At 64.9% G+C, this 57671-nt stretch carries 55 protein-coding genes, 1 tRNA gene and 1 pseudogene (2 of these 57 cut by a window edge); 37 read left to right on the top strand and 20 right to left on the bottom strand.

Annotated elements, in window-relative coordinates; all coding sequences use genetic code 11:
• From treZ to ACFULT_RS19810, 5 genes are all read right to left on the bottom strand, one after another.
• A protein-coding gene (treZ, locus tag ACFULT_RS19830) for a malto-oligosyltrehalose trehalohydrolase (protein ID WP_378482209.1) crosses the window boundary here: on the bottom strand, positions 1–1527 show its 5' portion. The gene continues 207 nt to the left of window position 1, outside the view; only the first 1527 of its 1734 coding nucleotides appear in the window; its start codon is at positions 1525–1527; the stop codon falls past the left edge of the window.
• The gene (treY, locus tag ACFULT_RS19825; RefSeq protein ID WP_378482208.1) at positions 1524–3983 is read right to left on the bottom strand and encodes a malto-oligosyltrehalose synthase; all 2460 of its coding nucleotides are present in this window, start codon (positions 3981–3983) and stop codon (positions 1524–1526) included. Before treY ends, treZ begins: the two co-directional genes overlap by 4 nt.
• Positions 3984–3988: 5 nt before the next feature.
• Positions 3989–6247 (bottom strand): glycogen debranching protein GlgX, encoded by a 2259-nt coding sequence (gene glgX / locus ACFULT_RS19820; RefSeq protein ID WP_378482207.1) that lies wholly within the window; start codon positions 6245–6247, stop codon positions 3989–3991.
• Between the two features lie 34 nt (positions 6248–6281).
• On the bottom strand, positions 6282–8393 hold the full coding sequence (locus ACFULT_RS19815) for an acyltransferase family protein (protein ID WP_378482206.1): 2112 nt from the start codon (positions 8391–8393) through the stop codon (positions 6282–6284).
• A gap of 91 nt (positions 8394–8484) precedes the next feature.
• Complete coding sequence (locus ACFULT_RS19810; protein ID WP_037109074.1) at positions 8485–8937, bottom strand: MarR family winged helix-turn-helix transcriptional regulator; 453 nt, start codon at positions 8935–8937, stop codon at positions 8485–8487.
• A gap of 144 nt (positions 8938–9081) precedes the next feature.
• On the opposite strand from ACFULT_RS19810, the gene ACFULT_RS19805 reads away from it, so the two are divergent.
• Complete coding sequence (locus tag ACFULT_RS19805) at positions 9082–10245, top strand: MFS transporter (RefSeq protein ID WP_094721491.1); 1164 nt, start codon at positions 9082–9084, stop codon at positions 10243–10245.
• A gap of 189 nt (positions 10246–10434) precedes the next feature.
• Here ACFULT_RS19805 and msrA read toward each other — a convergent pair whose 3' ends face one another.
• On the bottom strand, positions 10435–10953 hold the full coding sequence (gene msrA / locus ACFULT_RS19800) for a peptide-methionine (S)-S-oxide reductase MsrA (RefSeq protein WP_378482205.1): 519 nt from the start codon (positions 10951–10953) through the stop codon (positions 10435–10437).
• Positions 10953–11504, bottom strand: coding sequence for a peptide-methionine (R)-S-oxide reductase MsrB (msrB, locus tag ACFULT_RS19795; RefSeq protein ID WP_378482204.1), 552 nt, complete (start codon positions 11502–11504; stop codon positions 10953–10955). The genes msrA and msrB overlap by 1 nt, the downstream gene beginning before the upstream one ends.
• Before the next feature lie 163 nt (positions 11505–11667).
• Here msrB and secA2 point away from each other — a divergent pair, with 163 nt between their 5' ends.
• Positions 11668–13974 (top strand): accessory Sec system translocase SecA2, encoded by a 2307-nt coding sequence (secA2, locus tag ACFULT_RS19790; RefSeq protein WP_378482203.1) that lies wholly within the window; start codon positions 11668–11670, stop codon positions 13972–13974.
• Here the strand turns inward: secA2 and ACFULT_RS19785 are convergent.
• Entirely contained in the window at positions 13971–14561 is a 591-nt protein-coding gene (locus ACFULT_RS19785) for a TetR/AcrR family transcriptional regulator C-terminal domain-containing protein (protein WP_378482202.1), read from the bottom strand. The two genes, secA2 and ACFULT_RS19785, sit on opposite strands and share 4 nt — an antisense overlap.
• Positions 14562–14690: 129 nt before the next feature.
• On the opposite strand from ACFULT_RS19785, the gene bioB reads away from it, so the two are divergent.
• Genes bioB through ACFULT_RS19770 form a run of 3 tightly spaced genes read left to right on the top strand, consistent with a single transcriptional unit; the run spans position 14691 to position 16577 of the window.
• On the top strand, positions 14691–15737 hold the full coding sequence (gene bioB / locus ACFULT_RS19780; RefSeq protein WP_378482201.1) for a biotin synthase BioB: 1047 nt from the start codon (positions 14691–14693) through the stop codon (positions 15735–15737).
• Between the two features lie 10 nt (positions 15738–15747).
• Positions 15748–15963, top strand: coding sequence for a hypothetical protein (locus ACFULT_RS19775; RefSeq protein WP_037109283.1), 216 nt, complete (start codon positions 15748–15750; stop codon positions 15961–15963).
• Between the two features lie 2 nt (positions 15964–15965).
• Complete coding sequence (locus tag ACFULT_RS19770) at positions 15966–16577, top strand: DUF2567 domain-containing protein (RefSeq protein ID WP_378482200.1); 612 nt, start codon at positions 15966–15968, stop codon at positions 16575–16577.
• A 2-nt stretch (positions 16578–16579) separates the two neighbouring features.
• Here ACFULT_RS19770 and ACFULT_RS19765 read toward each other — a convergent pair whose 3' ends face one another.
• Positions 16580–17275, bottom strand: a complete 696-nt coding sequence (locus tag ACFULT_RS19765; RefSeq protein WP_037109062.1) for an NUDIX domain-containing protein — start codon at positions 17273–17275, stop codon at positions 16580–16582.
• 123 nt (positions 17276–17398) lie between these two features.
• Here ACFULT_RS19765 and nadA point away from each other — a divergent pair, with 123 nt between their 5' ends.
• From nadA to ACFULT_RS19745, 4 genes are read left to right on the top strand one after another with little or no spacing between them, the layout of a single operon-like run.
• Positions 17399–18487 (top strand): quinolinate synthase NadA, encoded by a 1089-nt coding sequence (gene nadA, locus ACFULT_RS19760; protein WP_378482199.1) that lies wholly within the window; start codon positions 17399–17401, stop codon positions 18485–18487.
• The gene (locus ACFULT_RS19755; RefSeq protein WP_378482198.1) at positions 18484–20106 is read left to right on the top strand and encodes an L-aspartate oxidase; all 1623 of its coding nucleotides are present in this window, start codon (positions 18484–18486) and stop codon (positions 20104–20106) included. Before nadA ends, ACFULT_RS19755 begins: the two co-directional genes overlap by 4 nt.
• Complete coding sequence (gene nadC / locus ACFULT_RS19750; RefSeq protein WP_378482272.1) at positions 20103–20975, top strand: carboxylating nicotinate-nucleotide diphosphorylase; 873 nt, start codon at positions 20103–20105, stop codon at positions 20973–20975. The genes ACFULT_RS19755 and nadC overlap by 4 nt, the downstream gene beginning before the upstream one ends.
• Positions 20976–21004: 29 nt before the next feature.
• Entirely contained in the window at positions 21005–21430 is a 426-nt protein-coding gene (locus ACFULT_RS19745; RefSeq protein WP_094721498.1) for an RNA-binding S4 domain-containing protein, read from the top strand.
• A 6-nt stretch (positions 21431–21436) separates the two neighbouring features.
• On the opposite strand, the gene ACFULT_RS19740 is transcribed toward ACFULT_RS19745, so the two are convergent.
• Positions 21437–22450 carry a LysR family transcriptional regulator gene (locus ACFULT_RS19740; RefSeq protein ID WP_378482197.1) on the bottom strand — a complete coding sequence of 338 codons (1014 nt, stop codon included), beginning with the start codon at positions 22448–22450 and terminating at the stop codon, positions 21437–21439.
• 78 nt (positions 22451–22528) lie between these two features.
• Here ACFULT_RS19740 and ACFULT_RS19735 point away from each other — a divergent pair, with 78 nt between their 5' ends.
• The gene (locus ACFULT_RS19735; protein ID WP_037109052.1) at positions 22529–22939 is read left to right on the top strand and encodes a DUF5997 family protein; all 411 of its coding nucleotides are present in this window, start codon (positions 22529–22531) and stop codon (positions 22937–22939) included.
• 101 nt (positions 22940–23040) lie between these two features.
• Here ACFULT_RS19735 and ACFULT_RS19730 read toward each other — a convergent pair whose 3' ends face one another.
• Genes ACFULT_RS19730 through ACFULT_RS19720 form a run of 3 tightly spaced genes read right to left on the bottom strand, consistent with a single transcriptional unit; the run spans position 23041 to position 24229 of the window.
• On the bottom strand, positions 23041–23424 hold the full coding sequence (locus ACFULT_RS19730; RefSeq protein ID WP_037109050.1) for a YchJ family protein: 384 nt from the start codon (positions 23422–23424) through the stop codon (positions 23041–23043).
• Positions 23421–23582 (bottom strand): hypothetical protein, encoded by a 162-nt coding sequence (locus tag ACFULT_RS19725; RefSeq protein ID WP_020112006.1) that lies wholly within the window; start codon positions 23580–23582, stop codon positions 23421–23423. Before ACFULT_RS19725 ends, ACFULT_RS19730 begins: the two co-directional genes overlap by 4 nt.
• Positions 23583–23599: 17 nt before the next feature.
• On the bottom strand, positions 23600–24229 hold the full coding sequence (locus tag ACFULT_RS19720) for a LysE family transporter (protein ID WP_019665873.1): 630 nt from the start codon (positions 24227–24229) through the stop codon (positions 23600–23602).
• Between the two features lie 52 nt (positions 24230–24281).
• Here ACFULT_RS19720 and ACFULT_RS19715 point away from each other — a divergent pair, with 52 nt between their 5' ends.
• The 11 genes from ACFULT_RS19715 (at position 24282) to hisI (ending at position 32843) form a co-directional block, all read left to right on the top strand.
• Positions 24282–24749 (top strand): SRPBCC family protein, encoded by a 468-nt coding sequence (locus tag ACFULT_RS19715; RefSeq protein ID WP_033188583.1) that lies wholly within the window; start codon positions 24282–24284, stop codon positions 24747–24749.
• Positions 24750–24859: 110 nt separating this feature from the next.
• Positions 24860–26200 (top strand): histidinol dehydrogenase, encoded by a 1341-nt coding sequence (gene hisD / locus ACFULT_RS19710; RefSeq protein WP_033188584.1) that lies wholly within the window; start codon positions 24860–24862, stop codon positions 26198–26200.
• 26 nt (positions 26201–26226) lie between these two features.
• Positions 26227–27342 carry a histidinol-phosphate transaminase gene (locus ACFULT_RS19705; RefSeq protein WP_371828855.1) on the top strand — a complete coding sequence of 372 codons (1116 nt, stop codon included), beginning with the start codon at positions 26227–26229 and terminating at the stop codon, positions 27340–27342.
• A complete protein-coding gene (hisB, locus tag ACFULT_RS19700; RefSeq protein WP_378482196.1) occupies positions 27339–27968 on the top strand; it encodes an imidazoleglycerol-phosphate dehydratase HisB in 630 nt (209 codons plus the stop codon). The genes ACFULT_RS19705 and hisB overlap by 4 nt, the downstream gene beginning before the upstream one ends.
• A gap of 49 nt (positions 27969–28017) precedes the next feature.
• Positions 28018–29136, top strand: a complete 1119-nt coding sequence (locus ACFULT_RS19695; protein WP_378482271.1) for an MFS transporter — start codon at positions 28018–28020, stop codon at positions 29134–29136.
• A gap of 9 nt (positions 29137–29145) precedes the next feature.
• Complete coding sequence (gene hisH / locus ACFULT_RS19690; protein WP_019665867.1) at positions 29146–29775, top strand: imidazole glycerol phosphate synthase subunit HisH; 630 nt, start codon at positions 29146–29148, stop codon at positions 29773–29775.
• Positions 29776–29786: 11 nt separating this feature from the next.
• Positions 29787–30035: a hypothetical protein gene (locus tag ACFULT_RS19685; protein WP_037107670.1), complete on the top strand. Its 249-nt coding sequence runs from the start codon at positions 29787–29789 to the stop codon at positions 30033–30035.
• Between the two features lie 32 nt (positions 30036–30067).
• Complete coding sequence (priA, locus tag ACFULT_RS19680; protein ID WP_026347902.1) at positions 30068–30802, top strand: bifunctional 1-(5-phosphoribosyl)-5-((5-phosphoribosylamino)methylideneamino)imidazole-4-carboxamide isomerase/phosphoribosylanthranilate isomerase PriA; 735 nt, start codon at positions 30068–30070, stop codon at positions 30800–30802.
• Positions 30803–30829: 27 nt separating this feature from the next.
• Entirely contained in the window at positions 30830–31660 is an 831-nt protein-coding gene (locus tag ACFULT_RS19675; protein WP_378482195.1) for an inositol monophosphatase family protein, read from the top strand.
• Complete coding sequence (hisF, locus tag ACFULT_RS19670; RefSeq protein WP_037107675.1) at positions 31657–32430, top strand: imidazole glycerol phosphate synthase subunit HisF; 774 nt, start codon at positions 31657–31659, stop codon at positions 32428–32430. Before ACFULT_RS19675 ends, hisF begins: the two co-directional genes overlap by 4 nt.
• Positions 32431–32504: 74 nt before the next feature.
• Positions 32505–32843 carry a phosphoribosyl-AMP cyclohydrolase gene (hisI, locus tag ACFULT_RS19665; protein ID WP_037107678.1) on the top strand — a complete coding sequence of 113 codons (339 nt, stop codon included), beginning with the start codon at positions 32505–32507 and terminating at the stop codon, positions 32841–32843.
• A gap of 107 nt (positions 32844–32950) precedes the next feature.
• On the opposite strand, the gene ACFULT_RS19660 is transcribed toward hisI, so the two are convergent.
• On the bottom strand, positions 32951–33448 hold the full coding sequence (locus ACFULT_RS19660) for a MarR family winged helix-turn-helix transcriptional regulator (RefSeq protein WP_037107681.1): 498 nt from the start codon (positions 33446–33448) through the stop codon (positions 32951–32953).
• 93 nt (positions 33449–33541) lie between these two features.
• On the bottom strand, positions 33542–34006 hold the full coding sequence (locus ACFULT_RS19655; protein ID WP_037107683.1) for a peroxiredoxin: 465 nt from the start codon (positions 34004–34006) through the stop codon (positions 33542–33544).
• A gap of 79 nt (positions 34007–34085) precedes the next feature.
• Here ACFULT_RS19655 and ACFULT_RS19650 point away from each other — a divergent pair, with 79 nt between their 5' ends.
• The 11 genes from ACFULT_RS19650 (at position 34086) to ACFULT_RS19600 (ending at position 50270) form a co-directional block, all read left to right on the top strand.
• Entirely contained in the window at positions 34086–35672 is a 1587-nt protein-coding gene (locus tag ACFULT_RS19650; protein WP_378482194.1) for an anthranilate synthase component I, read from the top strand.
• Positions 35669–36367, top strand: a complete 699-nt coding sequence (locus tag ACFULT_RS19645) for a TIGR02234 family membrane protein (RefSeq protein ID WP_378482193.1) — start codon at positions 35669–35671, stop codon at positions 36365–36367. The genes ACFULT_RS19650 and ACFULT_RS19645 overlap by 4 nt, the downstream gene beginning before the upstream one ends.
• 78 nt (positions 36368–36445) lie before the next feature.
• Complete coding sequence (gene trpC / locus ACFULT_RS19640; protein WP_037107691.1) at positions 36446–37255, top strand: indole-3-glycerol phosphate synthase TrpC; 810 nt, start codon at positions 36446–36448, stop codon at positions 37253–37255.
• 72 nt (positions 37256–37327) lie between these two features.
• A complete protein-coding gene (gene trpB / locus ACFULT_RS19635; protein WP_037107692.1) occupies positions 37328–38641 on the top strand; it encodes a tryptophan synthase subunit beta in 1314 nt (437 codons plus the stop codon).
• Positions 38638–39441 carry a tryptophan synthase subunit alpha gene (gene trpA, locus ACFULT_RS19630; RefSeq protein ID WP_037107695.1) on the top strand — a complete coding sequence of 268 codons (804 nt, stop codon included), beginning with the start codon at positions 38638–38640 and terminating at the stop codon, positions 39439–39441. Before trpB ends, trpA begins: the two co-directional genes overlap by 4 nt.
• Positions 39441–40442: a prolipoprotein diacylglyceryl transferase gene (lgt, locus tag ACFULT_RS19625; protein ID WP_378482270.1), complete on the top strand. Its 1002-nt coding sequence runs from the start codon at positions 39441–39443 to the stop codon at positions 40440–40442. The genes trpA and lgt overlap by 1 nt, the downstream gene beginning before the upstream one ends.
• A 3-nt stretch (positions 40443–40445) precedes the next feature.
• A complete protein-coding gene (locus ACFULT_RS19620; RefSeq protein ID WP_378482192.1) occupies positions 40446–41420 on the top strand; it encodes a TM2 domain-containing protein in 975 nt (324 codons plus the stop codon).
• Positions 41421–41714: 294 nt separating this feature from the next.
• Positions 41715–46298: a glutamate synthase large subunit gene (gene gltB, locus ACFULT_RS19615; RefSeq protein ID WP_378482269.1), complete on the top strand. Its 4584-nt coding sequence runs from the start codon at positions 41715–41717 to the stop codon at positions 46296–46298.
• Positions 46291–47796, top strand: coding sequence for a glutamate synthase subunit beta (locus ACFULT_RS19610; RefSeq protein ID WP_037107701.1), 1506 nt, complete (start codon positions 46291–46293; stop codon positions 47794–47796). Before gltB ends, ACFULT_RS19610 begins: the two co-directional genes overlap by 8 nt.
• A 137-nt stretch (positions 47797–47933) precedes the next feature.
• Positions 47934–49352 carry a pyruvate kinase gene (gene pyk, locus ACFULT_RS19605; RefSeq protein ID WP_080732911.1) on the top strand — a complete coding sequence of 473 codons (1419 nt, stop codon included), beginning with the start codon at positions 47934–47936 and terminating at the stop codon, positions 49350–49352.
• The gene (locus tag ACFULT_RS19600; protein ID WP_378482191.1) at positions 49353–50270 is read left to right on the top strand and encodes an acyl-CoA thioesterase; all 918 of its coding nucleotides are present in this window, start codon (positions 49353–49355) and stop codon (positions 50268–50270) included.
• Positions 50271–50289: 19 nt separating this feature from the next.
• Here the strand turns inward: ACFULT_RS19600 and ACFULT_RS19595 are convergent, their stop codons facing one another.
• Complete coding sequence (locus ACFULT_RS19595; protein WP_378482268.1) at positions 50290–51261, bottom strand: alpha/beta hydrolase; 972 nt, start codon at positions 51259–51261, stop codon at positions 50290–50292.
• A gap of 119 nt (positions 51262–51380) precedes the next feature.
• On the opposite strand from ACFULT_RS19595, the pseudogene ACFULT_RS19590 reads away from it, so the two are divergent.
• Positions 51381–52295 (top strand): annotated as a pseudogene (locus ACFULT_RS19590) (glycosyltransferase 87 family protein); the annotation flags it as partial.
• Positions 52296–52493: 198 nt separating this feature from the next.
• Here ACFULT_RS19590 and ACFULT_RS19585 read toward each other — a convergent pair.
• Positions 52494–53021, bottom strand: coding sequence for a DNA-deoxyinosine glycosylase (locus tag ACFULT_RS19585; RefSeq protein WP_378482267.1), 528 nt, complete (start codon positions 53019–53021; stop codon positions 52494–52496).
• A gap of 16 nt (positions 53022–53037) precedes the next feature.
• Here ACFULT_RS19585 and ACFULT_RS19580 point away from each other — a divergent pair, with 16 nt between their 5' ends.
• A complete protein-coding gene (locus ACFULT_RS19580) occupies positions 53038–53331 on the top strand; it encodes a hypothetical protein (protein WP_378482275.1) in 294 nt (97 codons plus the stop codon).
• Here the strand turns inward: ACFULT_RS19580 and ACFULT_RS19575 are convergent.
• A complete protein-coding gene (locus ACFULT_RS19575; protein WP_378482190.1) occupies positions 53328–53807 on the bottom strand; it encodes a DUF1772 domain-containing protein in 480 nt (159 codons plus the stop codon). The two genes, ACFULT_RS19580 and ACFULT_RS19575, sit on opposite strands and share 4 nt — an antisense overlap.
• Positions 53808–53936: 129 nt before the next feature.
• On the opposite strand from ACFULT_RS19575, the gene ACFULT_RS19570 reads away from it, so the two are divergent.
• Positions 53937–54920, top strand: coding sequence for an AraC family transcriptional regulator (locus tag ACFULT_RS19570; protein WP_378482189.1), 984 nt, complete (start codon positions 53937–53939; stop codon positions 54918–54920).
• Here the strand turns inward: ACFULT_RS19570 and ACFULT_RS19565 are convergent.
• Together ACFULT_RS19565 and ACFULT_RS19560 are read right to left on the bottom strand one after the other, a co-directional pair.
• Positions 54905–55633: an AAA family ATPase gene (locus ACFULT_RS19565; protein WP_037107712.1), complete on the bottom strand. Its 729-nt coding sequence runs from the start codon at positions 55631–55633 to the stop codon at positions 54905–54907. The genes ACFULT_RS19570 and ACFULT_RS19565 overlap by 16 nt on opposite strands.
• A 277-nt stretch (positions 55634–55910) precedes the next feature.
• Positions 55911–55987, bottom strand: a tRNA-Leu gene (locus ACFULT_RS19560).
• A gap of 159 nt (positions 55988–56146) precedes the next feature.
• Here ACFULT_RS19560 and ACFULT_RS19555 point away from each other — a divergent pair.
• Together ACFULT_RS19555 and ACFULT_RS19550 are read left to right on the top strand one after the other, a co-directional pair.
• On the top strand, positions 56147–56764 hold the full coding sequence (locus ACFULT_RS19555; RefSeq protein WP_037107717.1) for an ANTAR domain-containing response regulator: 618 nt from the start codon (positions 56147–56149) through the stop codon (positions 56762–56764).
• 172 nt (positions 56765–56936) lie between these two features.
• Positions 56937–57671, top strand: partial view of an ABC transporter substrate-binding protein gene (locus ACFULT_RS19550; RefSeq protein ID WP_037107719.1) — the 5' portion only. 606 nt of this gene lie beyond the right edge of the window; 735 of the gene's 1341 nt are visible here — the first part of the coding sequence; the start codon lies at positions 56937–56939; the stop codon falls past the right edge of the window.

Raw genomic sequence — 57671 nt, 5'->3', positions numbered from 1 at the left:
CGGAAGCCACGGATCGGTGAGTTCGGGCCGCGCACGCCGCAGCGACAACAGATCCCGGTAGACGGTCAACAGCCGGGCATGATCTCCGCTGCCCAGTTCTGTCCACTCCAACTTGGACCGGAGGAACGTCTCCGGGTCCTGCGGATCCGGGATGTCTTCCTTGTCCCAACCATGCTCGGCGAACTCGGATTTTCGGCCCTCGGCCGTCGCTTCGCCCAGCTCGGGTTCCGGATGCGAGGTGAAGAACTGGAACGGGGTCGATGCGCCCCATTCCTCACCCATGAACAGCATGGGTGTGTACGGAGAGGTGAGAACCAGTGCCGCCTTCACGGCCAGCTGACCCGGGGTGAGGTAGAAACCGGGCCGGTCACCGACGGCTCGGTTGCCCACCTGATCGTGCGTGGTGGTGTACGTGACGAACGAGCTCGCCGGGATTCGGCGCGTGTCGAGAGGCCTGCCGTGGGTTCGACCCCGGAACGTCGAGAACGTCCCGGCGTGGAAGAAGCCCTGGCGCAACGTGTTCGCAAGTCCCTTCAACGAACCGAAGTCGCCGTAGTACCCCTGACGTTCACCGGAGACCGCAGCGTGGACAGCGTGGTGGATGTCGTCGTCCCACTGCGCATCGAGCCCGTACCCGCCGCCGGAACGTGCGGTCACCAGAGTGGGATCGTTGAGATCGCTCTCCGCGATCAACGTCAGCGGCCGGCCGAGATGCGCCGAGAGTCGACGGGTGTCGACGGCCAGTTCTTCCAGGAGATGGACGGCGGTGTGATCGACGATGGCGTGCACGGCGTCGAGCCGTAATCCGTCGATGTGGAACTCGGAGAACCAGCGCAGCGCATTGTCGATGGCGTATCGACGCACCACACCGGACTGGGATTCCGCGTAGTTGATGGACTGACCCCAGGTGTTGGCGCCCTGAGTCATGTACGGGCCGAACCGTTCCAGGTAATTGCCCGACGGACCGAGATGGTTGTACACCACGTCCAGCACCACCGCGAGACCGCGAGCATGGCAGGCGTCGACGAAGCGCTGCAGACCGTCGGGGCCGCCGTATCCTTCGTGAACGGTGTACCAGAGCACACCGTCGTACCCCCAGTTGTGGGTACCGTTGAATCCGTTCACCGGCATGACCTCGACGAATGTCACACCGAGGTCCACGAGGTGGTCGAGCCGTTCGATCGCCGCGTCGAACGTGCCCTCGGACGTGAACGTTCCGATATGCAGTTCGTAGATCACCCCACCCGGCAATTGACGACCGGTCCACGACGAGTCCGTCCAACCGGACGGATCGAGCGCGTGGAGCTGGGACGGGGCGTGTACCCCGTCCGGCTGCCGCGGCGAGCGGGGATCGGGAATCACCGACGGATCGTCGTCGAGCACGAACCCGTACCGAGCATCGGGGGAGGCGTCTATGTCGGCGTACCACCAGCCGCCGTGACTCTTGCTCATCGCATGGACGGTGCCGTCGACGTCGACGCCTACCGTGGTGGGAGTTGGGGCCCAGACTTCGAATCGGTGGGTCATGCGTCGCGTTCTCCTGACGTGTCGCTCACTGTGATGTCACGCACGAGCACAGCAACGGGTGAGGCGGACAGCAGAGCGTCCACCGCGACCTCGCCGTGGTACTCGTTGTCGGTCAGCCGATCTCGCCACCGGCCCGCCGGCAGTGTGAGTGTCGTCGACCCCCAGCCCTGCGTAGCGAGGCCGAGCGAATATCTGGTGGCGAGGGCGATGACGTCTGCGGATCCCGCGACGGGGCCTCGGGCGAATCCCACGAGGTGCGCTGCGGCTGTGCCCTGGGCGTACACCGGCGCATACGTCCCGCCGACGAAGCTGTCCGGGCGTTCACGGCGCAGATGCAGTGACTCCCGAACGACCGCGAATTTGGCCGATCCGGACGAGTCCATCACCGTCGACGACGGTGCGGACAGGTGCTGACGACGAACGTCGTAGTCGACGAACCGACGGTTGTCCGGGTCGACGAGCGAGTCCTCCCAGAGTTCGGTGCCCTGGTATACATCGGGGACTCCAGGTCCGAGCAGGTGCAGCAGTTTCTGGCCGAGCGCGTCGCTTCGTCCGTGTGGGTCGAGCCGAGCGACCAGCATGGTCACCGAGTCGGCCACCGAACCGGTCATCACCGAGTCGAGCCACGAATGAACCGACGCTTCGAACGACTCGTCGACGTCGGTCCATCCCGTTCGGGTGCCGGCTTCACGCATCGCCTTCTCCGCATACGCGTGGACGCGCTCGCGTAATTCGGCGGAGACGACGCCGTCGGCAGGCCACACTCCGAACAGGTTCTGCCACAGGAACAGTCCGGTCGCCCCGTCCGGACCTGGCGCGACCTCCTCCCAATCCGAGATGCACCGCGACCACAGTTCCGGTGTCTGCGACAGCACCCCGATTCGGGCCCGCACGTCCTCGCCGCGTTTGGTGTCGTGGGTGGACAGTGTCGTCATCGCCGCGGGCCACCGAGCCGCTCGCTCCGCATTCGCAAGATGGAACTGAGCGGGGGAGATCCCGAACTCCGCCGGGTCACCGCCGACCTCCTGCAGCGAGATCAACCGAGCGGCGCGGTAGAACAAGCAGTCCTCGACACCTTTCGCCGTGACCGCGCCGCACACCTGCTCGAATCGAACTGCCGATTCGCCGTCGGCGATCAGCGCAGCGGTCACCGCGTCCAGTGCATCGACCAGGGCGGATTCGGCGGCCCCGACGTCGCCGACGACTCGGCCGACCGTCCCGGCCAGCGGCCCGTAGTCCGACCGGTAGTACGGCATCCGGGCCACCACGGCCACGATCGCCGCGGTGATCGACTCGAACGGTGCGTCCGAACCGGACTCACGCACGACAGCGCGCGCCAGTCGCCGGACCTCCGGAGCCAGATCGCCCTCGGCGACAGCAGTTTTCAAGTCGCGCTCCGCGGCATGCAACCACTGCGCGTCTCCCGGCGCTCCGCCCCGCGAACGAGACAGCTCGGTGAGGGCCTCGGCACCCGACGGATCGACGAAGACACCGCCGAGATCGGCCAGAGCGTCGTATCCGGTGGTTCCGTGCACCGGCAACGCGGGATCCAGTGGCTCGCCGCGCGCCAATATCTTCTCGATCACCAGCCAACGATCGGGGCCGATGAGTTCGCGGAGCTCGGTGAGGTAGCCGGCGGGATCGGCCAATCCGTCGGGGTGGTCCACGCGGAGACCGTCGACCAGCTCGTCGGTGATCCAACTGGCAACCTGGACGTGCGACGCGGTGAAGACGTCGAAGTCCTCCTGGCGAAGACCGGCGAGGCCGTTGACGGAGAAGAATCGCCGATACCCGACGAGGCCGGACTTCCAGTCGACGAGTCGGTACGCCTGCGCGGCATGGACTGCCTCGGCGTCATCGGTGTCGACTCCGTCAGGGATGGAGTCGACTCCGTCAGGGATGGTGCTGGCGGCGTCAGGGATGGTGCCGGCGGCGATGGGGAACCGGTGCTCGTAGTACGCGAGCAACGGCGTGTCCCCGGACCGATCGATCCTCAGGGCCGCGGTGTCGTCGGCCGATCCGAGGACGGGCAACGCGATCTTTCCGTCGGCTCCGTTGTCCGACGACCAGTCGATGTCGAAGTACGAGGCGTATTCGGAAGCCGTCCCCTTGGACAGCACGTCCCACCACCACGCGTTCTGCCGCGGATCGTCGACGCCTACGTGGTTGGGCACGATGTCGACGATCACGCCCATGCCGCGCGAATGCAGTTCGGCGACCAGCGCTTCGAAGCCCTCGCGCCCACCGAGCGGTGCGGACACCGAGGTGGGGTCGATGACGTCGTACCCGTGGGTCGAGCCGTCGGTGGCTTCGAGGATCGGCGACAGGTACGCATGGCTCACGCCGAGATCGTCGAGGTAGTCGACGATTCGGCGGGCGTCGGCGAAGGTGAACCCGTCCCCTCGCAGTTGAAGTCGATACGTACTCGAGGGAATCGGCCGCGGGGGATGGGACACTGGTGTCAGTCCGTCTTTCGTAGAACGAGAAGTGACCGGGCGGCCACCTCGACCGGTGTACCCGCTTCTATGACATTTTCACTCACCCCGGTGAGGATTGCGGTGTCGAGTGCGACCGTCCACTCCTTCGCATACTCGCCGTCGGGGGTCAGGAACTCGATGGTTTCGTGATGAGCGTTGAAGCACAACAGAAACGAGTCGTCGACGACGCGCTCGCCTCGCTGATTCGGCTCGGGAATGCCTTCGCCGTTCAGGAAGACGGTGAGGCTCTTGCCGAATCCGCTGTCCCAGTCCTCGGGCGTCATTTCCTCACCGGCCGGGGTCAACCAGGCGATGTCGCGGGCCTGCTCGCCGGTGCGGATCGGCCGGCCCTCGAAGAACCTGCGGCGACGGAACACCGGATGGTCGTTGCGCAGCGCGATCGCGTTCTTGGTGAACTCGATCAAGTCCGCGTTGGTCTCGGCGAGTGACCAATCCATCCAGGCCAGTTCCGAATCCTGGCAGTAGACGTTGTTGTTTCCCTGCTGGGTTCGACCCAGTTCGTCACCGTGCGCGATCATTGGCGTGCCCTGACTCAGCAGCAGAGTCGCCATGATGTTGCGGATCTGACGGGCGCGCAGGTCGAGTATCTCGGGGTCGTCCGTCGGGCCTTCGACACCGCAGTTCCACGAACGGTTGTGGCTTTCGCCGTCGTTGTTGTCCTCGCCGTTGGCGTCGTTGTGTTTCTCGTTGTAAGACACCAGGTCGTGCAACGTGAACCCGTCGTGCGCGATCACGAAGTTGATACTCGCACCGGGGCGACGACCGGTGGCCTCGTACAGGTCGGAGGAACCGGTGAGTCGTGATGCGAACTCACCGAGTGTGGCGGGCTCGCCTCGCCAGTAGTCACGGACGGTGTCGCGGTATTTACCGTTCCACTCCGTCCACAGTCCGGGGAAGTTACCGACCTGGTAGCCGCCCTCGCCGACGTCCCACGGCTCGGCGATCAGCTTGACCTGGCTGACGACCGGATCCTGTTGGACCAGATCGAAGAAGGCGCTCAGCCGGTCCACGTCGTGCAGTTCACGAGCCAGCGTAGACGCCAGGTCGAAGCGGAAGCCGTCGACGTGCATCTCGGTGACCCAGTACCGCAGCGAGTCCATGATGAGCTGCAGCGTGTGCGGGTGGCGGGCGTTGAGGCTGTTACCCGTGCCGGTGTAGTCCATGTAGTGGGCCGAATCGCCGTCGACCAGACGGTAGTACGCAGCGTTGTCGATACCGCGGAAGCTGATGGTCGGGCCCATGTGATTGCCCTCGGCGGTGTGGTTGTAGACCACATCGAGAATCACTTCGATACCGGCCGCGTGGAACGCACGGACCATCGCCTTGAACTCGGTCACGGCCGCGCCCGCCGTCGGGTTCGACGAGTAGTCGGCATGGGGGGCGAGGAAACCGAAGGTGTTGTAACCCCAGTAGTTCCGTAGCCCCTTGTCCAGCAGCGTCTGATCCTGCATGAACTGGTGCACGGGCATCAGCTCGATCGCGGTGATTCCCAGATTCAGCAGGTGGTCGATGATCGCCGGGTGGGCGAGCCCCGCGTAGGTTCCGCGCAACGATTCCGGAACGTCGGGATGCGTGATCGTCATGCCTTTGACGTGCGCCTCGTAGATCACCGTCTCGTGGTACGGCCGGCGCGGTGCGCGGTCGTTCTGCCAGTCGAAGAACGGATTGATGACCACTGTGGTCATCGTGTGGCCGAGGGAATCGTGCTGCGGAAAATCGTCGCGTGGTGCCTCGTCGTGCGCGACGGGATCCGGCTCGACGACCTCGAGGGAAGGATCCGCCAGATCCTCGTCGTCCTCGTACGGCTTCTCGTCCGGAGCCGCGGCCTCCTCGGGTTCGGGAACGTCGAGGCTGTAGGAGAACAGCGAACGGTCACCGTCGAAGTCACCCTCGAACGCTTTGCCGTACGGGTCCAGAAGCAGCTTGCTCGGATCACACCGATGACCCGACGCCGGATCCCACGGACCGTGTACCCGGTAACCGTACTTCTGACCGGGAATCACCGACGGAAGGTACGCGTGCCAGACGTAACCGTCCGACTCCTCGAAACGGATACGAGTCTCGGTGCCGTCGTCGGCGATGAGGCACAGATCCACGGCTTCGGCAACCTCGGAGAACAACGCGAAATTGGTACCTACACCGTCGTAGGTGGCTCCCAGCGGATAGGCGGACCCGGGCCAGACTTCGATCGCGGGTGATTCGTTGGGTGCTTCGACAGACATGAAGGAAACCCTACTGTGGCCGGATCGAACCGGCTCACCACCAACCTGTCGCCGACGCCATCTGCCGGCCCAATTCGCTGGTCAGAGTGCGCACATAGGTCGCGGTGAGGTGATGTTCGTCGCGGTAGATCAGTACGTTGCCCTCGATGACGCGGCAGACCGGACCGTCGCACAGAGCGTTCGAGAGATCCAGCGGGTACACCGTCGGAAGCCGGAAGGACGCAGCGAGAGCTGGATTGATCGGCCCGAGCGCACTGCCTCGCTCCATGCCACACGATGTCGCGTTGCCGCCTTCGGCCAGGCAGTCGATGGCCCGGTACGCGATGCCGTCACGTTCGAGCCAAGGGTTGTCGCGGACACCGAGGACGGGGATGCCGTAGGACGAGAGTTCGTTCCACACCTGCACGTACCAGTCGGGGGTGACGTCGCCCGGGCCGTCGTCACTCGGCCGCGTGGCGGTGGTGAACACATAGTCGGGTCGAGTCTGCACGAGGTCGGCGAGCACTGTCTCGGTCCAGTCCAAGCAGTCCGGGTACTCGCTGTCGCCGAGCATGGGCATCGTGCCCAGGGTGAGTGGGCACCCCATCTTCAGGTAGGTCACGACGCGGAATCCGTGTTCGCGGCCGAGTAGATCGAGTGCGGTGATCCAGTGCTCCGCGTGGGAGCTACCGGCAAGTGCAACGGTGCGGGTCGCGTTCGTGTCGCCGTAGACGCAGCTGATGGCATCACGCGTCTCGAAGTCCGCGATGCACCCTTCGACGGTCGTGATCGGCAGATCTTCCGGTGCCGAGAACAGCGCGGGACTCACCGGTGCGTCCTCGGCGACGATGCCGTCGGTGAGTTCGAGAGCGCCCGGATGAGTGATCGGGTCGACGGTGTCGCTGGCTTGCAGGTCCGCGACCGATCTTTGGATGTAGTAATTCCACCCGGCGGAACCGGTCACGAGTGCGAGAGCAAGGAGCGCGGCAGTGCCCGTCACCGCAAGGCGCGGAATGGATCGGGCGGGCGCCTGCACCGGTTTCTCGACGAGGCGGACGGTCAGCATCGCCAGCAGCACGGAGACGCCGATGATGCAGGCACCGGTGACGAGGTCCGCGGTCTGCTCGCCCGTGTACGCGAGGGTGAAGATCAGAATCGGCCAGTGCCAGAGATAGAGAGGAAAGGCTATCGAGCCGAGCCACAGCCCGAATCGCGTGCTGAGCAGAGCCGCGACTGGTGTGCCGGGCCCCGCGAGGACCAACGCGAGTGTCGCGAGCACGGGAAACAGTGCCCAGGGGCCCGGGAACTCCTGCACACCGTCGAAGATGAACCCACAGGCGACGATCGCAGTCAACCCGGCCACCGCCAGTGCCGTGCGGACGATCTTCGACGGCCACGATGTATCGGTCGCGTCGTGGACCGGTGGTTTCGCGGCGTACAACGCGGCGACGGCCGCCCCCAGCAGGATCTCCCACAGCCGTGCGGCGGTGTCGTAATAGTTCCAGGATTGAAGCCGCGACGTGCCGTCGGTGGCGTACACGAAGGACAGCACTGCTGCGCCGCCGAACAGCACCAGGTACACGCGAGGATCAGGGCTGGTACGCGATGCTCCGCGTGACCTGCGGAGAATCCAGGCGAGCCCGAAGACCACGGCGATGGCGACGAGATAGAACTGGAACTGGACCGCTACGGACCACAGATGTTGGACCGGGCTGACGGTCGGGTCGGCAGCCAGGTAGTCCTGTGACGTCCAGGCCAACTCCCAGTTGGCGAAGAAGAAGACGCCCGAGACAAGCTGATTTCCGATGTCGATCCACCGTGTTCGCGGTAGCAGAACGACCGTTGCGACGGCCACTCCGGTCAGGACGAGAATCAGCGGTGGGCCGAGCCTGCGCAGAATTCGGGCGACTCGACGAAACGGATTGACAGATCCGCCCGACTGTACGGTGCGAATCAGCGAAGCGGTGAAGAAGAAGCCCGTCAAGGTAAGGAAGACGTCGACGCCGCCGGAGACGCGGCCCATCCAGATATGGAAGACGACTACCAACGCAATGGCGACGCCGCGTAGACCGTTGAGATCCTGCCGCACCGCCGGGCGCGCATCGGCCGTCCGAACTGGGGGAGCGTCGGGCACGGAAGTGCCGGCAGGTTGGTACTGGGCGTGCATAAGAGGGTGAAAGCTCCGACGGTCGACGAATTCGGGGACGCAGTGCAGTTCTCGAGGCAAACGATACTGTGCCTGAACCCCGGGTGAACAATCAGCCAGCGGGTGCGGGCAACCGGTGGATCGCGTCGACGAGTGGAGCCAACTCGGGAATCTGCTCTGCCGACGACAGTGAGCTTTCCAAAACCTCGTCGTGCGTGGGGCGTGCCCGTTCCAGCAACGCTCGGCCATCGGTGGTCAACTCCGTGTAGATGCCTCGACGGTCGTCCTTGCACAACACTCGTGTGAGGATCCCTCGATCTTCGAGTCGATTGACCAAGCGAGTGGTGGCGCTGCTGCTCAAGGCGGTTGCTCGCGCCAGTTGCTGCATTCGCATGTGCCATCCGTCCTGCCGGCCGAGGGCGTCGAGAACTGCGTACTCCACCACCGAGAGGGTGTGCTGGGCCTGCAGCGCACGTTCGAGTTCGGCCTCGATGTGCGCGTGAAGCGCAGCGAGTGTTCGCCATCCCTGAGCGCGGATGAGGGATGAATCGTCGGCGATTCCCACTGAGTCCTCCTCGAAGCCTGTCGAACATTCGATCCGAGTTTAGCAGCTTGCGCAGTTATAGGGCGTGTGCAACTATTTACAACGCGTCTGCAACTAAGTGCACACGCTAGCTATCGGCGAACGCATCGATCAAGGAGAAATTGCATGCCGCTCGGACTGCTCGCACTCGCAATCGGAGGGTTCGGTATCGGCCTCACCGAATTCGTGATCATGGGGCTGCTGCCGGAAGTTGCCGCGGACTTCGGGGTCACCGAGGCCGTGGCCGGCTGGCTCATCACCGGCTACGCGCTCAGCGTCGTCGTGGGTGCCCTCGGCGTGACGGCACTCGTGACCCGGTTTCCGCGCAAGAACGTTCTGGTCGCATTGATGGGACTGTTCATCGCGGGCAACCTTTTGTCCGCGATCGCCGGATCGTACGAGGCAATGATGCTCGGCCGCGTCGTGGCAGCACTGTGTCACGGTGCATTCTTCGGAATCGGAGCCGTCGTCGCCGCAAGTCTCGTCGAGCCCGCGAAGAAGGCAGGCGCCATCGCGATGATGTTCGCCGGTCTGACCGCAGCCAACGTTCTGGGAGTTCCCTTCGGAACCCTGCTGGGGCAGACCTACGGCTGGCGTTCGACATTCTGGGCCATCACTGTCATCGGGATCGTGGCGTTGGCCGGCACCATCACACTTGTTCCGGCGACGACGGACTCCGAGACTCCAGGGCATCTGAGGTCCGAGCTCCGAGCGTTCGGACGCCTGCAGGTGTGGCTGTCGATCGCGATCACAGTCCTCGGTTACGGCGGCATGTTCGGAGCCTTCACCTATATCGCCTTCACACTCACCGAGGTCAGCGGTTTCGCCTCCGGTTCGGTGCCGTGGTTACTGATTCTGTTCGGCGTCGGACTGTTCATCGGCAACTACCTCGGTGGTAAGGCCGCGGATCGCAACCTCACCGCGACGTTGCTGACGTTGCTCGCAGCGCTGACCGCTGTGCTGGTGTTCTTCGCTTTCACCGCGGAAAGCCAGATCGCAACCGTGGTGTCTCTGTTCTTGATGGGCGTGTTCGGCTTCGCCACGGTCCCCGGTCTGCAGATGCGCGTGATGGCCTTCGCCGACGACGCACCGACCATGGCGTCGGGAGCGAACATCGCGGCCTTCAATCTCGGGAATGCTCTCGGTGCATGGATCGGCGGAGTGACGATCACTGCAGGGCTGGGATACACCTCGCCGATCTGGGCAGGCGCGATCATCACCGTGGCCGCTGTGGTCGTGCTCGTGGTGGCCACCCGGCTGCAGCGTCAGCGCGCGATGGTTCAGGTCTGACACAGCGCCCCGCCCGGACTACAACCGTCCCTCATGTCAATCGAGCGGAGCGCGAAAAAGTAGTCGGTGTGGGCGCCACATCGCACGATCGTCCCGGGCATGACAATGTTCCCGGCATGACAATGGTCCCGAGCATTACGCTCGGGACCATTGACGCTCGGGACCGATATCAGGTCGTTCGACCTTCGATCAGCTGACGGCGTCCGCTCGGTGCGGCAACTTCCAGCCCGGGCGGACGAAATGGCAGGTGTACCCGGTCGGGTAATTCTGCAGGTAGTCCTGGTGCTCCGGTTCTGCTTCCCAGAACGGGCCTGCCGGCTCGACCTCGGTGACGACCTTGCCCGGCCACAAGCCGGAAGCGTCGACGTCGGCAATCGTGTCCAATGCGACGCGCTTCTGCTCGTCGGACGTGAAGTAGATCGCCGAGCGGTAACTCAGTCCGATGTCGTTCCCCTGGCGGTTCTTCGTCGACGGATCGTGAATCTGGAAGAAGAACTCCAGGAGGTCGCGGTACGAGATCAGGCTCGGATCGAAGACGATTTCGACGGCTTCGGCGTGCGTGCCGTGATTGCGGTACGTCGCGTTGTCCACGTCGCCGCCGGAGTAACCGACCCGAGTCGACAGGACACCCGGCCGGTGCCTGATCAGTTCCTGGGCTCCCCAGAAGCACCCTCCGGCGAGGATGGCGGTCTCGGTGGCTGTGCTCACTACTGCGCTCCTTCATCTGGCGTCGATACTGTGTCCGACTGTGCGCTGTCCGACTGCGCGCTGTCCGACTGTGTGTTGTCCGACTGTGTGTTGTCCGACTGTGTCGTCGTGTGGAACTGTGCGCGATATTCACCGTAGCCCTCGGCTTCGAGGCGATCCACCGGCACGAACCGCAGAGCGGCGGAGTTCATGCAGTAGCGAAGGCCGCCCTGGTCCTTCGGACCGTCCTTGAACAGGTGGCCCAGGTGTGAGTCGCCACCGGAGGAACGGACTTCCGTGCGCACCATCAGATGGCTGAAGTCGCGCTTCTGCACTACCGATGTCGAGTCGACGGGCCTGGTGAAACTCGGCCATCCCGAGTGGCTCTCGAACTTGTCGAGCGAGGAGAACAACGGTTGCCCGGTCACGACGTCGACGTAGAGGCCCGGCTCGTGGTTGTCCCAGTACTCGTTGTCGAACGCGCGCTCGGTGCCTTCCTGCTGCGTCACTCGGTACTGCTCAGCCGTCAGATTCTTCAACTGCTCGGAATCCTTGGCGTAGGAACGTGTCATCGGTGTCCTTCCTGCTGTCACCGTCGGCCGTCACGGCCACACCATGAGTCAACAACGCTCACCTGTCGATATTCCGCTGCCCGAGTCCTCGTCGCGGGTTCAGTAGGCTGGCCGCGGCAAGGGTTCACGCCCACCGGCATCCGGCAGTAGGGACGAAACGAAGATGGCATCGGGTTCTGATCGGTTCTGGAAAATTCTGGGGCGTTCCGCGCAGAAAGGCCAGGCCCGGTCACGGTCCAGCGTCGACAACGCAGTCGGACACTCCGAATGGGCGAAAGGGCTGTCGGAGACGGATTTGAAAGCCGCGGTTGCCGACGTCACTGTCTCGGACGTAGCCAAGCTCGACGTTCCGCGCTACCTCGCATTGGTCCGTGAGGCATCGTCGCGCGCGCTGGATCTGGAACCGTTCGACGTTCAACTCCTGGCTGCGGTGCGCATGCTCGCAGGCGATGTGGTGGAGATGTCCACGGGCGAAGGCAAGACGTTGTCCGGGGCCCTCGCTGCGGTCGGCTATGTGATGGCCGGGCGCCGCGTTCACGTCGTGACCATCAACGATTTTCTGGCTCGGCGTGACGCCGAGTGGATGGGGCCACTGTACGAAGCACTGGGCCTCACGGTCGGTTGGATCTCCGAGGGCTCGTCCGCGGCCGACCGTCGAGCCGCATACGCATGCGACGTCACGTACGCGTCGGTCAACGAGATCGGCTTCGACGTCCTTCGCGATCACCTCGTGGACGACGCCGGCGATCTGGTCACGCCCGCACCCGACGTGGCGTTGATCGACGAAGCGGATTCGGTGTTGGTCGACGAGGCGTTGGTTCCACTCGTGCTTGCCGGTTCGGTGCAGGGCGACGTTCCGTCCGATCGTGTCTTCGACGCTGTGAAGCTTCTGCAGAGTCGAGCCGATTACGACACCGACGCCGACGGGCGCAACGTCTTTCTGACCGATGCCGGTGCGGAGAAGTTGGAGAAGGAACTCGGCGACATCGACCTGTACGCGGAGAACCACGTCGGATCCACCCTCGTCGCAGTCAACGTTGCTCTTCATGCCCAGGTTCTCGTCAAGCGCGACGTCCACTACATCGTGCGCGACGGTCGAGTACAGCTGATCAACGCATCTCGCGGACGGGTCGCGGAGTTGCAGCGGTGGCCCGACGGTCTGCAGGCAGCCGTGGAGATCAAGGAGGGCCTGACACCGACCGAGACCGGCGAGATTCTGGACACCATCACCGTCCAGGCTTTGATCGGTCGATACGCAACGGTGTGCGGAATGACCGGCACCGCGCTCGCTGCGGGCGAGCAGCTCAAGAAGTTCTACTCGCTCGGCGTGTCCGTCGTTCCGCCGAATCAACCCAACGTTCGTATCGACGAAGCCGATCGTGTGTACGACACGTCCGAGAACCGCAATGCCGCCGTCGTCGCGTTCGTCGAACAAGCCCACGAGACAGGTCAACCGATTCTGATCGGTACGCACGATGTCGCCGAGTCCGAGGTCTTCTCCGATCTGCTGGACACCGCGGGTGTGCCCCACGTCGTGCTCAACGCCAAGAACGACGCCGAGGAGGCTGCCGTCGTCGCGCGTGCCGGTGAGCGGTCGGCAGTGACGGTGTCCACTCAGATCGCCGGGCGCGGGACCGATATCAAGCTCGGTGGTCCCTCCGGCGGGGGAAAGGACAAGGACGAGGTAGCCGAACTCGGTGGTCTGCTGGTGGTCGGCACCGGTCGACACACGACCGAACGGCTCGACAACCAGTTGCGGGGCCGAGCCGGGCGCCAGGGCGACCCTGGCCGCTCGGTGTTCTTCTCCAGTTGGGAGGACGAGGTCGTGACGGCGAACCTCGGTCCGAAGGATCAGCCGAAGAAGACCGACGACACCGGACTCGTCACGGCGAACGGTGTGGCGGCGAAGATCGATCATGCGCAACGCATCGCCGAGGGGGCGATGCTGGAAGTGCACTCGCGGACATGGCGTTACAACCAGTTGACGGCGCAGCACCGCGACATTCTGGATCGTCGGAGAGCGTCGTTGCTGACTACCGGCGAGGCGCTCGAACTACTCGAAGCCGCAGCGCCGGATCGAGCGGCTGAACTACGCGAGACGGTGCCGGAGGACGTGTTGACGGTTGCAGCACGCCGCATCGTGCTCTTCCATCTCGATCGGTCGTGGTCCGAGTACCTCGCTCATCTCGCCGACGTGCGCGAAAGTATCCATCTGCGCGCGCTCGGGCGTGAGAATCCGCTCGACGAGTATCACCGGATCGCAGTGGATGCGTTCAGGGAGGTGTCCGACAAGGCTATCGAGCATGCTCGTGCGACGTTCGAGTCGGCCGAGATCACCGAGAACGGCATCGATCTCGGCAAGAGTGGACTTGCCCGACCGTCCTCGACGTGGACGTACATGGTTCACGACAACCCGTTCGCCGGCAACACTGCGAACAGCGCGGGACTCGGCCCGATCTTCGGCGGCTAGGACAGTCGCGCTCGGTCTCCCAAGCGTGCTCGGACGCCGTCGACGAACAGAGTCAGTCCGAAGTCGAAACGACTTGTCGGGTCCGGGCTTTCGAAGAGTGGTGATGCGGATTCGGTGAGCGCTCCGGCCGAGTCCATCTGCATGCGGGCCTGTTCGTCGACGGTCTGGCCGAGCACGTAGTACAGCACGGTGTCCGCGGCCAATTCGGATTCACCCCGACGCAGTCCGGCCCGGATGCACACCGCTGCTATGCGTTCGCGGATGCGGTTGGTGACCAACCGCGACGCGTACGTCGCGGCGACCAGCTCCGCACCGTCGCGGTGCGAGAGCAGCGCGTCGCGTAGGCGATGGGCCAGTTCTCGAAGTTGGTCGTCCCAGACGCCGGCGTTCGTCATGGCGTCGACGTCGGCGAGCAGGGTGTCGGCGATGGCGCCGAGCAGAGTCTGCTTGTCCTTGAAGTGCCAGTACAGCGCGCCCGGCTGCACGTGAAGTGAAGTCGCGAGGCGACGCATCGTGAGATCGCCCAGGCCGTATTCGTCGAGGATTGCGATGGCACCGTCGAGGACGTCCGCTCTGCGCAGTTGCACTCTTCACTCCTTGTCGGTCCGCTCGACTTTGACAGTAATCGACGCCGAGTATAGCTTGAACGCCGTTCAACTTGAACAGTGTTCAAGGGCGCTGTTCGAGCTTCAGTCGACGAACCTCAGGAGTTGCTCATGACGCACGAATCGGTAGGCGCGGGGTCGAGACTGCAGAAGTCATCCGGTAGGACGGACGTTCTGGAGACCGCGCGGATGCAGGTGCTGCGAGACGGTATCGGGTTGGGGCAGGCTCAGGTGCTCGAAATTCTGCGACTGCCGGAATCGCAGTTGGAAGACCTTCTTGCTCTCGCGCACGACGTCCGAATGAAGTGGTGCGGACCGGAGGTCGAGGTCGAAGGAATCATCAGCCTCAAGACGGGTGGTTGCCCCGAGGACTGCCACTTCTGTTCGCAGAGCGGATTGTTCGAGTCGCCGGTTCGCGCTGCACGGCTGGACATTCCGAGTCTGGTCGAGGCGGCGAAGCAGACCGCGAAGACGGGCGCGACCGAGTTCTGCATCGTCGCCGCGGTCCGCGGGCCGGACGAAAGGCTGCTGGCGCAGGTCGCCGCAGGGATCGAGGCCATCAGGAACGAGGTCGACATCGACATCGCGTGCTCGCTGGGCATGCTGACCCAGGGTCAGGTCGATCAGTTGGCCGGTATGGGTGTTCACCGCTACAACCACAATCTCGAGACGTCGCGGTCGTATTTTCCCAACGTGGTGACGACGCATACCTGGGAGGAACGCTGGGAGACACTGCACATGGTTCGCGCCGCGGGGATGGAGGTCTGCTGCGGTGGGATTCTCGGGATGGGGGAGTCGCTGGAACAGCGGGCCGAGTTCACCGCCGATCTTGCGGCACTGGAGCCCGACGAGGTGCCGTTGAATTTCCTCAACCCCCGTCCGGGCACCCCGTTCGGACATCTCGACGTACTCCCTGCGTCCGAGGCGCTGCGTGCCGTTGCCGCGTTCCGTCTTGCTCTACCGACAACGATTCTGCGGTTTGCCGGTGGTCGCGAGATCACTCTGGGCGACCTGGGAGCGCAGCAGGGGATTCTCGGCGGAATCAATGCGGTGATCGTGGGCAATTACCTGACCACCCTCGGCCGACCGGCCGAACAGGATCTCGACCTTCTCGATTCGCTGCAGATGCCGATCAAGGCACTGAACTCGACCATCTAAGGTGGACGGGGTGATCAGTGCCGCGCAGTTCGACGCCTACACCGGGCGGCCTGTGGTGCCGGGTGTCTCACCCGCGCTCTCGCCGGCGGTCGCCCTCGGCCTCGAGCCCCCGCGATTCTGCGTGGAGTGCGGGCGTCGAATGGTGGTCCAGGTGGTGCCCGACGGATGGACCGCGGAATGCTCCCGGCACGGTGTCACCGATTCGACGTTGCTGGGCAGGCGTTGACCGTGACGGGCGGGCCCGACGTGCCGACGACTGCCAGGTGGCGGGTGCTCGGTGCTCCGATTGCGGTGTCGGTCGCAGTCGGTGTCCTCGTCGGGATCGTCTGGGCGTTGCTTGCTCCGGCCGAGAGGTTCGTCGTGGTTGCACCGGGCCGCGGAGCCGCGCTCACCGGTGAGAGCCTTCATCGATTCGATGCGCTGGCGATGGCGGCCTGTGCGGCGATTGCTGCGGGAATCGTTCTGCCTGTTGCCGTCTGGGCGTGGACGGCGGCTCGAGGTCCGCTGCAATTCGCGGGAATCCTCATCGGTTCGATTCTCGGATCAGGGGCGATGCTCGGCGTCGGCATCGCTGTCGCACGGTGGGTTCATCCCAGACCCGACGATCCGGCGACGGGCTCCGTCGTCGCCGTCGCACCGGGATTCGAAACGCCGTTGCTGCTGGTGGTGCAGCCGCTCGTGGCGTCGTTGGTCGTGCTCCTGTTGGTTGCGATGAACCCGCACGACAATCTCAGGTTCACTCCGCTGGATCACGACGGCGACCCCGACGGCAGCGAGGGCAGTGGCGACCCGGCCAGGACTTCCGAGAGCGATTTCCTCCTCGAGCGCGATCGAGCCTGAGATCAGGTAGGCGGCCGTAAGGCCGCGAATTCGTCCGTGACTCGTATGGACGATTCCGCAAACCGGAACAGGGCGGGAGGACGACCCCCCGTTCGGCCGGACGGTGACGTTCGTCCGGTGGGTTCGATCACTTTGCGTCGGCCGAGTACGCGCTGGAGATTGGTGGCGTCGACGTTGTATCCGAGTGCTGCGGTGTAGATCTCGCGCAGCGTGGACATCGCGAATTCGACCGGCGCCAAGGCGAAGCCGATGTTCGTGTAGGACAGCTTGGCGACGAGTCGATTGCGAGCGTGTCGGACGACGGTGCCGTGGTCGAACGAGGTCTCCGGTAGACGGGCCACGGGGTGCCATGCGGTATCCGGCGGCAGTCGGGGGTCGGACACGATCGGGACAAGTCCAAGGAAGTTGGATGCGATCCGCCTGTCGCCCGGTACGCGCTCCGGGTCGCTGAACACCGACAGTTGCTCGAGGTGCGCCACCGTGCGCACGTCGACCTTCTCGGCGAGTTGCCTTCGCGCCGAGGTGGGGAGGTCTTCGTCGTCGCTCAGCACGCCGCCCGGAAGCGACCACGAACCTTTCTGCGGATCGAGAGCTCGTTGCCACAGCAGTACTGCCAGCTCGGGTGCCTGGCCTGCGGCAAAGCTCCGAACCTGGAATACCGCGATGAGAACTTCGTGGACGGTGCTACGATGAGGCATGTTTTCGATTGTAAGTCGAAAACCTGAACCAAGTAAAACCGGACGAAGTACGCCGGACCGACACGTTCGCCGGAAACACCGGCGGCGCTACCTCGGCCGGACGATCGATGAAGGAGTACCGCCATGGCGAGCAGGACGAACGGGCTCGGGGCCAGTGGTTCGGCAGTGATGGATGCCACCGCCACCAAAGCTCTGTGGGCAGGCGCGGCCGGCATAGTCGACGGCCCCGGCGGCTACAGCGGCGTGGAACCCACCGAGGAGTGGGCGGCCGAGGTGAAGCGTCTGGCGAAGCAACGCGGTGCGACGATTCTTGCGCACAACTACCAGCTTCCTGCCATCCAGGATGTCGCGGACCACGTCGGTGACTCCCTTGCGCTGTCTCGGATGGCCGCCGAGGTTCCCGAAGAGGAGATCATCTTCTGCGGTGTCCACTTCATGGCCGAGACTGCGAAAATCCTCAGCCCTTCGAAGACGGTGCTCATTCCGGATCAGCGTGCCGGATGCTCGCTGGCCGACTCCATCACCGCAGACCAGCTTCGCGAGTGGAAAGCCGATTACCCCCACGCCGTCGTCGTGTCCTACGTCAACACCACGGCCGAGATCAAGGCCCTCACCGACATCTGCTGCACGTCGTCGAATGCCGTCGAGGTGGTCGAGTCCATCGATCCGAGTCGCGAGATTCTGTTCCTGCCCGATCAGTTCCTCGGAGCTCACGTCAAGCGGGTGACCAAGCGTGACAACTTGCACGTCTGGGCAGGTGAGTGCCACGTACACGCGGGCATCAACGGTGACGAACTGGCGGAGAAGTCCAGGGCTCACCCCGACGCCGAGCTGTACGTTCACCCCGAGTGCGGTTGTGCCACGTCGGCTCTGTACCTCGCGGGTGAAGGCTTCGTCACCGAGGACAAGGTCAAGATCCTGTCCACGGGTGGCATGCTGGACGCCGCCCGTACAACCGGAGCCAAGCAGGTTCTGGTGGCCACCGAGATCGGCATGCTGCATCAGTTGCGTCGCGCTGCACCGGAAGTCGACTTCCAGGCGGTCAACGACCGGGCATCGTGCGGTTACATGAAGATGATCACTCCTGCCGCGTTGCTGCGCTGCCTCGTCGAAGGGAAGGACGAGGTGCACGTCGACCTCGACACGGCGCACGTGGCGAGCAAGTCCGTCCAGCGGATGATCGAGATCGGCACGCCGGGCGGCGGCGAGTGACGACACCCTCGGGGGTTGCATGGGAGGCCTCGGCCGACGTCGGGTCCTGGGAGGCCTCGGCGGACCTCGTCGTCGTGGGGGGCGGCGTCGCGGGTCTCAGTGCGGCACTGTCGGCGAGCAGGCGCGGCCTACGTGTGCTTACGATCGCCAAGGACGGCCCGCCCGGGACCGCGACTCAGTACGCGCAGGGCGGAATAGCCGTTCCCGGAGCGGACGGGCAAGGAGCGATCGACTCGCACGTGCGCGACACATGCGACGCGGGCGGCGGACTGTGTGACGTCGAGGCCGTCCGGTCCATCGTCGCGAGCGGTCGTGACGCCCTTGCGACGCTGCAGAAGTGGGGTGCCGTGTTCGACCGCGGTGCCGACGGTCTGCCTGCGCGTACACGTGAGGGTGGGCATTCGGTCCGGCGGATCGTGCACGCCGGGGGAGACGCGACGGGTGCCGAGGTCCAACGAGCGTTGACGATGTCGAGTCGGGAAGCCGAAGGGCACGTGGTCTTGTCCGGACGAGTGGTTCGCGTTCTCACTGTGTCGCAGCACGTCGTCGGGGCGCACGTGTTGTCCGATCGAGGCTACGGCGTCGTCCACGCGTCCGCGGTTCTGCTCGCGACGGGCGGTCTGGGGCAGCTGTTCTCGTGCAGCACCAACCCGGCCGGTGCGACGGCCGATGGAATCGCACTCGGTCTCGATGCCGGCGCGGACGCGGCGGATCTGGAGTTCGTTCAGTTCCATCCGACGGTGCTGTTTGCCGCGGGCAGCACCGGGCGCAGGCCGCTCGTCAGCGAGGCCGTGCGAGGTGAGGGTGCTGTTCTGGTGGATCAGGAGGGTGTGCGCTTCATGGCCGGAAGCCACCCGATGGGCGATCTTGCTCCGCGTGACGTCGTGTCGCGTGCGATCGCCGAGCGACTGCACGCGACCGGTACCGACCATGTTCTGCTGGACGCCAGGACGATTCGGGACTTCCATGCTCGTTTCCCGACGGTCACCGCTTCGTGCCTCGCCGCGGGAATCGACCCGGCCCACGACCTCGTTCCGGTCGCACCGGCGGCCCACTACTCGTGCGGAGGACTTGTCACCGACGTGTGGGGGCGCACGTCGGTGACCGGTCTGTACGCGGCCGGTGAGGTGGCGCGGACAGGGTTGCACGGAGCCAATCGCCTCGCGTCGAACAGCCTGCTCGAGGGTCTTGTCGTGGGTGAGCGCGTCGGACGAGCAGCGGTGGAACGACTCGGGTCACCGACCCCCGAGGTCGACGTGTCCGTTCCGAACGTCGCTGCGGTTCCACGTGATCGACTCCAGAAGGTGATGACCGAGTGCGTCGGTGTGGTGCGTGACGAAGGTGGTCTTCGCATCGCCGCAGAGGTTCTTCGAGAATCCACCACCCGCGACGTGGTCGACGGAAGGGCGCTCGAGGACTCGGCGCTGACAGCGGCGGCGTCGGCACTCGTTCTCGCGGCGAACCAGCGCACCGAGACTCGGGGGTGCCACACGCGGGCGGACCATCCCGAAGTCCGGGACGATCTGCTGGGCAGTTTCAGAATTTCCAGGAACGAGGAGGGCGTGCTCGAATCGACGTTCGAGGCCCGCCTTTCGCACGTGACGACAGGGGTGAGCTGACAGTGAACGCGCTGATCGAACAAGGACTCGATCCCGACGAGATCCGGTCGATCGTCCGCACCGCGTTGGCGGAGGATCTCAGGTACGGGCCAGATGTGACCACGACGGCAACGGTGCCCGCAGACGCGCGCGCGACGGCGAAAGTGGTGTCCCGGCAACTGGGCACCGTCGCGGGAATCGACGTGGGTCTTCTCGTCCTCGACGAGGTGTTGGGCGTAGGCGGGTACACGGTCGAGGAACGCGTCACCGACGGCACCGAAGTTGTTCCCGGACAGTCGGTTCTGACCGTCACAGCGGCAACGAGGGGTCTGTTGACCGCCGAGCGCACGATGTTGAACCTGGTGTGTCACCTGTCCGGAATCGCGACCGCGACCGCAGCATGGGTCGGCGAGGTTGCCGACACCGACACGAAGATCAGAGACAGCCGAAAGACGCTGCCCGGCTTACGGTCTCTGCAGAAGTACGCGGTGCGCGCAGGCGGGGGAGTGAACCATCGAATGGGTTTGGGTGACGCGGCTTTGATCAAGGACAACCACGTCGCAGCCGCGGGGTCGGTCGTCGCGGCGTTGCAGGCCGTCCGTGATGCAGCGCCCGATATCGAGTGCGAGGTGGAGGTGGACAGCCTCGAACAACTCGATCAGGTACTTGCCGAGAACGTCCAGTTGGTACTGCTGGACAACTTCGCCCTGTGGCAGACGCAGATGGCCGTCCAGCGCCGAGGCACACTGTCTCCGCAGACCAAGTTGGAGTCCTCCGGTGGTCTGACGATCGACGTCGCCCGCGACTACGCGAAGACCGGAGTGGACTTTCTCGCGGTCGGCGGGTTGACGCATTCGGTGACGGTGCTGGATCTCGGGCTGGATATGTAGACGGTGGCCGTCTTGTAGATTCGAATCCGATGTCAGAGATACAGAGCGTCCGCCTCGACAGCTGGATCTGGGCGGTCCGGTTGTTCAAGACCCGGTCGGCAGCGGCCGCCGCGTGCCGTGCGGGTCATGTTCGAGTGAACGGGACTCCGGCGAAACCCGGTCTGCGTATCGGCGTCGACGACGAGGTCAGACTACGGGTGGACGGTCTGGAGAAGATCGTGGTGGTGACCCGCCTGATCGCCAAACGCGTCGGAGCGCCGGTGGCCGCGGAATGCATGCTCGACCGCAGTCCGCCCCCGCCGCCGAAGGAAATTCTGGCCTCACAACCTCGACGTGACCGAGGCGCCGGACGGCCGACCAAGCGGGACCGCCGCGACCTGGACAAGCTGCGCGACCTGGACAAGCTGCGCGGCCTGGATCGTGTGAGGGACCTCGAGCGCCACCACGGAGGCTGACCGCGTTCAGCGCTTCGGACGCTTGCGCGGCCCCGCTTTGCGCGGTGCTTTCCCGCTCTGCGCTTTCCCGCTCTGCGTCCTGCCGCTCGGCGCTGCGGGCTTCTTGATCTGATTCGGCTTTCGGGTCTGGTCCGCTGTTTTGCCTCGTGAACTGCGCGTCGACCTGCCGCGGACGATGCCGAAGAATTCCTCGACGTTCTCGGTGTTCTTCTCGCTCGGCCAGGCGAGCGCGACCGTGGATCCGGCCACCCCGTCCACCGGCCGATACACGAGATCCTTGCGAGAATGCAGTCGCGCGATGGACTGAGGGACGATGGCGAGCCCCAGACCCGCAGCGACGTATTCGACGAGTTCCGAATTGGACGAGATGTCCGGGACCGGGAGGGCCGTGCCGTCGGCGATCTCGGTGGCGACGGCTGCCCACTCCGGCATGTCCTCGGGCGACTGCAGGAGGTGCTCGTCGGCCAGATCGGTCACCGCGATCCGGTCGAACGCGGCCACCGCGTGATCCTTGGGGACGACGACCACAGGGACTTCCTCGTACAGTGCAACGACACTCAGCCCGTCACGATCGACCGGCAGGCGAACGAAGCCGGCGTCGACGGCGCCGCTGCGAAGCAAGTCGAGTTGGGTGTCGACGGTGGTAGGGACGAGTTCTAGTGCAATGTCTTCGAATCGCTCGGCCCAGATCCGGCTCCACTTCGTCGGGGTCACGCCTTCGGTGAACCCGACAGTGAGGGTGGCGGCTTCGGCGGCTGTGCGCGCGGCCTCGGCACGGAGTCGTACCTCGTCCTCGGCGACGCGCGCACGGGCGGTGACGAGAAACTCCCGGCCCTCGGCGGACAGCTGGGTCGGGCTCACGCCAGGACTGAACAGTGGACACCCCAGTTCGGCTTCCATGTCGATGACAGCCGCGCTGAGTTTCGTCCTGGCGATGTTCAGCTTCTTCGCGGCGCGTGCGAAGTGCAGTTCCTCGGCCACGGCGATGTACCAGCGGAGCATCTGCACGTCGAAATTCACATGGTCAACACTATGCGAGAACCGGCGGGTGTCCGGACGGTGGCATCGGGCGCTGCGTGGGGAAGATAGGCTGTGCGGGTGAGCCCGGAGAAGAATCAGCAGAACATGAAGCCCCTGACCGCGGCGAACAAGCTCGGCATCTACCTTCCTGCTACTCCGCAGGAGTTCCAGGCGACTCCCGTGAGCCGCTCCGAGCTCGACGCGCTGAGGCAGAATCCGCCGCAGTGGTTGGCGGACCTTCAGCAGCACGGCCCGTTCCCGAAGGACGTCATCGCGCGCAAGCTCGGGATCTCCATCGCAGGACTGGGAAGATCCGGCGTGACCGAGGCGCTGACGTCGGAACAGATCGAGACGTTGCTCGCCGACAAGCCGGACTGGCTCGTGAAGGAACAGCGGCTGCAGAAGGAAGTGCGCGCCGAGGCCGAACGCGTCAAGGCGAAGGAAGAAGCCCGCCGCGCGGCCTCCAATCGGCCGCAGAAGCTCCGCTGACCAGAGGTACAGAAGCTTCGCTGACCAGAGGCACAGAAGCTCCGCTGACCAGAGGCACAGAAGCTCCGCTGACCGAAGTTGCAGAAGCTTCGCTGAACTGATTACGGGCTGAGGACACCGTCGAGATAGAGCCAGTGTCCGTGTTCGCGAACGAATCGGCTGCGCTCGTGCAGAACGCCGTTTCCGTCGGGATGGCGGTAGAAGGCACTGAACGCCACGACCCCATCGGAGTCGAGTAACCCACCGGAGCTGGTGTCGTCGATGTCCAGCCGGTACCAACGTTGCTCGTCGTCCAGGGTGAGCTCGGCGGGCCTGGTCGTCGGGTGCCACGTTCGGAGCAGGTACTCGGGGTCGCGGACGGCGAATGCGGTGTACCGCGACCGCATCAGTCGTTCGGCGGTGGGTGCGTGTGTGATTCCTGCGAGAAACGGCCCGCAGCAGGCGTCGAACAGGTCGCCGCTGAGGCAGGTGCAGGTGGTGCTCACTCGCCGACCACGGCGACGTCGTAGGTGCCCAGTTCGTGTTCGTCGCGGTGACCTTCGTCTCGAATCCAGGTGTTGGCTTCGAGGAGCGTGTCGAAGGTCCCGAGCGCCGTGACGGTGTCGCCGTCGGGTGATTTCATGAGCACTTGGTACTTCCTCATGGTGCTGACTCCTGCCTTCAGATCGGGTTGGCTCTGCGGATGGTCGCCAGGAACGTGGCTGCGACGAAGAACAGGCCGGCGAACGTCCTGTTCATGGCGACCTGCTGACGGTGCGAGCGCATCAGCTTCAGCACTCGCGACGCGAGTGAGGTGTAGCCGGTCATCACGAGCATGTCCACGGCAACCATCGTGGCAGCGATGATCATGTACTGCGGCAGAAGTGGATGTGCCGGGTCGAGGAATTGTGGGAGAACGGCCAGCATGAACACCACTGCCTTGGGGTTCGAGGCGTTGACGAGGAAGCCTCGTCCGAGCATGGCGACGCCCCGGTCGGCGACGCCGGGGGCGTTGTCGATGTCGGTCGGACCCGCCCGCCATTGCCTGATTCCGAGGTAGACGAGATAGGCGACGCCGAACCACTTGATCGCCGAGAACGCCACCGCCGACCCCGCGAGGACGGCGCCGAGGCCGACCGCGACGATTCCGATCTGCAGCAGCAACCCGATCTGCAGACCGACGATGTTCCAGTAACCGCGTCCCAGTCCGTAGCGGAGGCCGGTGGACATCGAGGCGATGGCGCCCGCGCCGGGCGAGAGGCTGATCACTACTGCCGCGCCGAGGAACGCCAACCAGACGTGCATGCTCATGGGACTATTGAACATCAGGAGTGGTTGCGGCGATCGTGGGTACTGAACCGGTATGGCTTCCATCGAAACGATCGATCAAGGTGACCGCGTCGTGGCTCGTCGCACCGTCGTGAATGCGCCTTCGTCCGAGTTGTTCGCTCTCGTCGCGGATCCGCATCGGCACGGCGAATTGGACGGGTCCGGCACCGTGAAGGACACGGTCCGCGGGCCGAGCCGTCTGACGCCCGGAGCGAAGTTCTCCGTCGGCATGAAGCAGTTCGGAGTTCCGTATCGGATCACCAGCACGGTCACGGATTTTCGCGATGACGCGGACGTCAAGGTCATCGAGTGGCAGCATCCGATGGGGCACACGTGGCGTTGGCAGTTCGAGGAGACCGAGCCGGGTCGTTCCGCTGTGACCGAGTCCTTCGACTACAGCACGGCGAAGGCTCCGAAGCTGCTCGAGGTGTTCAAGATGCCGCAGAAGAATGCGAAAGGCATCAGTTCGACGCTTGCACAGCTTGCCCGCAAGTACGCCTGACTCGAGCACCTCGTCACCGTCTGCAGGACGTGCGGGGATAACCGATTGGCACCGGCACTATCCTTGAGGATCGACAACCGTCACTTCTCGTCGTTTCGCAAGGAGTCCTTATGCCTGCCCGCATCGAGCTCGCCCGCGTGGATCTACGCGGCCGAACTCCATCCACCGCCGAACTACGCGGCGCGCTTCCACGAGGTGGAGTGGATGTCGATGCGGTGTTGCATCAGGTTCGTCCCGTCGTCGAGGCGGTGCGGGAGCGCGGCGTCGAGGCGGCGCTCGAGTACTCCGAACAGTTCGACGGTGTTCGTCCGGAGCGTGTGCGCGTTCCCGCCGCGGCTCTGGAGAAGGCACTGGCCGAACTCGACCCTGCGGTTCGTGCGGCGCTGGAAGTGGCCATCGAGCGCACTCGAATCGTGCACGCGGACCAGCGTCGCACCGACACGGCCACCGAGGTGGTTCCGGGCGGAACGGTCACCGAACGGTGGGTTCCGGTCGAGCGCGTCGGTCTGTACGTGCCCGGCGGAAACGCGGTGTACCCCTCGTCGGTGGTGATGAACGTCGTTCCGGCTCAGACCGCAGGTGTCGGTTCGCTGGTGGTCGCGTCCCCACCGCAGAAAGAGTTCGGTGGGTTGCCACACCCCACGATCCTCGCTGCCGCGCAACTGCTCGGTGTCGAAGAGGTGTGGGCCGTGGGCGGCGGCCAGGGAATCGCCTTGCTCACGTACGGCGGCACGGACGTGGACGGCACCGAACTGGAACCGGTCGACCTGATCACCGGTCCCGGCAACATCTACGTCACGGCAGCCAAGCGCCTGTGCCGTTCTCTGATCGGCATCGATTCCGAGGCAGGTCCCACGGAGATCGCCGTGCTGGCCGATTCCACTGCCGATCCGGTGCACGTCGCGGCGGACATGATCAGCCAGGCCGAGCACGACGTGATGGCGGCCAGCGTGCTGGTGACCACCAGCACCGAACTCGCGGATGCGGTGGATCGTGCGCTCGACGCCCAGCTGGAGTTCACCACGCACGCAGAGCGCGTCGCGACGGCGCTGTCCGGTAAGCAATCCGGCATCGTGCTCGTCGACGACATCGATCAGGGATTGGCCGTGGTGAACACGTACGCAGCCGAGCACCTCGAGATCCAAACAGAGGACAGCCGGGCTGTGGCTGCTCGTGTGCGCAGCGCAGGCGCAGTGTTCGTCGGTGCCTGGTCGCCGGTCAGTCTCGGTGACTACTGCGCCGGGTCCAATCACGTTCTGCCCACCGCGGGTTGCGCGCGTCACTCGTCGGGTTTGAGCGTGCAGACGTTCCTGCGCGGAATTCACGTCGTGGACTACTCGGAGGCGGCGTTGAAGGATGTTGCAGGCCACGTGATCGCCCTCGCGAACGCCGAGGATCTTCCGGCACACGGCGAGGCGGTCCGGTTGCGATTCGAAGGGTTGTCGAAGTGAGCGGCGTCGTCGGATCGAGCGTCTCGATGGACGAGTTGCCGTTGCGGGAGAGTCTGCGAGGCAAGACGGCATACGGAGCGCCGCAACTGTCGGTTCCGGTGCAGCTCAACACGAACGAGAATCCGCATCCTCCGACGCAGGCGCTCGTCGACGACGTGGCGGAGTCCGTCCGGGTTGCCGCTGCCGAACTGCATCGGTATCCCGATCGCGATGCCGTCGAACTCCGTACGGCGTTGGCGAACTACCTGACCGGTCAGACCGGCTTCGACGTCGATGTCAGCAACGTCTGGGCCGCCAACGGGTCCAACGAGATTCTGCAGCAGCTTCTTCAGGCGTTCGGCGGACCCGGCCGGACATCGCTGGGCTTCGTGCCGTCGTACTCCATGCATCCGATCATCTCGTCCGGGACACAGACGGAATGGCTCGAGATGCACAGGAGCGAGGACTTCTCGCTCGACATCGATCGTGCCGTCGACGCCATCGCCCAGCGCGACCCGGACGTCGTGTTCGTGACCAGCCCCAACAACCCGACCGGGCACAGTATCGCTTCCGGGGACCTGCGTCGGATTCTCGACGCGGCACGCGGAATCGTGATTCTCGACGAGGCGTACGCGGAGTTTTCCGCACAGCCCAGCGGAATCGGTCTGATCGACGAGTATCCGTCCAAACTCGTCGTGAGCCGCACGATGAGCAAGGCTTTCGCATTCGCCGGTGGGCGGCTCGGTTACCTCGTCGCCGCGCCCGCCATCGTCGACGCGATGTTCCTGGTGCGCTTGCCGTATCACTTGTCGGTCGTCACGCAGGCCGCCGCGCTGGCCGCGCTGCGCCATGCGCCGGAAACCCTCGCGAGCGTGGCACAGTTGTCCGCGGAGCGGGATCGGGTGATGGCACGGCTGACCGAGCTCGGATTCGACGTCGTTCCCAGCGACGCTAACTTCGTTCTGTTCGGCCGGTTCTCCGACGCGGGCACGGCGTGGAAGCGGTACCTCGACGACGGAGTGTTGATTCGCGACGTCGGCATCGCCGGGTACCTGCGCACCACGATCGGCCTCGATGCCGAGAACGATCGATTCCTCGACGTCAGCGCGGCACTCGCGCACGAACAACTGGACAACACCGACCGAGCAGAGGCACACCGATGACTGCAGCAGAGCGAGCACCGAGGATCGCGCGCATCGAGCGCGCGACGAAGGAATCGGACATCACCGTCGAGCTCGACCTCGACGGCACGGGCATCGTGGACATCTCCACCGGTGTGCCGTTCTTCGACCACATGTTGACCGCACTCGGTACGCACGGCCGATTCGATCTGACGGTGCACGCCAAGGGAGACGTGGAGATCGATGCTCACCACACCGTCGAGGACACCGCGATCGTGTTGGGGCAGGCGCTCGGTCAGGCTCTGGGGGACAAGTCCGGCATCACTCGCTTCGGTGACGCCTTCATTCCGATGGACGAAACTCAGGTCCACGCGTCGGTCGACGTGTCCGGCAGGCCCTACTGCGTGCACACCGGAGAGCCGGACTACATGGTGCATTCGGTCATCGGTGGGTATCCGGGCGTGCCGTATCACGCGGTCATCAACCGTCACGTGTTCGAGTCTCTGGCGATGAACGCGAGAATTGCTCTGCACGTGCGGGTTCTGTACGGACGCGATCAGCATCACATCACCGAGGCCGAGTTCAAGGCCGTTGCCCGGGCACTTCGGCAGGCGGTCGAGTACGACCCGCGGGTCACCGGAATTCCGTCCACCAAGGGCAGTCTGTGACGCCGGCTTGACTTCTCGGCTCCTGAAGATCGAGGGGCTGCCCGCGGCGATGGTCATGGGGGCGGCCGCGTTCGGTGGCTGGGGACTGCTCCTGCCCGTCGTTCCGTTGGCAGTGTCGGTCGGAGGCGGATCCACGGCCGTGGCCGGGGCGACCACAGCCTTGTTCATGACAACGACGGTTCTCACCCAACTTTTCGTTCCCAGGCTGCTCGTTCGCTTCGGTCACCGGCCGGTGCTCGCGGCGGGATGCGTCCTCCTCGGAGTGCCTGCGCTCGTCCTCGTGGCGTCGGCTGCCGTGGTGCCCGCGCTGGCTGTATCCGCTGTGCGCGGAGTGGGTTTCGGGCTGTTGACCGTCGCCGGTGCGGCGTTGGTGGCGGAGTTGGCCCCGCCCGCCCTGCTGGGGCGCGCCACCGGAGCGCAGGGCATCGCGGTGGCGCTGTCGCAGATGGTGACGTTGCCGCTCGGCCTCGTGCTGTTCTCCGTGTCCCCGACGGCAGTGTTCGTCGTCGGGGCGCTGGTCTCGGTGAGCGGGCTGTTCGCGATCGTTTTTCTGCCGGCGGTGCGGCCGATGGCTCCGCCGCGTCGGGACAAGTCCGACGGACGATCGTCGGCACGCGCGCTGGTGATTCCGTGTCTTGCCGTCGCGGCGGCATCTGCGTCGTTCGGTGGGTTGTCCAGTCTGCTGCCGATCGCCGAGCCCGGCCGGGAGTCGATGATCGGTGTCTCCCTCGCCGTGATCAGCGGTTCGATGCTGATCGGACGCTACGGCGCGGGCGCAGTGGCGGATCGTCTCGGCATCGGGCGCTCTCTCGCACCAGCGCTGCTGCTGGTGTTCGGTGGGGGAACGTTGTTCGCTGTCGCTGTCGCCGTCGCACAACGCAACCCCGCGGCTGTCTTCATCGCCGCGGCCGTACTGTTCGGCCTCGGCTACGGAGCGACGCAGAACGACAGCCTGGTGATGACGTTCCGTGCAGCCGGCCCGGAGAGATTCAGTCAGGCCAGTGCCGCATGGAACATCGGGTTCGACGCGGGGACCGGGGCAGGCGCGATGGCCCTCGGGGTGATCGTCGGGACGGTCGGTTACGCCACAGGATTCGCGACGGCGGCGTCAGTGGCGCTCGCGATGGCCGCGGTGGTCGCGATCTACTCGTGGCGGAGGCCTGGATAGACTGGCGGCATGAAGTCTGTCGCGCTGCTCGATTACGGCTCGGGCAATCTGCATTCCGCGAAACGGGCCCTCGACCGGGTGGGCGCAGACGTCACCGTCACCGCCGATCCCAAGATCGCGCTCGCGGCCGACGGGTTGGTGGTGCCCGGCGTCGGCGCGTTCGCTGCGTGCATGGAGGGCCTCCTGGGAGTCAAAGGTGACCGGATCATCGGTCAACGTCTCGCCGGTGGTCGACCCGTCCTCGGCATCTGCGTCGGAATGCAGATCATGTTCGACCGTGGCGTTGAATTCGGAACGTCGGCCGCTGGTTGCGGTGAGTGGCCGGGGACCGTCGAACGACTGCAGGCGGACGTGCTGCCGCACATGGGCTGGAACACCGTCCGAGCACCGGAGAAGAGCGTTCTGTTCGACGGTATCGACGCCGACACGCGGTTCTACTTCGTGCACTCCTACGCAACCCAGAAGTGGGAGATGGACGTCGGCGACACTATTGCCGCACCTCTGCTGACGTGGGCCGATCACGGCGGTGATTTCCTCGCCGCCGTCGAGAACGGTCCGTTGTCCGCTACGCAGTTCCACCCGGAGAAGTCCGGTGACGCGGGGGCTGCGCTGCTGAAGAACTGGATCGACTCGCTGTGAGCACGGCCTAGGTGAGCGACCGGGAGTTCTCGTTCGGGCGCCTGGCCGTCGCCTCCCTCGGGAGCGCGACGCTGGTTCTCGTCGTCACCACCGCGATCGTCGCCGTCGTGCGACCGGGGCCAGGAGTCGGGCTCGCGATCGTTGCCGTCGGAATCGCTGCGGCGATCACCGCGATGGGTGTGGTGTCGACACGCATTACTCGCCGCGGTCTGGGAGCAGAGGGTTCGGCCGAGGACGGCAGCGGAGACCCTGAGCGCTGACGGCGTCGTCGATGGCAGTAGCATAATCGCACGTGAGCCTGGTCTTATTGCCTGCTGTCGATGTCGCAGGCGGCGAAGCTGTCCGTCTCGTTCAGGGAGAGGCGGGAAGCGAAACCAAGTACGGATCGCCTCGTGACGCCGCCCTCGCATGGCAGAACGACGGTGCTGAATGGGTCCATCTCGTGGACCTCGACGCCGCGTTCGGTCGTGGATCCAACCGTGAATTGCTGGCCGAGGTCGTCGGCGAACTCGACGTGAAGGTGGAACTGTCCGGCGGAATCCGCGACGACGAGTCCCTTCGCGCAGCGCTGGCAACTGGCTGTGCGCGTGTGAATCTGGGAACCGCTGCGTTGGAGGACCCGGAGTGGTGCTCGCGTGCGATCGGCGAGTTCGGTGACAGGGTCGCCGTCGGACTGGACGTGCTGATCGTCGAGGGGCAGAACCGTCTGCGTGGCCGCGGGTGGGTCAGCGACGGCGGTGATCTGTGGGAGGTTCTCGAGCGGCTCGAGCGCGACGGATGCTCCCGGTACGTCGTCACCGACGTGACGAAGGACGGCACACTCACCGGACCGAATCTCGATCTGCTTCGCCAGATGTGCGAGAAGACCGACAAGCCGGTCATCGCATCCGGAGGCGTCTCCACGATCGAGGACCTCCGCGCAATCGCATCGCTGGTACCCGAGGGAGTCGAAGGTTCGATCGTCGGTAAAGCGCTGTACGCGGGCCGATTCACATTGCCCGACGCCCTCGCGGCCGTGTCCCGCTAGTACCGGAAGACGAGAGACATTTCATCGATGAGCCTGCCCGAGGACCCGCAACGGTTGCTGGAGATCGCCGGTCGATTGCTCGACGGTACCCACGACCGCTTCGTCGCGGGCGTCGGTGCTCCGAGCGCGGTGCAGAAGGGGCCGGACGACTTCGCGACCGCGGTGGATCTCGAACTGGAGAAGCGGTTGTCCGCAGAACTGTTCGAGCACACCGGAATTGCGGTTCACGGTGAGGAGTTCGGCGGGCCGGATCTGAGTACGGGCACGGTGTGGGTCCTCGATCCCATCGACGGGACGTTCAACTACTCGGCCGGATTGCCCTCGGCCGGAACGTTGTTGGCGTTGCTGCACGACGGCGTGCCGGTGCTCGGGTTGACCTGGCTCCCGCTCGTCGGGCATCGGTTCACAGCGGCAGCCGGTGGGCAGGTGCACCTGAACGGTGAGGCATTGCCGAGACTGGACAGTCGCGCACTGTCGGATTCGATGATCGGGTTCGGTGCGTTCAACATCGCCAGCCGAGGCCGCACGCCAGGCCTGTACCGGGTGCGAATCCTCGAAGAGCTGTCGAAGGTGTCCTCGCGCTTGCGCATGCACGGTGCCACCGGCGTCGACCTCGCCTACACGGCGAGCGGAGTGCTCGGCGGATGCGTCGTGTTCGGCCACCGTGCGTGGGACAACGCGGCGGGCGCGCTGCTGGTCCAGGCAGCAGGCGGTGTGGTCACCGACCTGGCGGGTGAGCCGTGGACCGTCGATTCGACGTCGGTGCTCGCCGCCTCTCCCGGAGCACACGACGAACTGCTGAAGGTCATCACCGACCTCGGCGATCCCGCCGATTTCCTGGAAGGACGAGTGCGATGAGCGTCGCAGTACGAGTCATCCCGTGCCTCGATGTCGACGCAGGCCGCGTCGTGAAAGGCGTGAACTTCGAGAACCTGCGCGACGCAGGCGATCCCGTGGAACTCGCGGCGGCCTACGACGCCCAAGGTGCCGACGAGTTGACGTTCCTGGACGTCACCGCGTCCACATCGGACCGCGCAACGATGCTCGACGTCGTCAGCCGAACCGCGGAGCAGGTGTTCATTCCGCTGACCGTCGGCGGGGGAGTGCGCACCGTCGCGGACGTCGACAGGCTGCTGCGTGCAGGCGCGGACAAGGTGAGCGTGAACACTGCCGCCATCGCGCGCCCGGAGCTTCTCCGTGAACTGAGCGAACGGTTCGGATCGCAGTGCATCGTGCTGTCGGTGGACGCGAGGACCGTGCCGACCGGCGGGCAGAACACACCGTCGGGGTGGGAAGTGACGACGCACGGTGGAAAGCGCGGCACAGGCATCGACGCTGTCGAGTGGGCAGTTCGCGGTGCCGAGCTGGGTGTCGGCGAAATTCTGCTGAACTCGATGGACGCGGACGGAACCAAGGCAGGCTTCGATCTGCCGATGATCGCAGCGGTTCGTGCAGCTGTGCACGTGCCCGTGATCGCCAGCGGCGGAGCAGGACTGGTCGAGCACTTTCCCCCCGCGGTCGAGGCAGGCGCGGACGCAGTCCTCGCGGCCAGTGTCTTCCACTTCGGTGATCTCACGATCTCCCAGGTCAAGGACGCAATGCGCAGCGACGGCATCGTCGTCAGGTGACACACCCTTCGGTCGTGCCGCGGGTGTCGCTGCCGATTCGAGACCTATAACGTTCGAAAGGTATAACGGTTGTCATGAGTCTCGATCCCGCCATCGCGGCACGCCTCAAGCGCAACGAGGCGGGTCTCGTCAGCGCCGTAGCTCAGGAGAAGTCATCCGGTGACGTTCTGATGGTCGCCTGGATGGACGACGAAGCCCTGGCTCGGACGCTGGAAACGCGCAAGGGAACCTACTACTCGCGCTCGCGGCAGGAGTACTGGGTGAAGGGCGAGACGTCCGGCCACACGCAGTACGTCCACGAAGTTCGACTCGACTGTGACGGAGACACGATCCTCCTCGTCGTCGATCAAGAAGGCGGAGCCTGTCACACCGGCGACCACACCTGCTTCGATGCCGATGTGCTGTTGAGCTAGAGCTCTCAGGCTTTGCCTGTGCCTTCGGCTCCCCTCATCAGGCTTTGCCTGTGCCTTCGGCAATTCCCCTCATCAGGCTTTGCCTGTGCCTTCGGCAATTCCCCTCATCAGGCTTTGCCTGTGCCTTCGGCAATTCCTTTGTCGAGTTGGGTGACGATGGTGGCACTGAGACGGCCGAGCGCCGCGACCTGGTCGTCGTCGAGTCCTTCGAACAGCAGGGCTTGGACGGTGGCGACATGGCCCGGTGCCGATTCGACGACTTTGTCCATTCCCGCGTCCGTGAGGACTGCGTAGCTGCCTCGTGAGCCCTCGATGCTCTCGCGACGTACCCAGCCGATCTTCTCGAGCTTGGTCACCACGTGGGACAGTCTCGACAGAGACGCGTTGGCGAACTTGGCGAGGTCGCGCAGCTGGATTCTCCGGTTCGGGTCCTCGGACAGCACGGACAGCACGAAGTAGTCGAAGTGTGTCAGCGAGGAGTCACGCTGGAGCTGGGTGTCCAGAGCAGCCGGGAGCCGGGTGATGATTGCGACCACGGAGCGCCAGGCCTCTTGTTGGCTGTCGGTGAGCCAGCGTGGTTCGGAGTGGTCTACCGACTCGGCCATCGCGGGGCAACCCTTCTTTCGAGCGAACAGTTGGTTGTAGTCAACACAGTGTTTCACTCGATTGAAGGTTCACGTTATCGCCCCGTGCGGAAGCTATGCCTTCGAGCGGTTTCGCACGAACTCCAGCGCGTGGTCGGCGTGTGCCTCGAACCTGAATTCACTGGTGAAGACATCGAGTACGGTCCGGTCCGTGTCGATGACGAACGTGGCCCGCTTGACCGGGGACAGCTTGCCGAGCAGACCGCGTCGCACCCCGAACTGCGTGGCGACGGCGCCGGACTCGTCCGACAGCAACGGATAGTCGAAGGACTTCACGTCGGCGAACTCGGCCTGCTTGGCAATTGCATCGGTGCTGATTCCCACGCGAGTAGCACCCGCCTCGGCGAACTCGGCCGCGAGGTCGCGGAAGTGGCAGGCTTCGACGGTGCAGCCCGGCGTGAGGGCGCCGGGGTAGAAGAACAGCACCACGGGCCCGTTCTGCAGCAGCGTGTCGAGCGATTGCGGGGTTCCGCTCTGGTCCGGCAACGTGAAGTTCTCTACACGATCTCCTGGTTTCATTCCTGCGACGCTACCGCTCGGTAAGTTCGAAGACCACCGCGCACCGCACCGTCCATCGGGCACCTGGGAGGATGGACGCATGCATGGCGAGACCACCACCCTGCCCGGCGTCCACTCCGATCCGGACGCGGAATCGACAACCAGTCGCGAGGTCTTTCGGGCGCTCGCAGCCGAGCACCGAGTGGTGCCGGTGGTGCGCAAGGTTCTCGCGGACTCGGAGACCCCACTGTCCGCCTACCGCAAGCTCGGTGGCGACCGGCCGGGCACGTTTCTGTTCGAGTCCGCCGAGAACGGCCGGTCCTGGTCACGGTGGTCGTTCATCGGTGCTGGAACACCGGCAGCGTTGACGACGGCCGACGGTGAAGCGGTGTGGCGCGGCAACGTCCCCGCGGGTGTTCCGACCGGTGGCAACCCGCTGGACGTTCTGGGACGGACGCTCGAACTGCTGCGCTCGGAACGGCTTCCCGATCTGCCGCCATTGACGGGCGGCATGGTCGGCTACATGGGGTACGACGCTGTTCGGCGTATCGAAAAGTTGCCGGAGCACGCCCAGGACGATCTGCAGGTGCCGGAGATGGTGATGCTGCTGGCAACCGATCTCGCGGCCGTCGATCACCACGAAGGCGCGATCACTCTCATCGCCAACGCGGTGAACTGGGACGGCACGGACGATCGCGTCGACGAAGCGTACGACGACGCGGTCAGCAGACTGGACCGGATGTGCGCGGATCTCGCGGCGCCCGCACCCTCGACCGTGTCGACGGTGAGCCGACCCAAGCCGGACTACCGTCGTCAGCGCACGTCCGAAGGATTCGGACGGGACGTCGACCGGCTCGTGAAGGAAATCGAGGCGGGCGAAGCCTTCCAGGTGGTGCTGTCGCAGCGATTCGAGATGGACACCGACGCCACTCCGCTCGACGTGTATCGGATGCTGCGAGCGTCGAATCCCAGCCCGTACATGTACCTGCTGCACGTGCCGGGAGAGGACGGCGAGACCGCGTTCTCGATCGTCGGATCCAGCCCCGAAGCTCTCGTGACCGTCGTCGACGGTGTCGCCACGACTCACCCGATCGCCGGTACGAGGTGGCGAGGAGAGTCCGAGGAGGAGGACATACTCCTCGAGAAGGACCTCCTGGCGGACGAGAAGGAGAACGCCGAGCATCTGATGCTGGTCGACCTCGGTCGAAACGACTTGGGTCGCGTGTGCACGCCGGGAACCGTGCGAGTGCACGACTATCGCCACATCGAGCGATACAGCCACGTCATGCATCTGGTATCCGTCGTCTCGGGACATCTGGCCGAAGGCAAACAGGCACTCGACGCAGTCAAGGCGTGCTTCCCGGCAGGAACGCTGTCCGGTGCGCCGAAGGTACGCGCCATGGAGTTGATCGACGAACTCGAACCGACGCGGCGAGGTGTGTACGGCGGGATCGTCGGATACTTGGACTTCTCCGGTGACGCCGACACTGCGATCGCCATTCGCACCGCCCTGATGAAGGACGGCACGGCCTATGTACAGGCAGGAGCGGGTGTGGTCGCGGACTCGGTCGCAGAGTACGAGGACACCGAAGCACGGAACAAGGCGATGGCGGTTCTGGGCGCCGTTGCCGCGGCTGAATCCCTCCGAGCCGTGGGCAGCGATGTGGTGGGCGGGAACGAGAAGTGACGGCCGCTGCGGCGTCGGGCACCGATCGGCCCGCGAAATCGAGAGCCGCGGCGATCCCCGTCGTCGCGATGCTGATCGGGGCGCTGTGCCTGTGGGGGAGTTCCCGGATGACGTGGGTTCACGTGATCTCGTCCGACGGGCTCGGGGAGGACCGGGCGACGGATCTTCTCGGAAGCACGTGGGCAGCGGCATCGACTCCGTTGGCTCTGGCGTTGGTGGCTGCGGTTGCCGCGTCGTTCGCGGTGCGCGGGTGGGCTTCTCGGGTTCTCGCGGTTCTCGTGGGGCTCGTGGCGGTCGGGGCAGGGGTTCCCGCAGTGCAAGCTCTGGTCTCGGACGTATCGGAGGCGAGGGCTGCGGATCTGGCCGAACTCCCTGGGCGTGCGGACGTGGTCGGCGCGGAGGCGTTCACGTTGCCCGCGGTCGTCGCACTGGTGGGCGCACTGTGCGCAGCGCTCGCCGCGGTCATGCTGCTTAGGAAACCGACCGCACGGAAGGTACTGTCTTCGAAATACGACGCACCCGCTGCGCGTCGTGAGGAAGTGGCACGACGAGCATCAGCGGCAGCATCGTCGGCCACGGACCGGGCCGCTTCGAACGACGAGGGGGAGGACTTGACGGAACGAATGCTGTGGGACGCACTCGACGCCGGTGAGGACCCCACCGACCCGTCGGGCACCCGGAGAAAAGAAGACTGAAGCTGCCGACTACGCTAGGGCAGGCCTGAAATGAGTTTTCTCACATCAGGTCATCGATGGGAAAGGACTCGGGTCACCATGACTGTTCTCGATTCGATTCTGGACGGTGTGCGAGCCGATGTCGCTGCCCGGGAGTCGGTAGTCGACTTCGCGACGGTGAAGGCGGCAGCGGCGAAAGCATCCGCACCGCTGAACGCGACGGCAGCGCTGCACGAGGACGGAATCGGTGTCATCGCCGAGGTCAAGCGGGCAAGTCCGTCGAAGGGCGCGCTTGCCGAGATCGGTGATCCCGCCACACTCGCCCAGGCCTACGAGCAGGGTGGAGCACGCATCATCAGCGTGCTCACGGAGGAACGACGGTTCCACGGTTCGCTCGCGGACTTGGACGCAGTACGCAAGGCCGTGAGTATCCCGGTGTTGCGCAAGGACTTCATCGTCGGTCCGTACCAGATTCACGAGGCGCGGGCGCACGGTGCCGACGTGATTCTGCTGATCGTCGCGGCGCTGGAGCAGGACGCCCTCGTGTCGTTGCTCGATCGCACGGAGTCGCTCGGAATGACCGCGCTCGTCGAGGTTCACACCGAAGCCGAAGCCGACAGAGCGCTCGAGGCGGGTGCCCGCGTGATCGGGATCAACGCCCGCAACTTGAAGACGCTGGAAATCGACCGTGACAGCTTCGGTCGCATCGCTCCTGGGCTGCCCAGTGAGGTAATCCGTGTCGCGGAGTCCGGAGTGCGTGGAACTGCTGACCTTCTGGCCTATGCAGGCGCAGGAGCGGACGCCGTTCTGGTCGGAGAAGGTCTGGTCACCAGCGGCGATCCCCGTACGGCCGTGTCGGATCTCGTCACCGCGGGCACACACCCGTCCTGCCCTCGCCCCGCTCGCTGACAGGCCCGTCCGGCTTCCGATCGATCCTGCCCCGATGGTCGCTGCTGTCGACCGCTGGGGCAGACTGTTCGGGTGAGCAGCGCGCAGACGAACCCCGGTTTCAAGGGCGGCGATCTACCTCAGAGCAGTCTGGGGCTGACCGACCGTAGCCAACACGATCCCGACGTAGGTGGGCACTTCGGCGTCTATGGTGGCCGGTTCGTGCCCGAGGCGCTCATGGGTGTCATCGAAGAGGTCACGGCCGAGTACGACAAGGTTCGCTCGGACAACGAGTTTCTCGGCGAGCTCGATCGACTCCAGCGTGATTACACGGGGCGTCCGTCACCTGTCTTCGAGGCGACCCGTCTGTCCGAGCACGCAGGCGGCGCACGCATCCTCCTCAAGCGAGAGGACCTCAACCACACCGGATCTCACAAGATCAACAATGTGCTCGGTCAGGTTCTCCTGGCCAAGCGCATGGGCAAGACGCGTGTCATCGCGGAAACCGGTGCGGGACAACACGGTGTCGCAACGGCAACCGCGTGCGCTCTGCTCGGTCTCGAATGCGTCGTGTACATGGGCGAGGTCGACACCGAGCGTCAGGCGCTGAACGTCGCCCGCATGCGGTTGCTCGGATCCTCGGTCGTCGCGGTCAAGTCAGGGTCTCGCACGCTGAAGGACGCGATCAACGAGGCGCTGCGGGACTGGGTTGCCCACGCGGACAACACGTACTACTGCTTCGGCACCGTCGCCGGACCGCATCCCTTCCCAGCGATGGTGCGCGACTTCCAGCGCATCATCGGACTCGAAGCGCGGCAGCAGGTTCAAGCGTCCACCGGGCGGCTGCCCGACGCCATCGCGGCCTGCGTCGGTGGCGGATCGAACGCCATCGGCATCTTCCATGCCTTTATCGACGATCCGTCGGTGCGGCTGATCGGATTCGAAGCGGCGGGCGACGGTGTGGAGACGGGCAGGCACGCCGCAACGATCAGTGGTGGTTCGCCCGGCACGTTGCACGGCACCTACTCGTACCTGTTGCAGGACGAGGACGGCCAGACCATCGAGTCGCACTCCATCTCGGCCGGGCTGGACTATCCGGGTGTCGGTCCGGAGCATTCGTACCTCAACGACATCGGCCGTGCCGAGTACCGCGGCATCACCGATACCGAGGCGATGAATGCGTTCCGGCTCCTGAGTCGTACCGAAGGAATCATCCCTGCCATCGAGTCCGCGCACGCGGTGGCCGGAGCGTTGAAGCTGGGCAAGGAACTCGGCGAGGGCGCCATCGTCCTGGTCAACCTGTCCGGTCGCGGCGACAAGGATGTCGACACCGCGGCGGAGTGGTTCGGCCTCGTCGACGGTGACGGGGATGCAGAAGTAGACGGCGAGAAGGGCGAGAAAGCATGACCGAACGACGTTCGAGGCTTGCGGACACGTTTGCGCAGTGCCGATCGGAGAATCGCGCTGCCCTCGTCGGGTATCTGCCTGCAGGATTCCCGACGGTTCCCGAGTCGATCGCGGTCTTCGAGACGATGGTCTCGGCCGGCTGTGACATCGTCGAGGTCGGAATCCCGTACTCGGATCCGGTGATGGACGGACCGACGATCCAGGCCGCAGCCGACACGGCGCTGCGTGCGGGTGCACGGGTGCGCGACGTGTTCACCGTCGTGGAGAAGGTGTCCGCCGCAGGCGGCAAGGCCGTTGTCATGACCTACTGGAACCTGGTGATGCGCTACGGGATCGACGCTTTCGCTCGTGATCTCGCCGCTGCAGGTGGACTGGGCATCATCACACCCGATTTGATTCCCGACGAGGCCGAGGAGTGGATCGAGGCGTCGGACAAATACGATCTCGACCGCATCTTCCTCGTCGCGCCGTCGTCCACGGAGGAGCGCATCGCCAGCACCGTCGCGGCAAGTCGCGGCTTCGTCTACGCGGCGTCGACGATGGGTGTCACCGGCGCGCGTGACGCCGTGTCCTCGGCGGCGCCCGAGTTGACGGCTCGTATTCGTAAGCACTCGGACATTCCTGTGGGTGTGGGCCTCGGAGTCCGGTCGGGTGCGCAGGCTGCGGAGATCGCGCAGTTCGCGGACGCGGTCATCGTCGGATCCGCGCTCGTCAGTGCCGTGGACCGCGGTGTGGACGCGGTTGCCGAGCTCACGTCGGAACTCGCTGAGGGCGTCCGATCCGCTAACGTGGCGTCGTGATGTCCGGCAGCTACGCGTCGTCTGCAGTACTCGCGTACATTCCGAGCCCTCCCCAGGGCGTCTGGTACGTCGGGCCTCTTGCTCTGCGTGCTTACGCACTGTTCATCATCGTCGGGATCGTCGTCGCCATCGTGTGGGGCGATCGCCGGTGGGTCGCTCGCGGAGGCACGAAGGGCACGGTTCTCGACGTCGCCGTGTGGGCAGTGCCGTTCGGTCTGCTGGGCGGGCGGCTCTATCACGTGGCGACCGACTGGAGCACATATTTCGGGCCCGGTGGCGATCCGGTGCGCGCGCTGAAGGTGTGGGAGGGCGGCCTGGGAATCTGGGGGGCGGTACTCCTCGGCGGCGTCGGAGCATGGATCGCGTGCAGGCGACGAGGAATTCCGCTGCCCGCGTTCGGTGACGCCGTGGGTCCCCCGATTCTGTTGGCTCAGGCCATCGGTCGTATCGGAAACTATTTCAACCAGGAACTGTACGGCCGCGACACCACGGTGCCGTGGGGACTCGAGATCTACGAGCGCGTGAACGACTCGGGGCGGATCGATCAGCTGACCGGAGTCTCGACGGGCGTCGTGGAGAAGATCGTCCATCCCACGTTCCTGTACGAGCTTCTGTGGAGCCTCGCCGTCGTGGCCCTGCTGGTCGTCGCGGACCGCAGGTTCTCGATCGGCCACGGTCGACTTTTCGCCCTCTACGTTGCGGGGTACTGCGCAGGCCGGTTCTGGGTCGAGCTCATGCGCGACGACTACGCAACCCACATCGCGGGCATCCGGATCAACAGCTTCACGTCGGCCATCGTGTTCGTGCTCGCTGTGCTGTATTTCGTCCTCGCGACCAAGGGCCGAGAAGATCCGGCATCGCTTCGATCCGTCGGAAACGATCGTCCGGACGGCAACGATCCAGTGGACGACGAGCGCTCCGGCGACCATGCTGCCGCCGCCGAATCCGACGACAGTGCATCGTCGGGGACCGATGCACAGTCCACCTCGAACAAGGAGTGACCGGTGAGCGAGTCCGACAAGAATCAAGAACCCGGTTCCGGTAGCTCCTCCGACGGCACCGAGTCGCGGCCCGAATTCGCCTCGGCGTTCGATTACGACGCAACCGCCGAGGCGTCGCTGTCCGAACCCCCTGCTACCTCGGAGGCAGGCCCGGTGACCGGAGCCGTCGGCTCGGGTTCCGGGTCCGGCCCAGGATGGGACGTCCACTCCGGGGTCGGAAACGGTCCGGGTTGGGGCGAGAGTCCGAGTTACCCGCCGCCCAGCACTCCGGACACCACACCGCAGCCGACGGTCGATCTGGGCAAGCGCGCGTCCGCGGCCGGCGATCCGACGGCTGCTCACACCCCCGATTCTCAGGGTTACCCGTCGTACCAAGCGGATTCACCGACGACTGCATTCGGCGCACCTGGCGGCCCCGTGTACGGCCCGCCGGATCCGAATTATCCGCAACCGGGCCCGTACGACGGACAGGGTTACAGCGGATCCCAGGGCTACAGCGGATCCCAGGGTTACGGCGAATCCCAGGGCTACGGCGAATCCCAGGGCTATGGTCCGCAGCAGGGTTATGGCGGATCCCAGGGCTACGGTCCGCAGCAGGGCTTGGGTCCACAACAGGGTTACGGTCCACAACAGGGTTACTCTGCTCCGCAGAGTTACGGCCCGCCGCCCGGTTATCCAGCGCCACCTGCGTATGCCGTGGGGCCGTACGGTGTGGATCCGGCCGCACCCTACGGCCGTCATCCGGTGACGGGTGAGCCGCTGTCCGACAAGTCGAAGGTGACCGGCGGCGTGCTCGGCATTCTCCTCGGTCCGTTCGGCGCCGGACGGTTCTATCTGAATCAGCCCGGCATGGCCGTCGCGCAGATCGCGGTGACGTGGTTGACGTGCGGTATCGGCGGCATCTGGCCATTGATCGACGGGATCATGATGCTCACCGGCAACGTGCGCGATCAGAACGGGCGCCCGCTGCGGGACTGAGTCCGCCGGCACCGTTCTCCGGTGGCTGCCTGCGGGTTGGAGGTAGTCGGCCTGTGGTTTCGGTGTTTGTCAAGAGCTACGGTAAGCTCCAGGCATTCGGTGCTGAGGCCGAATTCCTTCGCGGGCCAGAGTTGTCCCGGTAGACCCGTTCAGTGAAACAAGAGTTCCCACGAGCCTAGAATCGTGTCGGAGCTGATCGCTAGCGGAGTTGCCGAGGAGAACGAGACGGCGCCGTGATGTTTCGAGTGCCGTTCGCTCTGCGGTGCCTCCCTGGCCGAGAGGGAGGTGGCGGATTTGCTGTTCTCACAGTTGCCGGCGGAGCAGGGACTGTACGACCCGTCTCGCGAGAAGGATTCCTGCGGCGTCGCGATGATCGCGGACATCGCGGGTCGCCGCTCTCACAGCATCGTCGCCGACGGTGTTCTCGCACTGGAGAATCTGGAGCATCGGGGTGCTGCGGGCGCCGAGCCGAACAGCGGTGACGGCGCAGGCATTCTGATTCAGCTTCCGGTCGAACTGTTGGCCTCCCTCGCCAACTTCCCGTTGCCCGACGCCGCCGCCGACGGCGCGAACACGTTTGCCGCCGGTATGTGCTTTCTGCCGCAAGGAGTACGTGAGCGGGCTGCCGCCGTGGCTCGGGTCGAAGCGATTGCTACCGAGGAGGGTCTGTCGGTCCTCGGGTGGAGCGAGGTCGAGATCGATCCGGACAAGGCCGACATCGGTGTGACGGCACTGGGCTGTATGCCGCACATGACGTATCTGTTCGTGACGGCTCCCGAGGTGAACGGCGTCAGGCCGTCGGGCGTGGCCCTGGATCGTCTGGTCTACGGCTTGCGGAAGCGGGCCGAGCGGGTGACACCGGAGATCGAAGCTGCCGGAACCGGGCTGTTCTTCCCGTCGCTGTCCTCGCGGACGATGGTCTACAAAGGCATGCTGACGACGATGCAGTTGCCGTTGTTCTTCCCGGATCTTCGTGACCCGCTGTGCATGAGCGCAATTGCCATCGTGCACAGTCGATTCTCGACCAACACGTTTCCGTCGTGGCCGCTGGCGCACCCGCATCGGTACGTTGCGCACAACGGTGAGATCAACACCGTCAAGGGCAACCGGAACCGCATGCGCGCCCGTGAGGCGATGTTGGCGTCGAGTCTCATTCCCGGTGACCTCGAGCGCCTGTATCCGATCTGCAATCCGGACGGTTCGGATTCGGTGTCTCTCGACGAGGTCCTCGAACTTCTGCATCTCGGCGGGCGCAGTGTGCCGCACGTGGTCATGATGATGGTCCCCGAGCCGTGGGAGAACCACCGCAACATGGATCCGGCGGTACGGGCGTTCTACCAGTTCCATGCGTCGGTCATGGAGGCGTGGGACGGGCCTGCCTGCGTCACGTTCACCGATGGTGCGTACGTCGGGGCCGTTCTGGACCGGAACGGTCTTCGTCCGGGCAGGTGGTGGCAGACCGAGGACGGTCGGGTCATTCTCGCCAGCGAGGCCGGTGTGCTGGACGTGCCTCAGTCCGAGGTGGTGGCCAAGGGGCGGCTCGAGCCCGGCAAGATGTTCCTGATCGACACGGAGGCAGGCCGTCTCGTTCCCGACGAGGAGATCAAACTGCAGCTCGCGTCGGAGCATCCCTATCAGGAATGGCTGCATGCAGGCCTGCTCGAGATCAAGAGCCTGCCCGATCGTGCGCACATCCAGTACAACCACGACTCGGTGGTTCGTCGGCAGGTTGCGTTCGGGTACACCGAGGAAGACCTGCGCGTCGTACTGACGCCGATGGCCGCGTCGGGCGGTGAGCCGTTGGGATCGATGGGAACCGACACGCCACCCGCTGTACTCTCGCAGCGGTCGAAGCAGCTGTACGACTACTTCATCGAACTGTTCGCGCAGGTCACGAACCCTCCGCTCGATTCCATTCGCGAGGAGATCGTCACATCACTGACGCGCGTGATGGGCCCGGAGCAGAATTTGCTCGAGCCGTCGGCTGCATCGTGCCGTCAGATCGTGCTGCCGTGGCCGGTGCTGGACAACGACGAGCTGAACAAGATCATTCACATCAACTTCGACGGCGATCACCCTGGGTTGTCGGCGACCGTGCTGCGGGCACTGTACGAGGTCGAGCGCGGCGGCGAGGGTCTCGCCGAAGCCATCGAGGATCTGCGTCGTCGTGCCAGCGATGCGATCGCCGCTGGATACCGAACGCTCATCATCTCCGACCGAGACTCCGACCACACGTACGCGCCCATTCCGTCGCTGTTGGCCACGGCTGCAGTCCACCACCACCTGGTACGCACCAAGGAACGCACCAAGGTCGCTCTCGTCGTCGAGTCCGGTGACGCACGCGAGGTGCATCACCTTGCTCTGTTGATCGGCTTCGGTGCGGCGGCGGTCAACCCGTATCTGGCCATGGAGTCCATCGAGGATCTCGTCGCGGAGGGCGAACTCACCGGTGTCGAGTCCACGGTCGCGGTCCGCAACTACCTGTACGGGCTGGGCAAGGGCGTGCTCAAGGTGATGTCGAAGATGGGCATCTCCACGGTCGGCTCCTACACCGGTGCGCAGGTCTTCGAGGCCGTCGGTCTCGACAAGGAGGTCGTCCGCGAGTACTTCAAGGGGACGGTCAGCACCCTCGGCGGTGTCGGCTTGGACGTTCTCGCCGAGGAAGTCAAGCTGCGGCACCGTCGCGCCTACCCGGAGAACCCCACCGATCGGGTTCACCGCCGTCTGGACATCGGAGGTGAATACCAGTTCCGTCGCGAGGGCGAGCTGCATCTGTTCACTCCGGAGACCGTGTTCCTGCTTCAGCACGCGACGCGCACCGGGCGTTACGACGTGTTCCAGAAGTACAGCAGCGAGGTGGACCGGCTTGCGCGGGAAGGTGGTGCGCTTCGCGGTTTGTTCGAGTTCAAGGAAGGCCTGCGCGCCCCTGTTCCGCTGGACGAGGTCGAGTCGGCCGAGTCGATCGTCACCAGGTTCAACACCGGGGCGATGAGCTACGGGTCGATCTCCGCCGAAGCACACGAGACCATGGCCGTCGCCATGAACAACCTCGGCGGTCGCTCCAATTCCGGTGAGGGCGGCGAGGACACGGATCGGTTGTACGACAAGTCTCGTCGCAGCGCGGTCAAGCAGGTCGCCAGCGGCCGCTTCGGGGTCACGAGCGACTATCTGGTCAATGCCAGCGACATCCAGATCAAGATGGCGCAGGGCGCGAAGCCGGGGGAGGGTGGGCAACTGCCCGGCTACAAGGTGTATCCGTGGGTCGCCAAGACCCGTCACTCGACGCCCGGTGTCGGTCTCATCTCGCCGCCCCCGCATCACGACATCTACTCCATCGAGGACTTGGCGCAGCTGATCCACGATCTCAAGAACGCCAACGAGAATGCACGCGTCCACGTCAAACTCGTCAGCTCGGTCGGAGTGGGCACCGTGGCAACGGGTGTGAGCAAGGCGCACGCCGACGTGGTCCTGATCTCGGGCTACGACGGCGGCACGGGTGCGGCGCCGTTGACGTCGCTCAAACACGCGGGCGCTCCCTGGGAGATCGGTCTCGCCGACGCTCAGCAGACTCTGGTACTCAACGGACTCCGCGACCGAATCACGGTGCAGTGCGACGGTGGGCTCCGCACCGGCAGGGACGTCATCGTGGCGGCGCTGCTCGGTGCCGAGGAGTTCGGATTCTCGACGGCTCCGCTCATCGTGTCGGGATGCATCATGATGCGTGTGTGTCATCTCGACACGTGCCCGGTGGGCGTGGCGACGCAGAACCCGGAACTACGCAAACGGTTCACCGGAAAGCCCGAGTTCCTGGAGGACTTCTTCCGGTTCGTGGCCGAGGACGTGCGCAAGTATCTGGCGCAGCTCGGTTTCCGCAGCATCGACGAAGCCGTCGGGCACGCAGATGCTCTGGAGACGGCCGCCGGTGTGGCGCACTGGAAGAGCAAGGGCCTGGACCTGACGCCGATTTTCGCCATGCCGAAGGATCAGCACGGGGCACCGATGACACAGCGTCGACGCCTCCGCGGTCAGGACCACGGACTCGATCTCGCGCTCGACCGAACCCTGATCCAGTTGGCCGAGGGTGCACTCGAGGATGCGCATCCCGTGAAACTGGAACTGCCGGTGCGCAACGTCAACCGAACCGTCGGCACTCTGTTGGGTGCGGAGGTCACCCGCCGGTACGGTGGCGCGGGGCTTCCCGACGACACGGTGCGCGTCGAACTGACAGGGTCTGCAGGTCAGTCGCTCGGTGCATTCCTTCCCACCGGGATCACCCTCGATCTGATCGGTGACGCCAACGACTATGTCGGGAAGGGGCTTTCGGGCGGCCGCGTCGTCGTCCGGCCGTCATCCGATGCCACCTTCGTCGCGGAGGACAACGTCATCGCCGGCAACACCATTCTGTATGGCGCCACTGCGGGTGAGGTTTTCCTGCGCGGACGGGTGGGGGAGCGGTTCGCGGTCAGGAATTCCGGCGCGACCGCGGTCAACGAAGGCGTCGGCGACCACGCGTTCGAGTACATGACAGGTGGCCGTGTCGTCGTCCTCGGACCGACCGGACGCAACATGGCCGCCGGTATGTCCGGAGGTATCGCCTTCGTCCTCGGGCTGGACGAGAGCAACGTCAACATGGCCATGGTGTCTCTGCAGACGCCCGATCCCGACGATCTCGCCTGGCTGCGGGACACCGTCGAGAACCACCGGAAGTGGACGGGATCCGCAGTGGCGTCGTCGCTGCTCGCGGATTGGCCGCGCCGTTCCGCTCTGTTCACCAAGATCATGCCCGTCGACTATCAGCGTGTGCTGGAAGCGACATCGATGGCGCGCGCCGAGGGGCGCGACGTCGACTCAGCAATCATGGAGGCTGCACGTGGCTGACCCACGAGGATTTCTGAACATCGTCAAGCAGGAAGCGGCGAAGCGGCCGATCGGTGAGCGCGTCAAGGACTGGAAAGAGGTCTACTCGCACCAGCCTGCCGACGAGCGAGCCGCCGAGGTCTCCGATCAGGCACGCCGGTGCATGGATTGCGGAATTCCGTTCTGCCATTCGGGAACTGCGGGCTGCCCCCTCGGCAACCTGATTCCGGAGTGGAACGATCTGGTGCGTCGAGGCCGCTGGGACGCTGCGAGCGATCGCCTCCACGCGACCAACAACTTCCCGGAGTTCACCGGTCGCGTCTGTCCTGCGCCCTGCGAGGCTGCGTGCGTGCTCTCGATCTCGGAGAGCGAGACCGGTGGAAGCGTCACGATCAAGCGCGTCGAGCAGACCATCGCGGACCTGGCGTGGGACGAAGGCAGCGTCGTGCCGCAGCCGCCGACGATCAGCACGGGTAAGACTGTCGCGGTGGTCGGTTCCGGCCCGGCCGGACTCGCCGCTGCCCAGCAGTTGACCCGTGCGGGTCACGACGTCACCGTGTACGAACGGGACGACAGGCTCGGGGGTCTGCTTCGGTACGGCATCCCCGAGTTCAAGCTGGAGAAGTCGGTTCTGGATCAGCGTCTCATGCAGATGCGTGCGGAGGGAACTCATTTCGTCACCGACTGCGAGGTGGGAATCGACTTCACCGTCGAGCAGTTGCGGGCGAAGTTCGATGCCGTCGTTCTTGCTGTCGGTGCGTTGCGTGCGCGGGACAACACCGAGGTCGAGGGTCGCGGTCTGAGCGGTATCCATCTGGCCATGGAGCATCTGGTGCCGTCGAACAAGGAGTGCGAGGGAGACGGCCCCACGTCCATCTCGGCGAAGGACAAGCACGTCGTCATCATCGGCGGCGGAGACACCGGAGCCGACTGTCTCGGCACGGCGCACCGTCAGGGTGCCGCGTCGGTGACGCAGTTGGACTACAACCAGGCGCTTCCGGATGCTCGGGACGACTCCACGTCGCCGTGGCCGTCGTGGCCCCTCGTTCTGCGTACCTCACCGGCCCACGCCGAGGGTGGTGTGGTGCGGCATCAGGTTGCCGTCCAACGTTTTCTGGGTGACGAGAACGGCCGCGTCCGAGCGATGGTCCTCGCCGAGGTCGAGGTGCAGCGCGACGCGGACGGTCGACGGATCATCACCCCCATCGGTGAGGAAGTCGAGCTTCCGTGCGACCTCGCGCTCTTCGCGATCGGGTTCGAAGGCGTCGAGCACAGTCCTCTGCTCGACGACTACGGCCTGTCGCTGACTCGTCGCGGTTCGGTTTCCTGTGGACCCGACTGGCAGACCACCGCTCCCGGCGTGTTCGTCTGCGGCGACGCTCATCGAGGCGCGTCGCTGGTGGTCTGGGCCATCGCGGAGGGACGGTCCGCAGCGCACGGCGTCGACGCGTTCCTGACCGGTCGCTCCGACCTTCCGTCGCCGGTTCACCCGACCGCTCTGCCTCTCGCAGTGGTGTGATCAGCGCCGTTGTGACACCGTAGTCTGTACCGATCCAGGTCGGTTCACCTGTGGCAACTCACTACTACCGGTCAGTAGTGTTTGGTCGGGGACCTCTGCCGTAGAGAAGGTGAGGTGCACCGACTACGCTCGTGATCGTGAGCCGACGTACGAAGATCGTTTGCACCCTTGGACCTGCAACCGCCAGCGCTGAGCGAATCCGCGAACTCGTCGAGAGTGGAATGGATGTCGCTCGACTGAATTTCAGCCATGGTGATCACCCCGATCATCAGGCCAACTACGAGTGGGTCCGTGCGGCCTCGAATGCCACCGGCAAAGCCGTCGGCATCCTTGCCGACCTCCAGGGACCCAAGATCCGTCTCGGACGGTTCACGGAAGGTAAGACCACCTGGGCCGCCGGTGAATTGGTACGCATCACCGTCGACGAGTGCGAGGGCACGCACGACCGCGTGTCGACGACGTACAAGGAATTGGCGCAGGACGCCAAGGAGGGCGACAGGCTCCTCGTCGACGACGGCAAGGTCGGACTCGTCGTCACCGGAGTCGAAGGCAACGACGTGCTGTGCCGCGTCACCGAAGGTGGACCGGTCAGCAACAACAAGGGCGTGTCCCTGCCGGGTATGGACGTGTCCGTTCCGGCGTTGTCGGAGAAGGACATTGCCGACCTCGAGTTCGCACTGTCGCTCGGAGTCGACTTCATCGCGCTGTCGTTCGTTCGCTCCCCTGCGGACGTCGAGCTCGTGCACGCGGTCATGGATCGCGTCGGCCGCCGCGTGCCGGTCATCGCGAAGCTCGAGAAGCCCGAAGCCGTGGACAATCTCGAAGCCATCGTGCTTGCATTCGACGCAGTCATGGTGGCCCGCGGCGACCTCGGTGTCGAACTCCCGCTCGAACAGGTTCCGCTGGTGCAGAAGCGCGCGATCCAGATCGCGCGTGCGAACGCCAAGCCCGTCATCGTCGCAACGCAGATGCTCGAGTCGATGATCGAGAACTCGCGCCCCACCAGGGCAGAGGCGTCCGATGTCGCGAACGCCGTACTCGACGGCACCGACGCGGTCATGCTGTCCGGTGAGACCTCCGTCGGCAAGTACGTGATGGAGACCGTGCGCACCATGGCCCGCATCGTCGAGACGGTCGAGAGCGAGGGCGATCCCGTTCCTCCTCTGACTCATGTTCCGCGTACCAAGCGAGGCGTCATCTCCTACGCCGCGCGTGACATCGGTGAGCGTCTCGACGCCAAGGCGCTCGTCGCGTTCACTCAGTCCGGCGACACCGTGCGGCGACTCGCGCGTCTGCACACGTCGTTGCCGTTGCTCGCTTTCACCTCGATTCCCGAGGTTCGTTCGCAGCTGGCTCTGAGCTGGGGAACCGAGACGTTCCTGGTTCCCGATGTGGCCACTACCGATGCGATGGTGCTCGAGGTCGACAAGGCTCTGCTCGAACTCGGGCGGTACAACAAGAGTGATCAGGTCGTGATCGTGGCCGGTGCTCCTCCCGGCACAGTAGGCTCGACCAACTTGATCCACGTGCACCGAATTGGGGAAGAGGACCGGTAAGTGACCGATGCGGGGGGAACGGGTGCAACCACTGCACCCGACGCTATTGAAGTGAAGACGGATCTGGAGACGCTCCTCGAGCTGCTGGCGCTCGAGGAGATCGGCGAGGACAAGTTCCTGGGGGTACACCCTCGTCAGGTCGGAAGCCGGACCTTCGGCGGTCAGATGGTCGCGCAAGCGCTCATCGCAGCCGGCCGAACGGTCACGGGAACGACCCGTGACGTCCATGCGATCAACGCGCACTTCATCCGTGGCGGTGATGTGAAGAAGCCGATCGAGTACCACGTCGACCGACACCGCGACGGTCGAGCATTCGCCAACCGGCAGGTCACGGCATATCAGGACGGCAACGAGATCTTCGTGATGCTCGCTGCGTTCCAGGATTTCGGCACCGGACTCGAGCACAGTGTCGAGCTGCCGGATGTTGCATACCCGGACGCGTTGCCGCCGCTCGGCGACCACTTCGTCGGTTACGAGGACAGGCTGCAGATGTTCGTCGACGCGCTCAAGCCGATCGACATGCGCTACGCGAACGATCCCGCGTGGATTCTGCAGGGGACCGGCGAGAAGCTCAATCACAACCGCGTGTGGATGAAGGCCGACGGTGATCTTCCCGACGACGCGATCTTCCACGCCGCCACGATGGGGTACGCGTCGGACACGACGGTGCTCGACTCCATCATCACCACACACGGTCTGTCGTGGGGGTTCGATCGGATCGTCGCGGCAACCGTGAACCATTCCATCTGGTTCCATCGACCGTTCCGATTCGACGACTGGGCGTTGTACGCGACGGAGTCTCCTGTCGCGGCGGGGTCCAGAGGCCTGGCCACGGGCAGGTTCTTCTCGATGGACGGCTTGCTTCTCGCGACGGTGGTGCAGGAAGGTCTGATCAGGCACTTCCCTCGGAAGGCCTGACTCGATGGCAGTCCACCGGTCAGGCCAGAGCCGGCGCGATCGTCGTGGTCCAGGCTTCGCGTAGCTGGTCTTCGAAGAGCGGCCAGGTGTGAGCGCCCCGCTCACGCATGGAAATCGTTGCTGGAACTCCAGTTCGGTGCAGAGCGTCGACGAACAGTGACGTGCAGTAGTTGACCAGCGCTTCGACGACGACCCCGCCGACGGGTGGGAAAGCACCGACCGGGATGCGGTCCACGGGTCCTGGAAGTCCTTCCGACGCACTGACGTACACCGCTGTGCCGCGCAGTCTTTCGACGTTCACGGCCGGGTCGTGTTCGCGCCACGCAGGGTTGCCCGGCAATCCCCACATGTTGAACGGGTTGTTCAGGCCACCCGCGATCATCGTCGAGATTCCTGCCATCGCAAACGGATTCGAGGGTGCAGGGCAGCCGCTGAACGACGCCGCGGCGTCGAACACGTCCGGTGCCTGAATGGCCAGATCGAGCGCGGGGCCTCCGCTCATGGACAGGCCGGCGATGCCGTTCTTCCCGGTCGAGCCGAAGTGGCCGTCGATCGCCTGGGGGAGTTCGCGGGTGAGATAGGTCTGCCACTTGTAGTTTCCGAGCACCGGGTCGGGGTTCTGCCAGTCGGTGTAGAAGCTGAACCTCCCACCGACCGGCATGACGACGGTGACGTTCTTGTCGGCGAAGAACTCCGCTACCGAAGAGTTCCCGAGCCATCCCACGCCGTCCTCGTTCCCGAGTGCACCGTTCAGGAGATAGAGGGTGGGAAGAGTGCCGCCGTGGGAAGGCCGCAGGACGTCGTTCGAGATCACCTTGTCCATGGACGGCGAATACACGTCGACTACGGAGTGAGTTGCGGACACTGCGCGGACATCGACCACATCGGCCGTCGCAGCGGGCGCAGCATGCGCGGGGCCGGCGACCGTGAGGGCGCTCGCCGCCAGCGCGAACACGACGACCGAACGCACCATCAGTAACTTCTGCCACATACGCATCAGTCGATGGTGGCACGCATCGGCATGACCGCTGCTAACGATCAGGCGTCGAATCCACAAAGTTCGCCTGTGTCGTCCGTGATTTTCCACGAAGTACCAATAGTGTCCGTTCCATGCCGGAAACCGACACGTTTCGACGACACGACGGGCGATGGGTCACGTTCGCAGTTGTCGCCGCAGCCGTCGCCCTCGTCGCGCATGCGTGGACGTTGGGATTCGCCGGCTTGTACGGACTGTTCGGGAACGGGGTCGACGCCATCGTGTACCGGCACGGCGGCGGGACGTTGCTGACCGGTGAGGGCCTGTATTCGTTCTCGTTGTTCGAAACCTCGCTCCCGTTCACCTACCCGCCGTTCGCTGCTTTGGTGTTCGTTGTGCTTGCCGTGCTACCGATCTCGGCCACGACGGCGGTCGTGGGCGTCGTCAACATCCTGCTTCTCTACCTCGCGGTCCTTCTGAGTTGGAGGATTCTCGGGTACCGCGGAGTGCCCACTCATGTCGTCGCCCTCGGATCGGCGGTGGCGTTCACGTGGCTCGAACCGGTTCGAATGACACTGTGGCTCGGGCAGATCAACCTTCTTCTGCTGATCCTCGTGCTGTGGGATCTCGGTCGTCCCGATGGCAGTCGTCTGCGAGGAATCGGTGTCGGCCTCGCCGCGGGGTTGAAACTGACACCGGCATTCTTCGTCGTGTATGCGCTTGCCGCCAGGCAGTTCCGGACTGCGGCGGTGGCCGTCGCGACGTTCGTCGCCACTGTTCTCGCGGGATCGATTCTGTTGTTCGACGACGCACGCACCTTCTGGACCAGCGCGATCTTCCAGTCCGATCGGATCGGCTGGCTACCGTCGCCGGCGAATCAGTCGGTGCACGGTGTGCTCGCTCGAATATGGTCCGACGGGTCGCCGCCGATGGCACTGTGGCTCGGATGTGTACTCGTCGTCGGCGTGCTCGGACTGTGGTGCGCGGTGGCGGCCGAGCGCCGAGGCGCTCGGTTGCTGTCGTTGACCATCTGCGGACTGACGACTCCCATGGTGTCCCCGTTCTCGTGGGGACATCACTGGGTGTGGTGCGTGCCGTTGGTCGTGGTGGTTCTGGACTGGGCTGCGAGATCCGCTCGGTCCTGGAGCTGGGCGGTACCGGCCCTCGTCGTGGCCCCGTTCGTCGCCTGGTACTGGACGGCGCCCAGTGGCACTGCCGTCATCGGCACATTCATGCTCGGCGTCCCGTCATGGGCGAGAATCCCGGTGACATCGGTCTACCCGATCGTGTTCGCGGTCGTTCTCGTGGTTGCTGTCGTCTCGACTGCTGGACCGAGATATCTCCGGCAGAAGCTGCGCGACCGATCGCCACGCGTCGAGCTTTCGGTCGAAGGACAGAGAGGCGTGAGCGGGGCTGGTCGACGGAAGCCGACGTACGGCGACATCGCGTACGGACGGGGCGACGTGGCGAACGAAACTCGTCTCCGCCTTGGCTCCGTTGAAGACGATGCGCCGGATGGAAGGAAATTCGCCGAGCAGGGAGTCGAAGTCGTTCGTCACGACAGTCGAATCGACGATCGCGGAGTCGAGGCTCCCGCGCCGCGTGCATAGCTTCACCACATCCCACACCGCGATTCCGCGAGCGAGCAGAATCGCGGTTCGCTCGTCGTAGGACTTGTCCAGGCCTGCACCGAGCAGCGCTCCCATGATCGGCCAGAACGCGTTACGAGGATGCGCGTAGTACTGCGCCGCTCTCAGTGACGCCACTCCGGGCATGGAGCCGAGGATCAACGTGTGCGACGAACGGTCGACTATCGGCGGAAAGCTGTGCACCGTGGTCATCCCACCAGCATGTCAGGCCCAATCGCGTGCGGGCACCGGCGTCGTCGACGACAATGGAGCCATGTTGGATCCACGAGTACTCGACAATCATGAACTCGACGCAGAACTCGCTGTACTCAAGCGCGGCCGCGACCAATCGATGGACGAGGGTGCGCAAGGCGCCGAGCTCGCCGAGGCGGATGCTCTGATCGAGAAGTTCGAAGCCGAGATCCGTCATCGTCACGAGCAACCGCAAGCAGATTAGATCCGCGCCGCCGCGGTCAACGCAGCACACGCCAGAGTGGCCGCCGCAGTCCTGGCATGGTCCCAGCGTGTCCATCGAGTGAGATAGTCCGCCCACACCGAAGCACCGTGGCTGCTGGACGGGTCGACCGAGGCCAGAGAATCGTTGAGCGGCACGTTGATTGCGATCGTCATAGCCACGCACCCGACCACGTACACCACCGCACCGGCAACGACGAGCGTCCGCGAATCTCCGCCCGACGCGACGCTCGCGACGGCGGCGGTCACCGCAGCGGCAGCGGCGCCGAGGAAGACCGTCAGGAACAAGGGCGAGACGATCGCGATGTTGATCTGCTGCATCGTGGCAGCGGCCTCGGCGGCGGGTCGCGTTGCGAGCGCGGGCATGACGCTGACCGAGAACGCCATCAGCACTCCCGCTGTGAGTCCGCACCCGACCGCCGCGGTCGTGGTGGCAGTGGACGCGAGAACGTCGATCACAATGGTCTCCTTTCCGTCGATTCGTCCAGTTCGTCGATTCGTCCAGCGTGCACCTGTAGTCGATGGACGGACAATGTCTTTTCGTCGCAGTTTCATGCTCGTTCGTCCATGCCGTCGTAGGATCGGTCGGTGCGCGGCCACGATCCATGGGCATCAACCGACCCGCTCGGAGAGGCCCTGCATTTCGTCCGGATGACCGGTGCGTTCTACTGCCGGTCCGAGCTGGCCGAGCCCTGGGGGCTCGCGATGCCCACAATGGAGGGCTGCCTGTGGTTTCACGTCGTGGTCGCCGGGCGATGTCTCCTCGAGGTCGACGGCGCCGAGCCTCGGTGGCTCGCTCCGGGCGAATTCGCACTGGTGCCGGATGGATCCGGGCATGTCCTGTCCAGCGACGCCTTCTCTGCCGAGTCGGCCCCTCTCGTGCACGATTTGCATCACGACTACATCAGCGATCGATACGCCGTCGTCCGCCACGGAGGCACCGGATCCTCGACGATCATGATCTGTGGAGCAGTGCGGCTCGATCACCCGTCGGTCGGAAAGCTGCTCGACTGCCTGCCGTCGCTGATCGTCGTGGAGTCGGCACCGACACCGCAGCTGTCGTGGATGCACAGCACACTGGGCCTCGTCGCCGACGAGGCACAGCGAATCCGACCCGGTGGGGAATCCGTCATCACGCGGTTGTCGGACATCCTCGTCATCCAGGCGTTGCGGTGGTGGATCGAGAACGATCCCGCGGCCGGGACCGGTTGGCTCGGTGCACTGCAGGACTCAGGGATCGGCCCCGCGCTGGCGATGATTCACCGCGCGCCGGAGAAACCGTGGACCGTGGCCGCCCTCGCCACCGAGGTCGCGATGTCGCGTTCGGCGTTCGCCGCACGCTTCACGGCACTCGTCGGTGAAGCGCCCATGCGCTACCTCGCACGCTGGCGGATGCAGTGTGCCCACGACGCACTGAAAACCGGTGGCTGTACCGTCGCAGAGTTGGCACATCGAAGCGGGTACGAGTCCGAAGCCGCCTTCGGCCGAGCATTCAAGAGACTCGTCGGTCAGTCACCGGGAAGCGTCCGTCGCCGCGGGCTACCGGCAATCCGACATCAGTCCAGAAGGTGACGCAGATACATCGACGGATCGGACAGGTACCGACGCCAGTGCGCGACGAGTTCCAGTTCTTCCCAACTGGTTCTGCGCAGACCGTGGTCACCGACTTCGACGACGTCGGCTCCTGGTAACGACGCCAACACAGGCGAGTGGGTCGCGCAGACTACCTGGGCCCCGGCGTCGGCGAGTTCGGACATCAACGCCACCAGTCGTAGGCAGGCAGTGAAGGACAGTGCCGACTCCGGTTCGTCCAGCACGTAGAAGCCCGGGTCCTGGAACATCGCGCGAAACACCGCGAGAAAGCCCTCGCCATGGCTCAATTCGGTGGTGTCTTCGTCCCAGTAACCCGGCACGCCCGAGTAACGTTCGGTCAGTTCGACGGCCGTTTCGGCACGGAGAAAGAAGCCCTTCTTCTGCAACCGCGGTCCTCGAAGCATCCGTGCGCCTCGCGGTGTCGTCTCGAGTTCGATGACGTCGCCCAGCGGGGTTCGAACGGTGTCCGTGCGCGGCAGTCTCGACGCTCGGCCGCCCCGCGAATCGAGATCGAAACCCTCCGCGACAGCTTCGACTATGGTCGACTTACCCGAGCCGTTGTCGCCGACGAGCATCGTCACCGGCGCATGGAACTCGAGTCCGTCTCCGACGAGGTCCGCCACGGCAGGAACGGTGAAAGGCCAGTCGTCGACGTGATCGACCGGATCGACGAATGCGCGCTCTACGAACATGAATTCAGGCGGTCACCGGTCGATCGACGTATCCGGTCACATGGGTGCTGTCGGCACTGCACTGGAAATAGACCCATTTCGGTTCCGACCGGTCCGCAGCATCTCCGAACCGGTGAGTGACACGCTGAGCGCACAGAGTGCCGGCGCCGGTGTCATGGCATCGAAGATTGCTGGGTATGTACATCGCTTCACTGTATGCCTAGCGACTACACCGTATGAATAGCGGCTTCACCGATGGCCTAGCGGTGCGGGTCGGTGTACCAGTGACGCTGGGGGGTGGTGCCCTCGGTGAGACTCGAACTCACACTGGACGGGTTTTGAATCCGTTTCCTCTGCCAATTGGGATACGAGGGCTGGCGTCTTCGTGCGGTTCACTACTTTAGAAGATGCGCTTCAGGCCCCGTACACCGGTACCCTCGAAGGGTTCGTGGAATCAGGTGAGGTCTGCGGCACAGTGCCGGGCATGCGAGGATTTCTGCTGGTCGATGACGTGTCTAAGGAGACTGGTAAACGATGAATGCTCCTGCCCAGCAAGAGAGCGCAAAGCCCGCTCTACGGGTCGTGGTCGCCGAGGACGAATCGCTCATCCGCCTCGATCTGGTGGAGATGCTGCGTGAAGAGGGCTACGAGGTGGTCGGTGAGGCGGCCGATGGTCAGCAGGCCGTCGACCTGGCCGTGGAACTTCGTCCCGATCTGGTGATCATGGACGTCAAGATGCCTCGCCGGGACGGGATCGACGCGGCGTCGGAAATCGCCGAGAAGCGGATAGCTCCCGTCGTCATCCTGACGGCGTTCAGTCAGCGTGAACTCGTGGAGAAGGCGCGCGACGCGGGAGCGATGGCGTATCTGGTCAAGCCGTTCTCCAAAGCTGACCTGATGCCTGCCGTGGAACTCGCGGCAAGTCGGTACACGGAGATCTCGTCGCTCGAGAGCGAGATCGCCGACCTCCAGGAACGACTGGAGACGCGCAAGCTCATCGAGCGGGCGAAGGGCAAGCTGATGGAATCTCAGTCGCTCACAGAGCCACAGGCGTTCAAGTGGATTCAGCGCGCCGCGATGGATCGCCGGACGACGATGAAGGCCGTCGCCGAGGTCATCATCGAGACGCTGGACACCCCGCCCGAGTCCTGATTTCGGGCCCGCACGCTACGGCGATGTAAATCTTCGGCCCCTCAGGTCACAGTCAGGTCACGAGCCGTCTTCTCGCCCATCGCGAACCGATGGGGACAGCTAGCGTCTGATCCACACACGCGGCGCATGACTCACGTGCGCTTCGTTTTTGGATCGACCAAGGAGACCCTAGATGGCAAAACGGACCTATGTCCGCACGGCTGCGGTGCTGGGTGCTGCTTCACTGGCACTGTTCGGCTGTTCCTCGAGCGACGATTCCAGCTCGGGAGACAGTTCCAGCTCTGCCAGCGGTGGAAGTTCGGCGGCGGAAGAGACAACGGTGTCGACCGACTGCACGCCGGATCAGGCGACGGCAGGGGCGACCCCCGTCACGACCCCGCTGGTCGTCGGTACGTTGCTTCCCGAGACCGGCAGCCTTGCATTCCTCGGCCCGCCGGAGGTCGCGGGTGTGCGCCTCGCGGTCGACGAGGTCAATGCTGCGGGCGGCGTTCTCGGGCAGCCTGTTCAGCTCATTCCCGGCGACTCGGGTGACACGACCACGGACACCGCGAACACCACGGTCGACCGTTTGCTCGCAGGTGGAGCGGACGTCATCGTCGGTGCGGCATCGTCCTCGGTGTCGCTGAAGGTGATCGACAAGATCTCCAGCGCCGGCGTCGTGCAGTTCTCCCCGGCCAACACTTCGGATCAGTTCGTCTGCTACGCGGACAAGGGACAGTACTTCCGTACCGCACCCACCGATGTGCTTCAGGCGCAGGCGCTTTCGCAGCTCATCGCCGAGGACGGTGCGCAGCGCGTATCCATCCTGGCCCTCAACGACCCCTACGGCACCGGCCTCGCCGCCAACACCGTGGAGAACCTCGAAGCAGCGGGCATTCCGTCCGATCAGATCCAGTCGATCATCTAC

The organism is Rhodococcus sp. NPDC057297, from assembly GCF_042667435.1.
In the GTDB taxonomy this organism is placed as follows: domain Bacteria; phylum Actinomycetota; class Actinomycetes; order Mycobacteriales; family Mycobacteriaceae; genus Rhodococcoides.
The sequence above is the reverse complement of the archived record's forward strand: the minus strand, read 5'-3'. Positions and strand labels throughout refer to the sequence as shown.

Bases quoted from the DNA above. Each gene is read 5' to 3' on its own strand.
- glgX (WP_378482207.1), bottom strand. From the start codon at position 6,247: ATGTCTGTCGAAGCACCCAACGAATCACCCGCGATCGAAGTCTGGCCC.
- ACFULT_RS19815 (WP_378482206.1), bottom strand. From the start codon at position 8,393: ATGCACGCCCAGTACCAACCTGCCGGCACTTCCGTGCCCGACGCTCCC.
- ACFULT_RS19805 (WP_094721491.1), top strand. From the start codon at position 9,082: ATGCCGCTCGGACTGCTCGCACTCGCAATCGGAGGGTTCGGTATCGGC.
- msrB (WP_378482204.1), bottom strand. From the start codon at position 11,504: ATGACACGTTCCTACGCCAAGGATTCCGAGCAGTTGAAGAATCTGACG.
- secA2 (WP_378482203.1), top strand. From the start codon at position 11,668: ATGGCATCGGGTTCTGATCGGTTCTGGAAAATTCTGGGGCGTTCCGCG.
- bioB (WP_378482201.1), top strand. From the start codon at position 14,691: ATGACGCACGAATCGGTAGGCGCGGGGTCGAGACTGCAGAAGTCATCC.
- ACFULT_RS19765 (WP_037109062.1), bottom strand. From the start codon at position 17,275: ATGCCTCATCGTAGCACCGTCCACGAAGTTCTCATCGCGGTATTCCAG.
- nadA (WP_378482199.1), top strand. From the start codon at position 17,399: ATGGCGAGCAGGACGAACGGGCTCGGGGCCAGTGGTTCGGCAGTGATG.
- ACFULT_RS19745 (WP_094721498.1), top strand. From the start codon at position 21,005: ATGTCAGAGATACAGAGCGTCCGCCTCGACAGCTGGATCTGGGCGGTC.
- ACFULT_RS19725 (WP_020112006.1), bottom strand. From the start codon at position 23,582: ATGAGGAAGTACCAAGTGCTCATGAAATCACCCGACGGCGACACCGTC.
- ACFULT_RS19720 (WP_019665873.1), bottom strand. From the start codon at position 24,229: ATGAGCATGCACGTCTGGTTGGCGTTCCTCGGCGCGGCAGTAGTGATC.
- ACFULT_RS19715 (WP_033188583.1), top strand. From the start codon at position 24,282: ATGGCTTCCATCGAAACGATCGATCAAGGTGACCGCGTCGTGGCTCGT.
- hisD (WP_033188584.1), top strand. From the start codon at position 24,860: ATGCCTGCCCGCATCGAGCTCGCCCGCGTGGATCTACGCGGCCGAACT.
- ACFULT_RS19705 (WP_371828855.1), top strand. From the start codon at position 26,227: ATGGACGAGTTGCCGTTGCGGGAGAGTCTGCGAGGCAAGACGGCATAC.
- hisB (WP_378482196.1), top strand. From the start codon at position 27,339: ATGACTGCAGCAGAGCGAGCACCGAGGATCGCGCGCATCGAGCGCGCG.
- ACFULT_RS19695 (WP_378482271.1), top strand. From the start codon at position 28,018: ATGGTCATGGGGGCGGCCGCGTTCGGTGGCTGGGGACTGCTCCTGCCC.
- hisH (WP_019665867.1), top strand. From the start codon at position 29,146: ATGAAGTCTGTCGCGCTGCTCGATTACGGCTCGGGCAATCTGCATTCC.
- ACFULT_RS19675 (WP_378482195.1), top strand. From the start codon at position 30,830: ATGAGCCTGCCCGAGGACCCGCAACGGTTGCTGGAGATCGCCGGTCGA.
- hisF (WP_037107675.1), top strand. From the start codon at position 31,657: ATGAGCGTCGCAGTACGAGTCATCCCGTGCCTCGATGTCGACGCAGGC.
- hisI (WP_037107678.1), top strand. From the start codon at position 32,505: ATGAGTCTCGATCCCGCCATCGCGGCACGCCTCAAGCGCAACGAGGCG.
- ACFULT_RS19660 (WP_037107681.1), bottom strand. From the start codon at position 33,448: ATGGCCGAGTCGGTAGACCACTCCGAACCACGCTGGCTCACCGACAGC.
- ACFULT_RS19655 (WP_037107683.1), bottom strand. From the start codon at position 34,006: ATGAAACCAGGAGATCGTGTAGAGAACTTCACGTTGCCGGACCAGAGC.
- ACFULT_RS19650 (WP_378482194.1), top strand. From the start codon at position 34,086: ATGCATGGCGAGACCACCACCCTGCCCGGCGTCCACTCCGATCCGGAC.
- trpC (WP_037107691.1), top strand. From the start codon at position 36,446: ATGACTGTTCTCGATTCGATTCTGGACGGTGTGCGAGCCGATGTCGCT.
- trpA (WP_037107695.1), top strand. From the start codon at position 38,638: ATGACCGAACGACGTTCGAGGCTTGCGGACACGTTTGCGCAGTGCCGA.
- lgt (WP_378482270.1), top strand. From the start codon at position 39,441: ATGTCCGGCAGCTACGCGTCGTCTGCAGTACTCGCGTACATTCCGAGC.
- ACFULT_RS19595 (WP_378482268.1), bottom strand. From the start codon at position 51,261: ATGTGGCAGAAGTTACTGATGGTGCGTTCGGTCGTCGTGTTCGCGCTG.
- ACFULT_RS19585 (WP_378482267.1), bottom strand. From the start codon at position 53,021: ATGCCCGGAGTGGCGTCACTGAGAGCGGCGCAGTACTACGCGCATCCT.
- ACFULT_RS19565 (WP_037107712.1), bottom strand. From the start codon at position 55,633: ATGTTCGTAGAGCGCGCATTCGTCGATCCGGTCGATCACGTCGACGAC.
- ACFULT_RS19555 (WP_037107717.1), top strand. From the start codon at position 56,147: ATGAATGCTCCTGCCCAGCAAGAGAGCGCAAAGCCCGCTCTACGGGTC.